Annotated in this window: 46 protein-coding genes; 33 read left to right on the top strand and 13 right to left on the bottom strand. The window is 67.0% G+C overall.

Annotation, left to right across the window (positions count from 1 at the left end; genetic code table 11):
* The 4 genes from pgk to AC1RRP_RS16215 form a co-directional block, all read left to right on the top strand.
* Window positions 1–279 (top strand): phosphoglycerate kinase (gene pgk / locus AC1RRP_RS16230; RefSeq protein ID WP_493033402.1); only part of this gene is annotated, 279 nt, incomplete at its 5' end.
* 111 nt (window positions 280–390) lie between these two features.
* The gene (gene pyk, locus AC1RRP_RS16225) at window positions 391–1,824 is read left to right on the top strand and encodes a pyruvate kinase (RefSeq protein WP_493037985.1); all 1,434 of its coding nucleotides are present in this window, start codon (window positions 391–393) and stop codon (window positions 1,822–1,824) included.
* A gap of 150 nt (window positions 1,825–1,974) precedes the next feature.
* The gene (gene fba / locus AC1RRP_RS16220) at window positions 1,975–3,039 is read left to right on the top strand and encodes a class II fructose-bisphosphate aldolase (protein ID WP_493037983.1); all 1,065 of its coding nucleotides are present in this window, start codon (window positions 1,975–1,977) and stop codon (window positions 3,037–3,039) included.
* A gap of 74 nt (window positions 3,040–3,113) precedes the next feature.
* Window positions 3,114–4,010 (top strand): phosphoribosylaminoimidazolesuccinocarboxamide synthase, encoded by an 897-nt coding sequence (locus tag AC1RRP_RS16215; protein WP_493037981.1) that lies wholly within the window; start codon window positions 3,114–3,116, stop codon window positions 4,008–4,010.
* 61 nt (window positions 4,011–4,071) lie between these two features.
* Here AC1RRP_RS16215 and trxA read toward each other — a convergent pair whose 3' ends face one another.
* Window positions 4,072–5,034 (bottom strand): thioredoxin, encoded by a 963-nt coding sequence (gene trxA / locus AC1RRP_RS16210; RefSeq protein ID WP_493037979.1) that lies wholly within the window; start codon window positions 5,032–5,034, stop codon window positions 4,072–4,074.
* A gap of 36 nt (window positions 5,035–5,070) precedes the next feature.
* Here trxA and purE point away from each other — a divergent pair, with 36 nt between their 5' ends.
* The 4 genes from purE to AC1RRP_RS16190 all read left to right on the top strand — a co-directional run bounded on the left by purE (window position 5,071) and on the right by AC1RRP_RS16190 (window position 9,081).
* Complete coding sequence (gene purE / locus AC1RRP_RS16205; RefSeq protein WP_493037977.1) at window positions 5,071–5,562, top strand: 5-(carboxyamino)imidazole ribonucleotide mutase; 492 nt, start codon at window positions 5,071–5,073, stop codon at window positions 5,560–5,562.
* Entirely contained in the window at window positions 5,559–6,746 is a 1,188-nt protein-coding gene (locus AC1RRP_RS16200) for a 5-(carboxyamino)imidazole ribonucleotide synthase (protein ID WP_493037975.1), read from the top strand. Before purE ends, AC1RRP_RS16200 begins: the two co-directional genes overlap by 4 nt.
* A 13-nt stretch (window positions 6,747–6,759) precedes the next feature.
* Window positions 6,760–7,755, top strand: coding sequence for an L-threonylcarbamoyladenylate synthase (locus AC1RRP_RS16195; protein WP_493037973.1), 996 nt, complete (start codon window positions 6,760–6,762; stop codon window positions 7,753–7,755).
* Window positions 7,756–7,836: 81 nt separating this feature from the next.
* On the top strand, window positions 7,837–9,081 hold the full coding sequence (locus AC1RRP_RS16190; RefSeq protein ID WP_493037971.1) for an Nramp family divalent metal transporter: 1,245 nt from the start codon (window positions 7,837–7,839) through the stop codon (window positions 9,079–9,081).
* Window positions 9,082–9,087: 6 nt separating this feature from the next.
* Here AC1RRP_RS16190 and AC1RRP_RS16185 read toward each other — a convergent pair whose 3' ends face one another.
* Both AC1RRP_RS16185 and dacB read right to left on the bottom strand, forming a co-directional pair.
* Entirely contained in the window at window positions 9,088–9,345 is a 258-nt protein-coding gene (locus tag AC1RRP_RS16185) for a SemiSWEET transporter (RefSeq protein WP_493037969.1), read from the bottom strand.
* A 34-nt stretch (window positions 9,346–9,379) separates the two neighbouring features.
* Window positions 9,380–10,819: a D-alanyl-D-alanine carboxypeptidase/D-alanyl-D-alanine endopeptidase gene (gene dacB, locus AC1RRP_RS16180; RefSeq protein WP_493037967.1), complete on the bottom strand. Its 1,440-nt coding sequence runs from the start codon at window positions 10,817–10,819 to the stop codon at window positions 9,380–9,382.
* Between the two features lie 37 nt (window positions 10,820–10,856).
* On the opposite strand from dacB, the gene AC1RRP_RS16175 reads away from it, so the two are divergent.
* The 13 genes from AC1RRP_RS16175 (at window position 10,857) to AC1RRP_RS16115 (ending at window position 20,618) form a co-directional block, all read left to right on the top strand.
* The gene (locus AC1RRP_RS16175; protein WP_493037965.1) at window positions 10,857–11,810 is read left to right on the top strand and encodes a DMT family transporter; all 954 of its coding nucleotides are present in this window, start codon (window positions 10,857–10,859) and stop codon (window positions 11,808–11,810) included.
* A complete protein-coding gene (gene tsaB, locus AC1RRP_RS16170; protein WP_493037963.1) occupies window positions 11,807–12,526 on the top strand; it encodes a tRNA (adenosine(37)-N6)-threonylcarbamoyltransferase complex dimerization subunit type 1 TsaB in 720 nt (239 codons plus the stop codon). The genes AC1RRP_RS16175 and tsaB overlap by 4 nt, the downstream gene beginning before the upstream one ends.
* Entirely contained in the window at window positions 12,523–12,990 is a 468-nt protein-coding gene (gene rimI, locus AC1RRP_RS16165) for a ribosomal protein S18-alanine N-acetyltransferase (RefSeq protein ID WP_493037961.1), read from the top strand. Before tsaB ends, rimI begins: the two co-directional genes overlap by 4 nt.
* A 9-nt stretch (window positions 12,991–12,999) precedes the next feature.
* Window positions 13,000–13,833, top strand: a complete 834-nt coding sequence (locus tag AC1RRP_RS16160; protein ID WP_493037959.1) for a uracil-DNA glycosylase — start codon at window positions 13,000–13,002, stop codon at window positions 13,831–13,833.
* Window positions 13,834–13,856: 23 nt separating this feature from the next.
* Complete coding sequence (locus tag AC1RRP_RS16155; protein ID WP_493037958.1) at window positions 13,857–14,282, top strand: DUF8785 domain-containing protein; 426 nt, start codon at window positions 13,857–13,859, stop codon at window positions 14,280–14,282.
* Between the two features lie 67 nt (window positions 14,283–14,349).
* Window positions 14,350–14,685, top strand: coding sequence for a two pore domain potassium channel family protein (locus tag AC1RRP_RS16150; protein WP_493037956.1), 336 nt, complete (start codon window positions 14,350–14,352; stop codon window positions 14,683–14,685).
* Window positions 14,686–14,707: 22 nt separating this feature from the next.
* A complete protein-coding gene (locus AC1RRP_RS16145) occupies window positions 14,708–15,781 on the top strand; it encodes an alpha/beta fold hydrolase (protein WP_493037954.1) in 1,074 nt (357 codons plus the stop codon).
* Window positions 15,765–16,322 (top strand): RNA 2',3'-cyclic phosphodiesterase, encoded by a 558-nt coding sequence (gene thpR, locus AC1RRP_RS16140; protein WP_493037952.1) that lies wholly within the window; start codon window positions 15,765–15,767, stop codon window positions 16,320–16,322. Before AC1RRP_RS16145 ends, thpR begins: the two co-directional genes overlap by 17 nt.
* 44 nt (window positions 16,323–16,366) lie before the next feature.
* Window positions 16,367–16,858: a MarR family winged helix-turn-helix transcriptional regulator gene (locus AC1RRP_RS16135; protein WP_057674425.1), complete on the top strand. Its 492-nt coding sequence runs from the start codon at window positions 16,367–16,369 to the stop codon at window positions 16,856–16,858.
* 159 nt (window positions 16,859–17,017) lie between these two features.
* A complete protein-coding gene (locus tag AC1RRP_RS16130; RefSeq protein WP_493037949.1) occupies window positions 17,018–18,067 on the top strand; it encodes an aromatic ring-hydroxylating dioxygenase subunit alpha in 1,050 nt (349 codons plus the stop codon).
* Window positions 18,068–18,076: 9 nt separating this feature from the next.
* A complete protein-coding gene (locus AC1RRP_RS16125; protein WP_493037947.1) occupies window positions 18,077–19,039 on the top strand; it encodes a PDR/VanB family oxidoreductase in 963 nt (320 codons plus the stop codon).
* Window positions 19,040–19,088: 49 nt separating this feature from the next.
* Window positions 19,089–19,931 carry an orotidine-5'-phosphate decarboxylase gene (gene pyrF / locus AC1RRP_RS16120; RefSeq protein WP_493037945.1) on the top strand — a complete coding sequence of 281 codons (843 nt, stop codon included), beginning with the start codon at window positions 19,089–19,091 and terminating at the stop codon, window positions 19,929–19,931.
* A gap of 90 nt (window positions 19,932–20,021) precedes the next feature.
* A complete protein-coding gene (locus tag AC1RRP_RS16115; RefSeq protein WP_493037943.1) occupies window positions 20,022–20,618 on the top strand; it encodes a hypothetical protein in 597 nt (198 codons plus the stop codon).
* 9 nt (window positions 20,619–20,627) lie between these two features.
* Here AC1RRP_RS16115 and uvrA read toward each other — a convergent pair whose 3' ends face one another.
* The gene (gene uvrA, locus AC1RRP_RS16110; RefSeq protein ID WP_493037941.1) at window positions 20,628–23,657 is read right to left on the bottom strand and encodes an excinuclease ABC subunit UvrA; all 3,030 of its coding nucleotides are present in this window, start codon (window positions 23,655–23,657) and stop codon (window positions 20,628–20,630) included.
* A gap of 153 nt (window positions 23,658–23,810) precedes the next feature.
* Between uvrA and AC1RRP_RS16105 the strand changes: the two genes are divergently transcribed.
* The 7 genes from AC1RRP_RS16105 (at window position 23,811) to AC1RRP_RS16075 (ending at window position 31,089) form a co-directional block, all read left to right on the top strand.
* A complete protein-coding gene (locus AC1RRP_RS16105) occupies window positions 23,811–24,983 on the top strand; it encodes an MFS transporter (RefSeq protein ID WP_493037995.1) in 1,173 nt (390 codons plus the stop codon).
* A 26-nt stretch (window positions 24,984–25,009) separates the two neighbouring features.
* Window positions 25,010–25,501 (top strand): single-stranded DNA-binding protein, encoded by a 492-nt coding sequence (gene ssb / locus AC1RRP_RS16100; RefSeq protein ID WP_493037939.1) that lies wholly within the window; start codon window positions 25,010–25,012, stop codon window positions 25,499–25,501.
* Between the two features lie 124 nt (window positions 25,502–25,625).
* Entirely contained in the window at window positions 25,626–26,684 is a 1,059-nt protein-coding gene (locus AC1RRP_RS16095) for an efflux RND transporter periplasmic adaptor subunit (protein ID WP_493037937.1), read from the top strand.
* Window positions 26,685–26,692: 8 nt separating this feature from the next.
* The gene (locus AC1RRP_RS16090) at window positions 26,693–30,013 is read left to right on the top strand and encodes an efflux RND transporter permease subunit (protein WP_493037935.1); all 3,321 of its coding nucleotides are present in this window, start codon (window positions 26,693–26,695) and stop codon (window positions 30,011–30,013) included.
* Window positions 30,014–30,029: 16 nt separating this feature from the next.
* Window positions 30,030–30,254: a YgaP family membrane protein gene (locus AC1RRP_RS16085; protein WP_493037933.1), complete on the top strand. Its 225-nt coding sequence runs from the start codon at window positions 30,030–30,032 to the stop codon at window positions 30,252–30,254.
* Window positions 30,255–30,283: 29 nt separating this feature from the next.
* Complete coding sequence (locus AC1RRP_RS16080) at window positions 30,284–30,730, top strand: OsmC family protein (protein ID WP_493037931.1); 447 nt, start codon at window positions 30,284–30,286, stop codon at window positions 30,728–30,730.
* A gap of 11 nt (window positions 30,731–30,741) precedes the next feature.
* The gene (locus tag AC1RRP_RS16075) at window positions 30,742–31,089 is read left to right on the top strand and encodes a metal-sensing transcriptional repressor (protein WP_493037929.1); all 348 of its coding nucleotides are present in this window, start codon (window positions 30,742–30,744) and stop codon (window positions 31,087–31,089) included.
* Between the two features lie 18 nt (window positions 31,090–31,107).
* Here the strand turns inward: AC1RRP_RS16075 and AC1RRP_RS16070 are convergent, their stop codons facing one another.
* The 5 genes from AC1RRP_RS16070 to AC1RRP_RS16050 all read right to left on the bottom strand — a co-directional run bounded on the left by AC1RRP_RS16070 (window position 31,108) and on the right by AC1RRP_RS16050 (window position 36,922).
* Entirely contained in the window at window positions 31,108–32,148 is a 1,041-nt protein-coding gene (locus AC1RRP_RS16070; RefSeq protein WP_493037927.1) for an adenosine deaminase, read from the bottom strand.
* 64 nt (window positions 32,149–32,212) lie between these two features.
* Window positions 32,213–33,355: a BMP family ABC transporter substrate-binding protein gene (locus AC1RRP_RS16065; protein ID WP_493037925.1), complete on the bottom strand. Its 1,143-nt coding sequence runs from the start codon at window positions 33,353–33,355 to the stop codon at window positions 32,213–32,215.
* A 33-nt stretch (window positions 33,356–33,388) separates the two neighbouring features.
* A complete protein-coding gene (locus AC1RRP_RS16060) occupies window positions 33,389–34,309 on the bottom strand; it encodes an ABC transporter permease (protein WP_493037923.1) in 921 nt (306 codons plus the stop codon).
* Window positions 34,309–35,370, bottom strand: a complete 1,062-nt coding sequence (locus tag AC1RRP_RS16055; RefSeq protein WP_493037921.1) for an ABC transporter permease — start codon at window positions 35,368–35,370, stop codon at window positions 34,309–34,311. The genes AC1RRP_RS16060 and AC1RRP_RS16055 overlap by 1 nt, the downstream gene beginning before the upstream one ends.
* Window positions 35,357–36,922, bottom strand: a complete 1,566-nt coding sequence (locus tag AC1RRP_RS16050) for an ABC transporter ATP-binding protein (protein ID WP_493037919.1) — start codon at window positions 36,920–36,922, stop codon at window positions 35,357–35,359. The genes AC1RRP_RS16055 and AC1RRP_RS16050 overlap by 14 nt, the downstream gene beginning before the upstream one ends.
* A gap of 147 nt (window positions 36,923–37,069) precedes the next feature.
* On the opposite strand from AC1RRP_RS16050, the gene xdhA reads away from it, so the two are divergent.
* Genes xdhA through AC1RRP_RS16035 form a run of 3 tightly spaced genes read left to right on the top strand, consistent with a single transcriptional unit; the run spans window position 37,070 to window position 42,251 of the window.
* Window positions 37,070–38,548: a xanthine dehydrogenase small subunit gene (gene xdhA / locus AC1RRP_RS16045; protein ID WP_493037917.1), complete on the top strand. Its 1,479-nt coding sequence runs from the start codon at window positions 37,070–37,072 to the stop codon at window positions 38,546–38,548.
* Window positions 38,545–40,833, top strand: a complete 2,289-nt coding sequence (gene xdhB, locus AC1RRP_RS16040) for a xanthine dehydrogenase molybdopterin binding subunit (RefSeq protein WP_493037915.1) — start codon at window positions 38,545–38,547, stop codon at window positions 40,831–40,833. The genes xdhA and xdhB overlap by 4 nt, the downstream gene beginning before the upstream one ends.
* Before the next feature lie 11 nt (window positions 40,834–40,844).
* Window positions 40,845–42,251, top strand: a complete 1,407-nt coding sequence (locus AC1RRP_RS16035; protein ID WP_493037913.1) for an 8-oxoguanine deaminase — start codon at window positions 40,845–40,847, stop codon at window positions 42,249–42,251.
* 1 nt (window position 42,252) lies between these two features.
* On the opposite strand, the gene xdhC is transcribed toward AC1RRP_RS16035, so the two are convergent.
* From xdhC to mnmA, 3 genes are all read right to left on the bottom strand, one after another.
* Window positions 42,253–43,068, bottom strand: coding sequence for a xanthine dehydrogenase accessory protein XdhC (xdhC, locus tag AC1RRP_RS16030; RefSeq protein ID WP_493037911.1), 816 nt, complete (start codon window positions 43,066–43,068; stop codon window positions 42,253–42,255).
* A 58-nt stretch (window positions 43,069–43,126) separates the two neighbouring features.
* Window positions 43,127–43,969, bottom strand: coding sequence for a GIY-YIG nuclease family protein (locus tag AC1RRP_RS16025; protein ID WP_493037909.1), 843 nt, complete (start codon window positions 43,967–43,969; stop codon window positions 43,127–43,129).
* Between the two features lie 91 nt (window positions 43,970–44,060).
* On the bottom strand, window positions 44,061–45,203 hold the full coding sequence (gene mnmA, locus AC1RRP_RS16020; RefSeq protein ID WP_493037907.1) for a tRNA 2-thiouridine(34) synthase MnmA: 1,143 nt from the start codon (window positions 45,201–45,203) through the stop codon (window positions 44,061–44,063).
* Window positions 45,204–45,254: 51 nt separating this feature from the next.
* Between mnmA and AC1RRP_RS16015 the strand changes: the two genes are divergently transcribed.
* Both AC1RRP_RS16015 and AC1RRP_RS16010 read left to right on the top strand, forming a co-directional pair.
* Window positions 45,255–46,187 (top strand): LysR family transcriptional regulator, encoded by a 933-nt coding sequence (locus AC1RRP_RS16015; RefSeq protein WP_493037906.1) that lies wholly within the window; start codon window positions 45,255–45,257, stop codon window positions 46,185–46,187.
* A 145-nt stretch (window positions 46,188–46,332) separates the two neighbouring features.
* Window positions 46,333–46,845 carry a GlcG/HbpS family heme-binding protein gene (locus AC1RRP_RS16010; protein ID WP_493037904.1) on the top strand — a complete coding sequence of 171 codons (513 nt, stop codon included), beginning with the start codon at window positions 46,333–46,335 and terminating at the stop codon, window positions 46,843–46,845.
* Between the two features lie 35 nt (window positions 46,846–46,880).
* Here AC1RRP_RS16010 and AC1RRP_RS16005 read toward each other — a convergent pair whose 3' ends face one another.
* Entirely contained in the window at window positions 46,881–47,816 is a 936-nt protein-coding gene (locus tag AC1RRP_RS16005) for a LysR substrate-binding domain-containing protein (protein WP_493037902.1), read from the bottom strand.
* Between the last annotated feature and the right edge of the window lie 78 nt (window positions 47,817–47,894).

The raw sequence follows: 47,894 nt of genomic DNA, 5'->3' as shown, positions 1-47,894 counted from the left end.
CAGCAGCTCAAGGCCGCCGGCACCATCGTGTGGAACGGCCCGGTGGGCGTGTTCGAGTTTGCGGCCTTCGAGAACGGTACCAAGGCCATCGCCAAGGCGATTGCCGAATCGAGCGCCTTCTCCATCGCGGGCGGCGGCGACACCCTGGCCGCGATTGCCAAGTACGGCATCGAGAAGCAGGTGGGTTACATCTCCACGGGCGGGGGCGCCTTCCTGGAGGTGCTGGAGGGCAAGACCCTGCCCGCCTTCGAGATCCTGGAGAAACGCGCCAGGGGCTGAAGCACAGGCGCAACCATGCAAAACGGCCCCGTTGGGGCCGTTTCATCTTGTTGTTTCGATGTAACTAATTTCATGTCAGAATGGAAACTAAGTTACAAAGGAGACTGATACATGACACGCCGTGAGACCAAGATTGTTGCCACCCTGGGCCCTGCTTCCAGCGACCCGGCCCTGCTCGAACAGATGATCCGCGCCGGGGTCAACATGGTCCGGCTCAACTTCAGCCACGGCAAGGCCCAGGACCATATCGACCGCGCCCGCCTGGTGCGCGAGGCCGCCAAGCGCGCCGGCCGCGAGGTGGGCATCATGGCTGACCTGCAGGGCCCCAAGATCCGGGTTGGCAAGTTTGCCGACAGCAAGGTCCAGCTCAAGACCGGCCAGAAATTCGTGCTCGACGCCACCCGCACCGAACCGGGTGACGTCAACGCCGTCGGCCTGGATTACAAGGAACTGCCGCGCGACGTCAAGGCGGGCGACGTACTCCTGCTCAACGACGGTCTGATCACCATGAAGGTGGACGCCGTCAAGGGCGAGGCCGTGCATTGCACGGTGACCATGGGCGGTGAGCTGTCCAACAACAAGGGCATCAACAAGAAGGGCGGCGGCCTGACCGCGCCGGCCCTGACCGCCAAGGACATGGAAGACATCAAGACCGCGATGAGCTTTCAAGCCGACTACGTGGCCGTGAGCTTCCCGCAGAACGCCACGGACATGGAGATGGCGCGCCAACTCTGCAACGTGGCCGCCGCCGAATACAACCACAAGCCCTATCTGATCGCCAAGATCGAGCGCGCCGAGGCGATCCCGAAGCTGGAAGAAATCCTGCGCGCCAGCGACAGCATCATGGTGGCGCGCGGCGACCTGGCCATCGAGGTGGGCAACGCCGCCGTGCCGGCACTGCAAAAGCGCATGATCAAGATGGCGCACGAGATGGACAAGACGGTGATCACCGCGACCCACATGATGGAGTCCATGATCAACAACCCCATGCCCACGCGCGCCGAGGTGAGCGACGTGGCCAATGCCGTGCTCGACGGCAGCGACGCGGTGATGACCTCGGCCGAAACCGCCGCCGGCAAGTTCCCGCTGGAGACGGTGGTCGAGATGGCCGCCATCTGCGTGGCCGCCGAAGCCGCCGAAGAGGTGAAGCTGGACGCCGACTTCAGCGGCAAGAGCTTTTCGCGCATCGACCAGTCCATCGCCATGGGCGCGCTGTTCACGGCCTACCACCTGGGCGCCAAGGCCATCGTGGCGCTGACGGATTCCGGCTCCACCGCCCTGTGGATGAGCCGCCACCGCATCCACATCCCGATCTACGCGCTCACGCCCAAGGTGGCGACGCAGCGCAAGATGACGCTGTACCGCAACGTGAGCCCGCTGCTGATGGACACCAGCGCCGACCGCGACACCGCGCTGGAGCAGGCCGAAAAGCACCTGAAAGACCGGGGCATCGTGAAAAGCGGCGATATCTACGTGATCACCTGCGGCGAGCCCATGGGCGCCCCGGGCGGCACCAATATGCTGAAGATCTGCAAGGTCAGTTAAGGCCCCCACGCTCCACCGCTGCGCGGGTCGCTGCCCCCCAAGGGGGCCCTCGCGCCTTGGGGCGGCCCGGCGGCGCTCACGCCTGATAACGTGAGCGGGTAAAATTGGCGGCAGTTACCGACCAGTTACCAACTTCCCTGGGGATATCTCATGGCACTCGTCTCGATGCGCGAGCTGCTGGACCATGCAGCAGCCAATGGCTACGGCATTCCGGCTTTTAACGTCAACAACCTGGAACAGGTCCAGGCCGTGATGGCCGCCGCCGACGAAGTCGGCGCGCCGGTCATCCTGCAGGCCAGCGCCGGCGCCCGCAAGTACGCCGGTGAGCCCTTCATCAAGCACCTGATCCAGGCGGCGATGGAGGCCTACCCTCACATCCCCCTGGTCATGCACCAGGACCACGGCACCAGCCCCAAGGTCTGTGAAGGCGCCATCGGCCTGGGCTTCGGCTCGGTCATGATGGACGGCTCGCTCAAGGAAGACGGCAAGACCCCGGCCGACTTCGCCTACAACGTGGATGTGACGCGCAAGGTCGTGGACATGGCGCACAAGGTCGGCGTGACCGTCGAAGGTGAACTCGGCTGCCTGGGCAACCTGGAAACCGGCGACGCCGGCGAGGAAGACGGCATCGGCGCCGAAGGCAAGCTGGACCACAGCCAGATGCTGACCGACCCTGAAGAGGCCGCCCAGTTCGTCAAGGCCACGCAGCTCGACGCCCTGGCGATTGCCATCGGCACCAGCCACGGCGCCTACAAGTTCAGCCGTCCGCCCACCGGCGACATCCTGGCCATCAGCCGCGTCAAGGAAATCCACAAGCGCATTCCCAACACCCACCTGGTGATGCACGGTTCCTCCTCCGTGCCGCAGGAGCTGCTGGCCATCATCAACCAGTACGGCGGCAAGATGAAGGAAACCTACGGCGTGCCCGTCAAGGAGATCCAGGAAGCCATCAAGCACGGCGTGCGCAAGATCAACATCGACACCGACATCCGCCTGGCGATGACGGGCGCGGTGCGCAAGTTCCTGGCCGAGAACCCGGACAAGTTCGACGCGCGCGAATGGCTCAAGCCCGCGCGTGAGGCGGCCAGGCTGGTCTGCAAGGCCCGTTACCTGGAGTTCGGCTGCGAAGGCCAGGGCGCCAAGATCAAGGGCCAGGGCCTGCAGGTCATGGCAGGCAAGTACGCCAAGGGCGAGCTGGCCCAGCTGGTGAACTGAGACAGCGCTCTCTTTCTTGCGATAATTGCAGGCCCGGTGCAGCAGCGCCGGGCTTTTCTTTTTCAGGCTCCACCATGACGAACGCCCTGCACACCTCTTCTCTCACCTCCCTGCCGCTGCTGGCCCGCGGCAAGGTGCGCGACAACTACGCCGTGGGCGAGGACCGCATCCTCATGGTGGCCTCCGACCGCATCAGTGCCTTCGACGTCATCATGGGCGAGCCCATCCCCGGCAAGGGCGAGCTGCTCACGCAGATGGCCCTGTTCTGGTTCGACAAGCTCGGCCACATCTGCCCCAACCACTTGACCGGTGCCGCACCCGAGAGCGTGGTGACACCGGCGGAAGTGGCGCAGGTCAAGGGACGTGCCATGCTGGTCCAGCGCCTCAAGCCCATCCCGGTGGAAGCGGTGGTGCGCGGTTACCTGGCCGGCAGCGGCTGGGCCGAGTACCAGGCCAGCCAGTCGGTCTGCGGTGTCAAGCTGCCGGCCGGCCTGAAGAACGCCAGCAAGCTGCCCGAGCCGATCTACACGCCGGCGGCCAAGGCCGAGGTCGGCGAGCACGACGAGAACATCACCTTCGAGAAGACCGTGCAGATGATCGGCCCGGAGCTGGCCGCGAAGATCCGCGACATCTCGATCGCCATCTACCAGGCGGCCAGCGAGATTGCGCTCAAGAAGGGCATCATCATCGCCGACACCAAGTTCGAGTTCGGCCTGACCAGGGACGGCAAGCTGGTGCTGATGGACGAGGTGCTCACGCCCGACTCCTCGCGCTACTGGCCCGTGGAAGGCTACAAGGAAGGCGCCAACCCGCCCAGCTACGACAAGCAGTTCCTGCGTGACTGGCTGGAGACGGCCACAGTGAATGGCCAGCCCTGGGGCAAGAAGGCGCCGGCGCCCAAACTGCCGCAAGACGTGATAGAGAAGACCGCGGCCAAGTATCGCGAAGCGCTGACGCGTCTCACGACCTGATTTCAAGATCCAGTGATCAAAAACGGCACCTGCGGGTGCCGTTTTGCATGGAGGGCTCTTCTCAGTTCAATGCCATGCTGAGCTTGCGGCGATAGGACGACACCAGCGCGGCCTGCTCGTCCTGTTCCACGCTGGCGGGGCCCGCCAATTCGATGCCACCCGCGCTCTTGCCGCTGGCTTCGGGTCCGGGGGTCTTGGGCTTCGGGGGCGTGAGCAGTTCCAGGATGCCGACAAAGGTCTTGCGCGGGGCTTCCCCGTCCCACTTCTTGTCGCGCATGATGATTTCCAGCAACTCGTCCAAGGCAGCGACCCATTCGTTGGCCACCATCAGCACGCGGGCCTTGGCGAAGCGTGCCTCGAAGTCGCGCTTGTTGGTGGCAATCAGTTCCTCGAATTTCGCCAGGGGCCATTGGCCGCGCGGGTCGGTGCTGACGAACTCCAGCGCGTTGAGCCACTGCTGCAAAGCCTCGAAGCGCAGCGGTACCGGGATCTGCGCCAGCGCCGGGGCCAGTGCGCCGGCTGCCTCGGCCAGGTGGCCGGTGCCGATCAGCAGCTTGACGTAGTCGTAGCGCAGTTCGTCGTTGGCCGGTTCGGCCTGCAGGGCCGCGGCCATGCGGGCGATGGCACTGGCGATGTCGCCCGATTCAAGCGCTTGCTGCGCCTCGTCCAGCTCCTCCGGTTCAGCCTGCAGCTGGCCTTCGCCGCCCAGGTGCTTGTCCAGGAATTCGCGCAGCTTGCCTTCGGGCAGGGCGCCCATGAAGCCGTCTACCGGCTTGCCGCCCATCATGAGCACGCAGGTCGGAATGCTGCGGATGCCGAAGGCCGCGGCCAGTTCCTGCTGCTGGTCCGAGTCGATCTTGGCCAGCACGAAGCGGCCTTCGTAGGCCGTTTCCAGCTTTTCCAGGATGGGGCCCAGCGACTTGCAGGGGCCGCACCAGGGGGCCCAGAAATCGACCAGCACGGGCACGGACATGGAGGCCTGGATGACCTCGGTTTCGAAGTTTTCGGTGGTGATATCGATCATTTGGGGCGATCCGGGACGGGAAAGTAAAATTCGGGGATGAAAACACTCATCGGCGTCGTCATGGGCTCCAGCTCCGACTGGGACACCATGCAACAGGCAGTCCAGATTCTCCACCACTTTGGCATAGGCCACGAAGCCAGGGTGGTGTCGGCGCATCGCATGCCCGACGACATGTTCGCCTATGCCGAAACGGCCGCCGCCCGCGGCCTCAAGGCCATCATCGCCGGTGCCGGCGGTGCGGCCCACCTGCCCGGCATGCTGGCCGCCAAGACCACGGTGCCCGTGCTGGGCGTGCCGGTGCCCAGCAAGCACCTGCAGGGCGCGGATTCCTTGCACAGCATCGTGCAGATGCCCAAGGGCATCCCGGTGGCCACCTTCGCCATCGGTGCTGCCGGTGCGGCCAATGCCGCGCTCTTCGCCGTGGCCATGCTGGCCAACGATGACCCGGCCCTGCGTGCCCAGCTCGATGCCTTCCGTGCCGAGCAGACTGCCACCGCGCGCGGCATGAGCCTGCCGCCCGCGATATGAGCACGCCCCCGCTCTCCGGCCGTATCCTGCCTGGCACCCTGGTGGGCGGCCAGCCCGCCACCCTGGGCGTGATGGGCGGCGGCCAGCTCGGCCGCATGTTCGTGCACGCGGCCCAACGCATGGGCTACTTCACCGCCGTGCTCGACCCCGACGCTGCCAGCCCGGCCGGCCTGGTCAGCCACCACCACATCCAGACCGCCTACCTCGACGAGCAGGGCCTGGCCCAGCTGATGCAGCGTTGTGCGGCCATCACCACCGAGTTCGAAAACGTGCCGGCGCCTGCCCTGCTGACCCTGGGCGCGCACCGCCCGGTGGCGCCCGGCGCCGACGCCGTGGCCATTGCCCAGGATCGCGCCCAGGAGAAGGCGCATTTCACGCGCTGCGGCGTGCCGGTGGCACCGAACGCGGTGATCGAAACCGCGGCGCAGCTGGCAACGGTGCCCGATGCACTCTTGCCCGGCATCCTCAAGACGGCGCGCATGGGTTACGACGGCAAGGGCCAGATGCGCGTCAAGACACGCGCCGAGCTGGCCGCCGCCTGGGACGAGCTCAAGCACGTGCCCTGCGTACTGGAAAAGATGCTGCCGCTGGCGGCAGAGTGCTCGGTCATCGTCGCGCGCGGCTGGGACGGCCAGATCGTCAACTTTCCCGTGCAGCGCAACCTGCACCGCGAGGGCATCCTGGCGGTGACCGAGGTGTTTGAAGGCAATGTGCCGCCCGCGCTGGCGACCCAGGCCATCGCCGCGACAAAATCGATCGCCGAGGGCTTGCGTTATGTGGGCGTGCTCTGCGTGGAGTTCTTCATCCTGCAGGACGGCTCGCTGGTGGTCAACGAAATGGCCCCGCGCCCGCACAACAGCGGCCACTACAGCATCGACGCCTGCGACCACTCCCAGTTCGACCTGCAGGTGCGCACCCTGGCCGGCCTGCCCCTGGTGCAGCCGCGCCTGCACAGCCCCAGCATCATGCTCAACCTGCTGGGCGACGTCTGGGCTGCGCACGGCGGCAACCCGCCCTGGGACCAGGTGCTGGCCCTGCCCGGCACGCATCTGCACCTCTACGGCAAGCTCGACGCCAAGCCAGGCCGCAAGATGGGCCACCTCAACATCACCGGCCCCACCTTGGAGGAGGTGCGTGCCACCGCACTCGCGGCGGCCACGATCCTGGGCATCGAGCCCTTCTGAGCAGGGGCGCAGCGTGATCCTCGACGGACGGGATCCGGCCTCGGTCAGCGCCGCGGCGCAGGCCTTGCGCGCCGGTGAGCTGGTCGGCCTGCCGACCGAGACCGTCTACGGCCTGGGGGCCGACGCCGCCAGCGATGCCGCCGTGGCGAAGATCTTCACCGCCAAGGGCCGGCCCAGCGACCACCCGCTGATCGTGCACGTGGCCGACGCCAGCGGTGTGGACCACTTCGCGCGCGAAGTGCCGGCCTTCGCTCACAAACTCATGCAGGCCTTCTGGCCCGGCCCGCTCACGCTGATCCTGCCGCGCCGTCCCGGGGTGGGCGCGGCGGCTGCCGGCGGTCAGGGCTCGATCGGCCTGCGCTGCCCCGCGCACCCCGTGGCGCATGCCCTGCTGCTGGCTGCCCGCGCGCTGGGCGTGCACGGCGTGGCCGCGCCCAGCGCCAACCAGTTCGGTCGCGTCAGCCCGACCACGGCGGCGCACGTGCAGGGCGAGTTTGGTGACAGCTTGCTCGTTCTCGACGGCGGTGCCTGCTCCGTGGGCATCGAATCCACCATCATCGATTGCACGCGCGGTGTCCCCGTGCTCTTGCGTCCGGGTCGCATCACACGTGAACAGGTGCAGGCGGCCTGCGGCCTGCGCCTGCTGGACAAGGAGGATGTCGCCTCGCCCGCGCCGCGCGCCTCCGGCACGCTGGAAGCCCATTACGCACCGAATGCCAAGCTGCGCCTGATGGACGGCCGCGCGCTGCAGACGGCGCTGGACGTGCTGGGCAAGGATTTCGACGGTGCCACCATCGCTGTCTATGCGCGCAGCCTGTTGCGCGTGCCTTCCGCGAAAGTGCTGTACCGGCGCATGCCGGACGATGCGGACGCCGCCGCGCAGCAGCTGTTTGCCGTGCTGCGTGACTTCGATGCACAGCGTGCCCATCTCATCTGGGTCGAGACGCCGCCCGGGACACCGGACTGGGAAGGCGTGAGCGACCGCCTGCAGCGCGCCGCCGCCAGCTGAAACAGGCCACACCCGGGACGGGTTCCGTGGCACAGTCGGCCGTGACGCCGCAGGCACCGCTGGCGCACGGGGGGCCGAAACATGAAGCTGAAATCCATCCGCCGACTCGGACCGGGTCTGATCACCGGCGCGGCTGACGACGATCCCAGCGGCATTGCCACCTACTCACAGGCTGGCGCCCAGTTCGGTTTCGCCATGCTGTGGACGGTCGTCTTCACCCTGCCAGTGATGGTGGCGATCCAGATGGTCAGCGCACGCATCGGCCACGTGACGGGGCGCGGCCTGACGACCAATATCAAGCGCAGCTTTCCCCGTGCGGTCCTGCTGGCCATCGTTGGCATGCTGGTGCTGGCCAACACCTTGAACCTGGCCGCCGACATCGCCGCCATGGCCGAGGCCCTGCGCCTGTTGCTGGGCGGCTCGGCGCACCTCTATGCGGTAGGTTTCGGCCTGCTCTGCCTGTTGCTGCAGGTGGTCCTGAGTTATGCCGCCTACGTACGCTGGCTCAAGTGGCTGACGCTGACGCTCTTGTCCTACGTGGCCGTGGTCTTCACCCTGCACATCGATTGGTGGCTGGTGGCGCAGCAGATCGTCTGGCCGCAGCTGCCGGGCTCGAAAGAAACACTGCTTACCATCGTGGCGGTCTTCGGCACCACCATCAGCCCCTACCTGTTCTTCTGGCAGGCCGCCCAGGAGATGGAGGATGTGAATGTGGGGCCCGGCCAGCCGCATACACCACAACAGGTGCGCAGCCACCTGCGTCGCATCAAGTGGGACACGCTGGTGGGCATGGCCTTTTCCAACCTCATTGCGTTTTTCATCATCCTGAGTGCGGGGGCGACCCTCCATCTGGCCGGGGTACGCGATGTCCAGACCTCGGCCCAGGCGGCCGAGGCTTTGCGCCCGCTGGCGGGTGAGCTGACCTTTCTGCTCTTCAGCCTGGGCATCATCGGCACGGGCATGCTGGCCGTTCCCGTGCTGGCGGGTTCGGCGGCCTATGCCGTTGCGGAAGCCGCGGGCTGGGAGGGCAGCCTGAGCCTGAGGCTGGACAAGGGTGAGGGGCTGGGCTTCTATGGTGTGGTGGCCGTCGCCACACTCGGTGGGGTTGCCCTGTGTTTCACGCCGATCGACCCGGTCAAGGCGCTGTTTGGTGTGGCGGTGCTCAATGGGGTGATTGCCGTGCCCATCATGGGGGTCATGATGCTGCTGGCCTCGCGCCCGGGTGTCATGGGCGAGCACGTGATCAGCCGGCGCCTGCGCATTCTGGGCTGGCTGGCGACCCTGGCCATGGGCGGCACGGTGGTCGCCATGCTGGCCATGCTCTGAGCGTCGTCAGCTGTCCCGGTGGTAGCGCAGCTTCATCACCAGGATCGCCAGGGCCAGGGCCAGCGTGACGGCGTTGGCCACCACGATGGGCCAGGCCGACAGCAGCAGGCCGTAGACCAGCCACAGGGCCACACCCACGGTGAACATGCTGTACATGCCCAGCGAGATGCCGCTGACGTCGCGCGTGCGGAAGGTGTGCAAGGCCTGGGGCAGGAAGCTCAGGGTGGTCAGGCTGGCGGCGATGCAGCCGATGAGGTCGTTCATGTGCGGGCTGCCGGTGGATCCAGGTGCTGTCGGTTCATTTCTTCCGGCCCGGTGCCGGCTGCTGCGCCGCCCATTCGACCAGGGCTTCCATGGCCGGACGGGCGGACCCGGCGTTGGGGTGGTTCACCATGGCGACCAGCACATAACGCCGGCCGCCGGCGGCGTGCACGATGCCGGCGATGGAGGCCACATCCCGCAGGCTGCCGGTCTTGAGGTGGGCGCTGCCGTTGGCGCGCCAACGGCTCGGTCGCAGCGTGCCGTCCTGGCCGCTGATGGGCAGGGAGCTCATGAGTTCGGGCATCAACGGCGAGGCCCAGGCGTACTGCAGCAGGCGCGCCAGCGCGCCGGCCGTCATGCGGTCCTCGCGCGAGAGGCCCGAGCCGTTGGCGATCTGCGGCACTTCGTCGGCGCCAAAGCGCTGGCGCCACCATTCACGCAGCAGTTCACGCGAACCCGTCAGGGTGCCGCGCCCCTGCTGCTGCAGGCTCAGCGTGAGGAAGAGCTGCTGCGTCATCACGTTGTTGCTGTACTTGTTGATGTCGCGCACCACCTCGGCCAGCGGTGGCGATTCCAGCGCGAAGGCTGGCGCCAGGCCTTCGGGCACGGCGCCGTAGCGCACCTTGCCCTGCAACTGGCCGCCGATGGCGCGCCACATGCCCTCGATGGCGCGCACGCCGTAGCTGGCCGGGTCCGCATAGGCCAGGGGCCAGACCTTTTCATTGCAGGCCGCCGGGTAACGTCCGGCAAAGCGCGGCAAGGCCGGATCGGAGAAGTCGGCGCGCAGCGCGCCGCGGTAGTCGTTGCATTCGGTTTCGCGCAGCGGCACGTGGCTGGGCCATGTCACGCCGGCCAGTGGCGGTTCGACGTACACGTGCGCGGCGTTGGCGCCACGGTCGGGCACGAAGGTCAGAAGCACCGATTTGAAGTTCAGCAGCAGCGCATCAGGCGCCGCGTTGTAGGGCCGCAGCGGTTCGCCATCGAATTCGGCGGGGTCATGTGGCACGGTTTCGAAGGCGTTGCGGTCGAGCACGATGTCGCCCGCGATGTTGCGGATGTCCAGGCCCTGCACGCGGCGCAGCAGCAGCCACAGGCGTTCGACCACGAGCTTGGGGTCGCCCTGGCCCTGGATGTAGACGTTGCCGTAGAGCGTGCCCTCGCGCGCCGTGCCTTCCACATAGACCGGGGTGCGCCAGTTCCAGCTGGGCCCCAGGGTTTCCAGGGCCGCCAGGGTGGTCACCAGCTTCATCACCGAGGCCGGGTTCATCGGCGCGCCGGCACGGTGGCTGAGCAGCGGCCGCCCATCGCCCCCGGCTTCCTCGACCACCACACCCATGGCCTCGGCCGGCACCTTGGCGCGTGCCAGCGCCTTGACGACGCTGGGGGGCAGGGCGGTTTCCCGGGCCTGGGCGGAGCCGCCGTGCAGGAGCAGCAGGCTGGCGAGCAAGGGCAGGAACGAAGCGCGCAAGGTCGACATGGCAACGAGTCTAACGCCGGCCACCGATAATGCAGGCATGCATTTTCTCAAGGGCCTGTCCCCGCGCACCCTCGGCATCGCGGCGGCGGTCATCACCGTCGGCATCTGGACGGCCTTCATCGTCATCGCCCGCGCCTCGGCCCAGGGTTCGCTCGGTCCCTTCGATATAGCCTTGGCGCGCATCATCGGTGCCAGTGCCGTGTTGCTGCCCCTGGGCTGGTGGCTGGTGCGGCGCGACCGCGCGCAGGGGCTGGCCACGGCCTCGTCCTTCTTCGGTCTCTCGCCCCTGGCGCTGCGTGTGACGGCACTGTGCGGCGTGTTCGGCGGTTTTGCTTACGCGTTGCTGGCGTATGCGGGGTTCTTCTACGCCCCGGCAGCACATGCCTCGGTGCTGATGCCCGGCAGCCTGCCGTTGTGGACCACGCTGCTGGCGGCACTGATGCTGGGCACGCCCATCCTGCCGGCGCGCATCATCGGCCTGGCCTGCATCGTGGGCGGCGACCTGCTGGTCGGTGGCGCCAGCCTGCTGCGTGCCTTCGAGGGCGGCGAGGTCTGGAAGGGCGACCTGCTCTTCATGAGTGCGGCCCTGAGCTGGTCGGCCTACAGCGTGCTGGCGCGCCGCCACGGGCTGGACGCCGTGCGTGCCACGACGGCGGTCACCGTGTTCGCGCTGTTCAGCTATCTGCCTTTTTATCTGCTGCTGCAGGGCCTGGGCGCCATCGAAAGCCGGCTGTTCACTGCGCCGCTGGGTGAGCTGCTGTTCCAGGTGCTCTTCCAGGGCGTGGGTTCGGTGGTGATCTCGGGCATCACCTTCGTACGCATGATCCAGTACTTCGGCCCGGTGCGCTCCACCATGATCACGGCCCTGGTGCCCGGCCTCTCGGCGCTGGGCGCTGTCATCTTCCTGGGCGAGCCGCTGCACGCCAACCTCCTGGCCGGCCTGGTGCTGGTGACGGTGGGCATCACCTTCGGGGTCCGCAAGCAAACATGAAACTGCTCGCCTTCGACACCAGCACCGAGCTGATCTCCCTCGCCGTCACGCGCCTCGTCGATGGCGCGCCACGCGTCTGGTTGCATACCGGCGCCGGGGGTGCGCAGGCCTCCAGCGCGCTGATCCCGGCCATCGAGACCCTGATGGCCGAGGCCGGACTGAGGTTCGAGGAACTCGACGCCATCGCCTTCGGCCGCGGGCCGGGCTCCTTCACCGGCCTGCGCACGGCGTGCGCCGTGGCGCAGGGCCTGGGTTTCGGCGCCCAGGTGCCGTTGCTGCCGGTCGACACGCTGCTGGCGGTGGCCGAGGAGGCGCGCGCGCAGCAGGCACCACAGCAGCAAAACCTGCGCCTGCTGGCCCTGCTCGACGCCCGCATGGGCGAACTCTATGCCGCACGCTATGCCTACGCCGCGGGCCGCTGGCAACAGCAGGCCGATTTCAGCCTGCTCAAGCCCGAGCAGCTGGCGCTGGGCGATGCCCAGGCCCTGGCCGGCAATGTGTTTGCCGAGTACGGCGAGCGCCTGTCGCTGCCGCCCGACTTGCCCTGCTGGCAGGCCCTGCCCACGGCAGCGGCCATGTTGCGGCTGGCGCCGGCCTTGTTGGCCGCGGGCAACGCCGTGGCCGCGGCCGACGCCCTGCCGCGCTACATCCGCGATAAAGTAGCCCAGACCACCCAGGAGCGCGCCGCCGCCAAGGCGGCAAGCGATACGCGATGAGTGCTGTTCTCGAACCTGTCGAAGCCCGCCTTGAGCCGCTCGATGCCACGCTGCTCGAACAGCTGTTGCCGATCGAGCAGCGCGCCTACCCGCACCCCTGGACCCGCGGCAACTTCATGGACGCGCTGCGCTCGGGTTACCACGCCCGCGTCCTGCTGGCCGGTGGGGAACTGCTGGGGTATTACGTGGCCATGCAGGGCGTGGACGAGGTGCACCTGCTCAACATCACGGTGGCGCCCGAGTACCAGCGCCAGGGTTGGGGGCGTGTCATGCTCGACGCCCTGGCCCTGTGGGCACGCGGCCTGGGTGCGCAATGGTTGTGGCTGGAGGTGCGCGTGAGCAACACGCGTGCCATCGCCATCTACGAATCGCACGGCTACCGCCGCGTTGGCCTGCGCAAGGCCTACTACCCTGCCGGCCATGGCCAGCGCGAGGATGCGGTGGTCATGAGCCTGCGTCTGTAAGATTCGTTCATGAGTCTGCAACTGGATGCGCGTCAACGCGCCATGCTGGAGGAAATGGGAGTGAGGGTCTTCAGCCCCTCACTCCCATCCATGGGCGAATTGGAGGATGCCCCCCCCAGCCCCCCTCGAGGGGGGGAGGCCGCCGTGCCGGCGGCCCGCGTGGCCGTGGCGCGCCCGGCCACGGTGACCACGTCGGCTGCAGCTCGGCCTTCTGTCTCCTCCGCTCGCGCTATGCCTGCCGAGATTGCCGCCATGGACTGGGATGCCTTGCGACAGGCCGTCGCCGGCTGCCAGGCGTGCGGGCTGTGCCATAGCCGCAAGAACACGGTGTTCGGTGTCGGCGACAGGCAGGCCCGCTGGCTGGTGGTCGGTGAAGCCCCGGGCGAGAACGAGGACCTCCAGGGCGAGCCCTTTGTCGGCCAGGCCGGCCAGCTGCTGGACAATATGCTCAAGGCGGTGGGCCTGAACCGCAAGGGAAGCGGCGAGCAGGCCGTCTACATCGCCAATGTGCTCAAGTGCCGCCCGCCGGCCAACCGCAACCCGCAGCCTGAAGAAGTGTTGCAGTGCGAGCCCTACCTGCGTCGCCAGGTGGCGCTGCTGCAACCGCAGATCATCCTGGCGCTGGGCCGTTTTGCCGCCCAGTCGCTGTTGCAGCACAGCGTGCCGGACGTGGCCACGATGCCGCTGGGCAAGCTGCGCGGCCAGGTGCACCGTTACGAAGGCGTGCCCGTCATCGTGAGCTACCACCCGGCCTACCTGCTGCGCACGCCGCAGGACAAGGCCAGGACCTGGGCCGACCTGTGCCTGGCCCTGGACGTGATGCGTGCCGGCACACCGGCCTGAATTGTGAAAATGGGAGAACCTGCATGAAAGACAAACTGATACGCCTGCTGCTCACCTTCCTGGCCATCCTGGTCCTGCTGGTCATCGGTTGGGTCTGGATTGCGCTGCAATGGAGCTATGCCGACGGTGAGCGCGCCGGCTACGTGCAGAAGTTCTCGAACAAGGGCTGGCTCTGCAAGACCTGGGAAGGCGAGATCGCCATGGTGACCATGCCGGGTGCCATTCCCGACAAGTTCGAGTTCACGGTGCGTGACGATACCGTGGCGCAGCAGATCAATGCCCTGGCGGGCAAGCGCGTGGTGCTGCATTACCGCCAGCACAAGTTCATCCCCACCACCTGTTTCGGCGAGACCGAGTATTTCGTCGATGGCGCGCGCGAGATGCAGGACAGCGCCGCGCCGGTGCCGCCGCCTGTCTCCCAGCAGGGCCAGCTGAGCGCGCCGCGCTGAGAGGCGCGGGCGCGGGGCATGTGACGCGCTGAGTGGGCTGCTCGAACACCGCTGGAGCACGGAAGCCATGTACGAGTCCAAAAAGGAAGCGCCCCTGCCGCATGCCGGTTTTGTCCAGCGGCTCCTGCTGCACCTCGCGCTGGTGCTGGGCCTGCTGTCGCTTTCCTTGCTGGTCGGCATGACCGGCTATGTGTATTTCGAGCAACTCCACTGGCTGGACGCCTTCCTCAACGCCGCCATGCTGCTGGGAGGCATGGGCCCCGTCCATCTGCCGGTAACGGCCGGGGGCAAGCTTTTCGCGGGTTGTTATGCGCTGTATGCTGGCCTGGTGTTCATCGCCGTCGCAGCGTTGATGTTCGCGCCGGTACTGCATCGCGTGCTGCACAAGTTTCACTGGGAATAAATTCACAACAGAGGAGACAGACATGACGGACAAAGGTTTTCCGGGACTCGGGCGCTGGTTGGCGCTGCTCTTGTTGACCCTGGCCGCGCCGCTTTGGGCGGCCGACTACCCGGCGCCCAAGTCGGGCAGCTGGGTCATCAAGAACTTCCGCTTCAATACCGGCGAGGTGATGCCGGAGCTCAAGGTGAACTACCACACGGTGGGTGAGCCCACGGGCGAGCCGGTGCTGATCCTGCATGGCACCGGCGGTTCCGGGCGGGGCCTGCTCAGCCCGGGTTTTGCCGGCGAGCTGTTCGGGCCCGGGCAGCCGCTTGATGCGGCACGCCACTACATCATCCTCCCGGATGCCATCGGCGCCGGCGGCTCGTCCAAGCCTTCGGACGGCCTGCGCATGGCTTTCCCGAAATACAACTACGAGGACATGGTGCGGGCCCAGCATGCGCTGGTGACCGAGCATCTCGGGATCAAGCAGCTCAAGCTGGTGCTGGGCAACTCCATGGGGGGCATGCACACCTGGCTGTGGGGCGTCATGTACCCGGATGCCATGCGCAACCTGGTGCCCATGGCCTCGATGCCCGTGGAGGTGGCCGGGCGCAACTGGATGACACGCCGCATGCTGATGGAGGTGATCAAGCTCGACCCCGAATGGAACAACGGCAACTACACGCGCCAGCCGCGCGGGCTGCAGGTCGCGCAGCTGTATTTCAGCGTGGCCACGCTGGGGGGCAACCAGGGCCTGCACCAGATCGCACCGACGCGCGAGAAGGCCGACCAGTACATCACCGACCAGCTGGCCAAGGGCTCAGCGAGCGATGCCAACGACATCCTCTACCAGTTCGATGCCCTGCGCGACTACAACCCGGCGCCCCGGCTGGAAGCCATCCGCGCCCGTCTGCTGGCCATCAATGCCGCCGACGACGAGCGCAACCCGCCCGAACTCGGCATCATGGAGCGCGAACTCAAGCGCGTGAAGAGCGGCAGTCTCTATCTCATCCCTGCCAGCCCCAACACCCGCGGCCATGGCACCACCGGTCAGGCCAAATGGTGGACGGCCCAGTTGCAGGCCTGGCTCGCTCAGGATGCCGCACGACGTTGAAACGCCCACCGAGGCCCGGCTGTTCCTGGCCCTGGTGCCCGGGGGGGCGGTCCGGGCCGAGCTGAGTGCGCACACCCAGGCCTGGCGCTGGAACGACGGGGCCCAACGCTACGCCCCACCCGACTGGCACGTGACCCTGCATTTCATCGGCCCGGTGCCGCGCACCCGCGTGGACGCCTTGCGGGCCGGGCTGTCCCAGCCCTTCACCTCCTTCGAATTGCGTTTTGGCGAGCCTGTGTTGTGGCCGCATGGGCTGGCGGTGCTCTTGCCGATGGCCACGCCGCCCGCCTTGCAGTTGCTGCATGACCACCTGGGCGCGCAACTGCGCCGGCTGGGTTTGCGCACCGATGAGCGCCCCTACCGGCCGCACCTCACCCTGGCGCGTCGCGCCGAGCAGGCCGTGCCGCCGGCGCCGCCGGCCTGGGGCTGGAGGGTGCGGGAGTATGTGCTGATGGAGTCGACCGGCCGGCCCGAGGCGCGCTACCGTGTGCTGCAGCGTTTTTTTGATGAGCGCGGTCAAGACGAGGGCGCGACGGCTTGAAGCACAATCCTTGTCCAGGAACGCCCCATCAACCCGCAACCGCCATGACCAACAAGACTGCCGACGCCCCGCTGTCCATCGAGCTCTATGACGAGCCCGGTCACCTGATCCGCCGTGCCCAGCAGATTGCCGTTTCCAAGTTTCACGAGGTGCATGGTCGCCACGTCACGCCCATCCAGTACGCCATCCTGCGCACCCTGCACGAGACCCCAGGCATCGACCAGGTCACGCTGGCGCAGCTGATCGCGCTGGACACTTCCACCACGGCCGACATCGCCGCGCGGCTGGAGACCAAGGGCTGGATCCTGCGCGAGGTGCTGCCGCGCCGCCAGCGTCGCCTGTCCCTGACCCCGGAAGGTGAAGAGGTGCTGCTGGAGCTCAAGCCCGGCGTGGACGTGCTCTACCACGGCATGATGAGCAGCCTGGAGTCGGCCGAGCAGAAGGAGTTCATGCGCCTGCTGCGCAAGTTCGTGCACCTGCACGACAGCCAGAACCCGGCCGAGGTTCGCAAACTGCGCCTCGCGTCCAAGGCCTGAGGGCGCCGGCGCCCGGCCGCTGGTCGGAAACCCCCGCCAGATCAGGGTAAGTCCGGATTTTTCGGGTTTGACAGGAGGGGGTCATTCAGTACAATGAATGACATTCAGTATGCGGAATGATCGAATCCGTCCCGTTTCAACCCTCACAAGGAGCCCGCCATGTTTCCCAAGAACACCTGGTACGTCGCCGCCACCCCCAACGAGATCGACGAAAAGCCCCTGGGCCGCACGATCTGCGGCGAGCGCATCGCCTTCTACCGCGGCGAGGAGAACAAGGTTGCGGCCGTGCAGGACTTCTGCCCCCATCGCGGCGCGCCCCTGTCCCTGGGTTATGTGAGCGAGGGCAAGCTGGTCTGCGGCTACCACGGCCTGGAAATGGGCTGTCAAGGCAAGACCATTTCCATGCCCGGGCAGCGTGTGGGTGGTTTCCCGGCCATCAAGGCCTATCCAGTGGTCGAGCGCTACGGCTTCATCTGGGTCTGGCCCGGTGAGCCGGCACTGGCCGACGAGAGCAAGATACCCGTGCTCGAGTGGTACGACCATCCCGAGTGGGCCTACGGTGGCGGCCTGTACCACATCGCCTGCGACTACCGCCTGATGGTCGACAACCTGATGGACCTCACGCACGAGACCTATGTGCACAGCACATCCATCGGCCAGAAGGAAATCGACGAGACGCCTTGCAAGACCGTGGTCGAGGGCGACATGGTCGTCACCAGCCGCTACATGAGCGGCATCCTGCCCCCGCCCTTCTGGAAGGCCGCACTGCGCAGCAACAACCTGGCCGACGACGTGCCGGTGGACCGCTGGCAGATCTGTCGCTTCACGCCGCCCAGCAACGTGATGATCGAAGTGGGCGTGGCCCACCAGGGCCACGGAGGATACGACGCGCCCAGCGACAAGAAGGTCTACAGCGTGGTGGTGGACTTCATCACGCCCGAGACCGAGACTTCGATCCACTACTTCTGGGGCATGGCGCGCAAGTTCAACCCGAAGGACAAGGCGCTGACCGCCACCATCCGCGAAGGCCAGGGCAAGATCTTTGCCGAGGACCTGGAGATGCTGGAGCGCCAGCAGCAGAATCTGCTGACCTATCCGGACAAGAAGCTGCTCATGCTCAACATCGATGCCGGTGGCGTACAGTCGCGCAAGATCATCGATCGCATCGTCGCGGCCGAGCAGGCGGAGACGGCTGCCGCCACGAACTGAGGACCTGGCATGAGTTCTGACCTGCAAGTGCGCGTAGCCCGCAAGGCCCAGGAAGCACTGGACATCGTCACGCTGGAACTGGTGTCGGCGGACGGTCGCGCGCTGCCGGCCTTCTCGGCCGGCTCGCACGTCGACGTGCAGCTGCCCGGCGGCATCACGCGGCAGTACTCGCTGTGCAACGACCCCCAGGAAACCCACCGTTACCTCATCGGCGTGCTGCGCGACCCGGCCACGCGTGGCGGCTCGGCAGCCGTGCACGACAGCGTGAAGGAAGGCGATCTGCTGCAGATCAGCGCGCCGAAAAACCACTTCCCGCTGGCACACGATGCGAAGCAACACCTGTTGCTGGCCGGCGGCATCGGCGTCACGCCCATCCTTTGCATGGCCGAGCGCCTGGCCATCACGGGTGCGGCTTTCGAGATGCACTACGCCACGCGCGCGCCCGAGCGCACGGCCTTCCGTGCCCGCATCGCGGCCTCCAGTTTCGCGGACCGCGTGCACTTCCACCACGACAACGGCGATGTCGCGCAGAAGCTGGACCTGAAAGCGCTGCTGGCCAGCCCCCAGGCCGGCACACACCTTTACGTCTGCGGCCCCAAGGGCTACATGGACGCGGTGCTGGGCACGGCGCGCGCCGCCGGCTGGCCCGAGAGCCAGCTGCACTACGAGTTCTTCGGCGCGGAAGTGACGAAGTCCGACAGCGACGCCGGCTTCGAGATCAAGCTGGCCAGTTCCGGTCGCGTCATCATGGTGCCCAAGGACCAGACCGTCACCCAGGCGCTGGCCGCGGCCGGCGTGGAGGTCATGGTGTCCTGCGAGCAGGGCGTGTGCGGCACCTGCCTGACGCGCGTGCTGGAGGGCGTGCCTGACCACAAGGACAGCTACCTGACACCGCAAGAGCAGGCGGCCAACGACCAGTTCACGCCCTGCTGCTCGCGGTCCAAGACGCCGTTACTGGTGCTCGATCTCTGAGCCGGACTTGAGGAAGGGGACCGTTCGGGCCCCTTCTTACAATAGGGCCATGACTTTCCTCGACATGCTGCGTGCCGCCGAGCGGCAGAACGATTCCATGCTCTGCGTCGGCCTGGACCCGGAACCGGCGAAGTTTCCCGCCGCCATCAAGGGCGATGCCAGCAAGATCTACGACTTCTGCGCCGCCATCGTTGAGGCCACGGCGGATCTGGTGATCGCCTGGAAGCCGCAGATCGCCTACTTCGCCGCGCACCGTGCCGAAGACCAGTTGGAAAAACTCGTGGCCCATATGCGTCGCGTGTCGCCGCAGGTGCCGGTGATCCTGGACGCCAAGCGCGGAGACATCGGCAGCACGGCCGAGCAGTACGCGAAGGAAGCTTTCGAGCGCTACGGCGCCGACGCCGTGACCCTCTCGCCCTTCATGGGCTTTGACTCCATCCAGCCCTACCTCAAGTACCACGGCAAGGGCGCCTTCCTGCTCTGCCGCACCTCCAACCCCGGCGGTGACGATCTGCAGGCCCAACGCCTGGCCGGCGTGCCGGGAGAACCCCTGCTCTACGAACACATTGCCCGCCTGGCCCAGGGCCCCTGGAACACGAATGGCCAGCTGGGCCTGGTGGTGGGGGCTACCTACCCGGTCGAGATCGAGCGTGTGCGGGCCGTGGCCCCCACCGTGCCCTTGCTGATCCCGGGCGTGGGCGCGCAGGGCGGTGACGCCGCAGCGACGGTCAAGGCCGGCTGGCGCGCCAGTGGTGGCGAGACCACGGCACCGATCGTCGTCAACTCTTCGCGCGCGGTGCTCTACGCCTCGCAGGGCCCGGACTACGCGGCTGCGGCACGCCAGGTGGCCCGGCAGACGCGCGACCAGCTGCAGGCGGCACGCGGTGCCTGAAACAAAATGTAGAGCCTCGGCGCCGGACACGGCCTGGAGGCACAATCAAGCGCATGTTTTTGCAGCTTTGCCTGCGCAGGAGTGTGGATCATGATGAAAATCCTCAAGCAAATGCCGATGTACGCCGTGATCGGCTCCATGGCCCTCGGCGGCTGTTCCGTGGTGGCCGAGGCCCCGGGTGCCGGTGGGCCGGGGCGTGACAAGGACCGCTACGAGCGGCGCGACGACCGCAACGATGACCGCCGGGACAGCCGCCGCGACGACAGGCATGACCGGCGGGACGATCGACGTGATGATCGCAGGGACGACTACCGTGATGGCCGGCGCGGTGACCGCGATGACGACCGCCGCGGTGGTTCGAACGTGCAGATCAACATAGGCGGCTACTTCGGCGAGCGCCAGCGCGCCTCGGTCTACGAGGTCTACGGCCAGCCCTCGCGTGCCAACTGCCCACCCGGCCTGGCCAAGAAGAACAACGGCTGCCAGCCGCCCGGACAGGCCAAGAAGTGGAAGATGGGCCAGCCCCTGCCGCGTGACGTGAGCTACCGCCCCGTCGAGGCCGACATCCGCGTGCGCCTGGGCACGCCGCCGGCCGGCCATGAGTTCGTGCGCGTGGCGCAGGACATCCTGCTGATCGCCGTGGGCACCAGCATCGTCATCGACGCCATCGAAGACCTGCAGCGATAGCCGCCGGCTCTACAGCAGGGGCAGGAGATAACGCCCGGTATGGCTGGCCGGGTTGGCGGCCAGTTCCTCGGGCGTGCCCATGCCCACCACGGTGCCGCCGCCGGCGCCGCCCTCGGGGCCCATGTCGATCAGCCAGTCGGCTGTCTTGATGACGTCCAGGTTGTGTTCGATCACGACAATGGTGTTGCCGGCATCGCGCAACTGGTGCAAAACCCTTAGCAGCAGGTCGATGTCGGCAAAGTGCAGGCCCGTGGTCGGCTCGTCCAGGATGTAGAGCGTGCGCCCCGTGTCGCGCTTGGAGAGTTCCAGCGCGAGCTTGACGCGTTGCGCCTCGCCGCCCGAGAGCGTGGTGGCCGACTGGCCCAGCTTCACATAGGACAGGCCCACGTCCAACAAGGTCTGCAGCTTGCGCGCGATGGCCGGCACCGCCTTGAAGAAGGCATAGGCTGCCTCCACCGTCAGGTCCAGCACCTGGGCGATGTTCTTGCCCTTGTAAAGCACCTCCAGCGTCTCGCGGTTGTAGCGCGCACCATTGCACACATCGCAGGGCACGTAGACGTCGGGCAGGAAGTGCATCTCCACCTTGACCATGCCATCGCCCTGGCAGGCCTCGCAGCGGCCGCCGGCCACGTTGAAACTGAAACGACCCGGGCCGTAACCACGTTCGCGCGCCATCGGCACCTCGGCCATGAGGTCGCGGATGGCGGTGAACAGGCCGGTGTAGGTGGCCGGGTTGGAGCGCGGGGTACGGCCGATCGGCGACTGGTCGACGTTGATGACCTTGTCGAAATGCTCGATGCCCTCGATCTCCCTGACCGGGGCCGGCTCATCGTGCGCGCGGTAGAGCTGGCGCGCCACGGCCTTGTACAGGGTGTCGTTGACCAGGGTGGACTTGCCCGAGCCCGAGACCCCGGTGACGCAGGTGAACAGGCCCACCGGCACGTCCACGCTGACGTTTTTCAGGTTGTTGCCGGTCGCGCCGATGATCTGCAGGCGCTGGAGTTCGGTGCGGTCCTTGCCCTTTTGGGCAGCCTTCGGTGTTGTATCAGCAGGCTCACCGCGCAGGGGCAGCCAGGGCGTGCGGCGCTTGGGCAGCGGAATCTTCAAGGTGCCCGCCAGGTACTGCCCCGTCAGCGAATCCGGGTGGGCCTTGACCTCGTCGTAAGTGCCCTGGGCCACCACCTGGCCGCCGTGGACACCGGCGCCCGGGCCCATGTCGATCAGGTGGTCGGCCGCGCGCATCATGTCCTCGTCGTGCTCCACCACCAGCACGCTGTTGCCGATGTCGCGCAGGTGCCGCAGCGTCTCGATCAGGCGGTCGTTGTCGCGCTGGTGCAGGCCGATGCTGGGTTCGTCCAGCACGTACATCACGCCGGTCAGGCCGCTGCCGATCTGGCTGGCCAGGCGGATGCGCTGGGCTTCGCCGCCCGAGAGTGTCTCGGCGCTGCGGTCCAGGCTCAGGTAGTTCAGGCCCACGTCATTGAGGAACTTCAGACGCAGGCGGATCTCGCGCACCACCTTGTCGGCGATGCCGGCCTTGGCGCCGTGCAGCTGCAGCTGTTCGAAGTAGTCGAAGCATTCGCGCAGCGTCAGGTGGCTGACGTCGAAGATGGCGCGCGCCTGTGGGCCTTCACCGAGCTTCACGTGGCGCGCTTCGGGGCGCAGGCGCGTGCCCGCGCAGGCCGGGCAGGGCTGGGTGCCGCGCAGCCGGGCGAGGTCCTCGCGCACCAGGGCCGAGTCCGTCTCGCGGTAGCGCCGCGTCATGTTGGGGATGATGCCCTCGAAGGGGTGGGTCTTGCTGACCTTGCGGCCCTTGCTTGCGCCCGAATCCATCACATAGCTGAACTTGATCTCTTCCTCGCCCGAGCCGTGCAGGATGATCTCCTGCAGCGGCAGGGGCAATTCCTCGAAGGGGTCCTCCAGCTTGAATTTGTAGTGTTTGGCCAGGCTCTCCAGCATGGCGTAGTAATAGGCATTGCGCCGGTCCCAGCCCTTGATGGCGCCGCCGGCCAGGCTCAAGGACGGGAAAGCCACCACCCGTGCCGGGTCGAAGAACTCCTGCTGGCCGATGCCGTCGCAGCTGGGGCAGGCCCCCTGCGGCGAGTTGAAGGAGAACAGGCGCGGCTCCAGCTCGCTGATCGAGTAATGGCACAGCGGGCAGGCGTAACGTGCGTTGAACATGTGCTCGGTGCCCCGGTCCGTCTCCAGCGCAATCGCGCGGCCCTGGGCGATGCGCAGCGCGGCCTCGAAGCTCTCGGCCAGGCGCTGGCGCAGGGCGGCGTGTTCGGGCTCGTCGGCGCCGCGCACCTTGAGGCGGTCGATCACCACGTCGACATCGTGTTTCTCGGTCTTCTTGAGCGTCGGCAGCTCGTCGAAGTTGAGGGCCTGGCCATCGATGCGAAAGCGCACGTAGCCCTGGGCCTGCATGTCCTCGAAGACCTCGGCGAATTCACCCTTCTTCTGGCGCGCCAGCGGCGCCAGGATCATGAGGCGCGTATCGGCCGGCAGCGCCAGCACGGCGTCCACCATCTGGCTCACGGTCTGCGCCTGCAGCGGCAGCTTGTGGTCGGGGCAGTGGGGCGTGCCGGCGCGCGCGTAGAGCAGGCGCAGGTAGTCGTGGATCTCGGTCACCGTGCCCACCGTGGAGCGGGGGTTGTGGCTGGTGGCCTTCTGTTCGATGGAAATCGCCGGCGACAGGCCCTCGATCAGGTCCACGTCGGGTTTGTCCATCAGCTGCAGGAACTGGCGCGCGTAGGTCGAGAGGCTTTCTACGTAACGGCGCTGGCCCTCGGCATACAGCGTGTCGAAGGCCAGGCTGGACTTGCCCGAACCCGAGAGGCCCGTGATCACCACCAGCTGGTTGCGCGGGATGTCCAGGTCGATGTTCTTGAGGTTGTGGGTGCGCGCCCCGCGGATGTGCATGGCCTGCTGCTGCAGGGCGTGGGCCAGGTAACGGCCGGAGACTTCTTCGGCGAGAACGGGGGGGCGCTGGCCTTCAGGGGTGGAGTTCAAGGGCGGCCTATGGGCAAAACCATCCATGATAGAGAATTCCGGGCGGCCTGACACCCGGCCGGCCGGATCGGGGACAATACAGGTCCTGCCCGCCCCTGCGCGGGCCTTCTCAATTCCGGTGCCCGCTTTCCCGTGTCCTCCTCCGTCGCTACGCCTGCCGCCAGCCCCGATGCCTACGCCATGACCGCGCGCGAGCGGCGGGCCAGTGCTTCGCTGGCTGCCATCTTCGCCCTGCGCATGCTGGGCCTGTTCCTGGTGCTGCCGGTTTTCGCGCTGGAAGCGGCGCGCTACCCGGGTGGCGACGATCCGGTACTGATCGGTCTGGCCATGGGCATCTACGGCCTGACCCAGGGCCTCCTGCAGATCCCCTTCGGCATGGCCTCTGACCGGCTGGGCCGCAAGCGCGTCATCATCGCCGGCCTGCTGGTTTTTGCCCTGGGCAGTTTCGTGGCCGCCCTGGCCGGCAGCCTGACCTGGCTCATCATCGGCCGTTCCCTGCAGGGCGCCGGTGCCGTTTCCGCCGCCGTCACCGCGCTGCTGGCCGACCAGACCCGCGACGAGGTGCGCACCAAGGCCATGGCCCTGGTGGGCGCCAGTATCGGCCTGATGTTCGCGCTCTCCCTCGTGCTGGCCCCGCTGCTGGCCACCTACATCGGCCTGGCCGGCCTGTTCACGCTCACGGGCTCGCTGGCCCTGGCCGGCGTGGCCGTGGTGATCTGGTGGGTGCCCACCGAGCCCCTGCAGCACAAGAACCAGCCGCGCGGCAAGCTCTCCGAAGTGCTCACGCACGCCGGCCTCTTGCGCCTGGACGCCGGTGTCTTCATCCTGCACGCCGCGCAGCTGGCCATGTGGGTGGCCATTCCCGCCCTGCTGGTGCAGGCGGGCCTGCCCCCGGCGCAGCACTGGTGGGTCTATCTGCCGGCCGTGTTGGCCTCTTTTGTGGTCATGGGCGCCACCCTGTTCCCGCTGGAACGCCGCGGTTATCTGCGCGCCGTGTTCCTGGGTGCGATTGGCCTGATTGCCCTGGTCCAGCTGGGCCTGCTGTGGGCGGCGAATACGCCGCACATCGCCTGGCTGGCCTTCATGCTCTTCCTGTTCTTCTGCGGCTTCAACGTGCTCGAAGCCAGTCAGCCCAGCCTGGCCTCGCGTGTGGCCCCGCCGCACGCGCGCGGCGCGGCCCTGGGGGTCTACAACACCCTGCAGTCCCTGGGTTTCTTTGCCGGCGGTGCGGCCGGCGGCTGGCTGGTCAAGACCCAGGGTGCGCCGGCGCTTTTCATCGCCTGCGCGGTCGGCATGGGCCTGTGGCTGCTGCTGGCCTGGCCCATGGTGGCGCCCGGTCGTAAAGGCCCATAATTCACAAATATCTGGAGGAATTCCCCATGGCATCCGTCAACAAAGTCATCCTCGTCGGCAACTGCGGCCGCGACCCCGAAATCCGCTACTTGCCCTCGGGCCAGGCCGTGGCCAACGTCAGCGTGGCCACTTCCAGCCGCCGCAAGGACAAGAATTCCGGCGAGATGATCGAAGACACCCAGTGGCATCGCGTCACCTTCTATGACCGCCTGGCCGAAATCGCCGGCGAGTACCTCAAGAAGGGCCGCCCGGTCTACGTTGAAGGCCGCCTGAAGTACGGCAAGTTCACCAACAAGGACGGCGTTGAGCAGAACACCTGCGACATCATCGCCACCGAAATGCAGCTGCTCGGCGGCCGCGAAGGCTCGGGCGGCCCGGCGGACGACGACGGCGGTGGCGCCCCGCGCCGCAGCGCACCCCCGGCCTCGCGCCCGGCACCCAGCGCCGCCCCGCGCCCGCAGGCGCCGGCCAAGTCGGCCAGCGGCTTCGAGGACATGGACGACGACATTCCGTTCTGAGCTCCCAGGGAGACCTCCCCGGCCCGAAACCCCGCTCACCGCAAGGTCGGCGGGGTTTTTTGTCGCCGGATCTTGTACTCCTGGGGGTATGCTGATATACTACCGCCAGTATATGGAGAGTCCCATGAAATCGATCCACACCATCGCCTTTGTCGTGTCCCTGGCCGTTCTGGCCGGCGCCCCCGGTCTGGCCCAGGGCGGCGTCACCGTGCCGACGGTCCAGATCGGGGCGCGTGCCGTGTCCACGGGCTATGAGATCGACGGCGTGATCGAGCCGGTCAAGCAGAGCGTGGTCTCGGCCCAGGCCTCGGGGCGGGTCGTCAGGCTGCTGGTCAAGATGGGCGATCGCGTCAAGGCGGGCCAACTGCTGGCCACCATCGACGACCAGGAAAGTGCGGTGGGCTTGCAGCGCAGCGCCGCCCAGGTGGCCCAGAGCGCGGCCGAACTGCGCAACGCCCGGGTCAACTTCGAGCGCACGCGGGACCTGCGCGCCCAGGGCTTTGTGAGCCAGGCTGCGCTGGACGTGGCCGAGACCCAGTACCAGGCGGCCCAGGCGGGCAATGCCCAGGCCTCGGCCGGCGCGCGCCAGTCAGCGCTGTCGCAGGGCTACACGCGTGTCACGGCCCCTTATGACGGCTGGGTGCTGCAGACCCATGTCGAAGCCGGCGACCTGGCGGTGCCGGGCAAGCCCATCGTGACGGTCTACGCGCCGCTGCCGCTGCGCGCCGTGGTGCAGGTGCCGGCCTCGCTGGCCGACAGCACCCGCGCGGCGAAGGAAGTGCTGGTGCAGTTGGGTGAGGCCAACGGCGAATCGAAGTGGGTCGCGCCGGTCAAGCGCAGCGCCATGCCGGCGGCCGATCCCGTGTCGCAGACCGTGGTGTGGCGCCTGGACCTCTCGCCCCAGGCGGCGCAGAATCTGCTGCCGGGCCAGCAGGTCCGCGTGCGTTTCGTCGGAGGCCAGGCCAACCGCACCGTGGTGCCGGCCGCCGCAGTGCTGCGTCGCGGCGAGCTGACGGCCGTGTACGTCGCGTCCGACAAGGGTTTTGTCCTGCGCGCCGTGCGCCTGGGTGCCGACCATGGCGCCGAGGGTGTGGAGATCGTGGCCGGCCTGGCCGCTGGTGAGCGTGTGGCGCTGGACCCGGTCAAGGCCGGCCTGTCCGGTGCCGTCGCCGCCCAACCTTGAGGACAGCCATGAAAGACAGTCAGCAAGAGCGCATGGGCATTTCCGGACGCATCGCCGCGGCCTTCCAGGCCAACGCCATCACGCCTCTTCTGGCCCTGGTGGCCCTGCTGCTGGGCCTGTTCGCGGTGTTCGTCACGCCGCGTGAGGAAGAGCCGCAGATCAACGTGACCATGGCGAATGTGCTGATCCCCTTCCCCGGGGCCAGCAGCACCGATGTGCAGAACATGGTGGCGCGCCCGGCCGAGCAGGTGCTCAGCCAGATCGCCGGCATCGAACACACCTATTCCGTGGCCCGCCCGGGCCTGGCCGTGCTGACCGTGCAGTTCAAGGTGGGCGTGCCGCGCACCGAGGCGCTGGTGCGCCTGTACGACGTGCTCAACGCCAACCAGGACTGGTTGCCGCGCGACCTGGGCACGCTGGCGCCCATCGTGAAACCCAAGGGCATCGACGACGTGCCGGTACTGGCCGTGACCTTGTGGAGCAAGGATGCCCAGCCCGCCCAGGAGCTGGAGCGCGTGGCCCACGAGGTGGAAACCGAACTCAAGCGCGTCAAGGGCACGCGTGAGGTGCAGACCATCGGCGGCCCGGGCCGTGCGGTGCATGTGTGGCTTGACCCCACGCGCCTGCGCGCCCGCGGCATCGACGTCCTCACGCTCAAGCAGACCCTGACCGCGGCCAACTTCGGCATGCCGGCCGGCAGCGTGCTGGACACCCAGGGCAAGAAGAACGGCGCCGCGCCGCAGATGCTCAGCGTGGAAACCGGCGAGTTCCTGCACTCGGCGCAGGACGTGGGCGATATCGTGGTCGGCGTGAGCCGGGGTGCCCCGGTCTACCTGCGCGAAGTGGCGCGCATCGAAGCCGGCGCGCAGCAGCCGCAACGTTATGTCTGGTTCACGCCCGGAGCCGCCATGGCCCAGGCCGAGGGCAGCGATGCTGCCCCCGCCGGCCAGGTCTACCCGGCCGTCACGCTGACCGTGACCAAGAAGCCGGGCGAGAACGCGGTGGACGTCGCTCGTGCTGCCAACGCCCGCGTGCAGGCCCTGCGCAACACCGTCATTCCCGGCAACATCGAAGCCACCGTCACCCGCAACTATGGCGAGACCGCGGCCGAAAAGGCCAACAAGCTGATCCAGAAACTGGCCTTCGCCACCGGCTCGGTCATCCTGCTGGTGGGTTTTGCCCTGGGTCGGCGCGAAGCCGTGATCGTCGGCGCCGCCGTGATCCTGACGCTGATGGCCACCCTCTTCGCCTCCTGGGCCTGGGGCTTCACGCTCAACCGCGTCTCGCTGTTCGCGCTGATCTTCTCCATCGGCATCCTGGTGGACGACGCCATCGTGGTGGTGGAGAACATCCACCGCCACCAGCAGCTCACGCCTGACGCACCGCTGCGCGAGATCATCCCGCGCGCGGTGGATGAGGTGGGTGGCCCCACCATCCTGGCCACGCTGACCGTGATCGCCGCCTTGCTGCCCATGGCTTTTGTGAGCGGCCTGATGGGCCCCTACATGAGCCCGATCCCCATCAACTCCAGCCTGGGCATGGCGATCTCGCTGGCCATCGCCTTCACCGTCACGCCCTGGCTGGCGCTCAAGCTGATGAAGGAACACGGCCCTGGCCATGCCGCGCACGACGCGCATGCCGGCGGCGGCATCGGCGCCAAGTTGCAGACGCTGTTCACCCGCGTGCTCACGCCCTTCCTGGCCAGCTCGCGCCAGCGCCTGCTGCTGCTGGCCGGCATCGGTGGGGCGCTGCTGCTGTCGGTCGCGCTGACCCTGGTGCCTTCCTCCTTTGTCGGTGTGGTGCTCAAGATGCTGCCCTTCGACAACAAGAGCGAGTTCCAGGTGCTGGTCGAGATGCCGGCCGGCGCCCCGCTGGAAGACACGGCCGCCACCCTGCATGAGCTGGGCGCCTTCCTCGCGCAGCAGCCCGAGGTGCAGGACCTGCAGGGCTATGCCGGTGCGGCCTCGCCCATCACCTTCAACGGCCTGGTGCGCCAGTACTACCTGCGCAGTGAGGCCGAGCAGGGCGACCTGCAGGTCAACCTGGTCGACAAGCACCACCGCAGCGACAAGAGCCACGTGATCGCCCAGCGCCTGCGCCCCGAGCTGGAAAAGATCGGTGTCAAGCACGGTGCGCGCGTCAAGGTGGTCGAAGTGCCGCCGGGTCCGCCCGTCATGAGCCCGCTGGTGGCCGAGATCTATGGCCCCGACGAAGCCGGCCGCCAGGCCTTGGCCAAACGCGTGGCCAAGGCCTACGGCGAGACCGCCGACATCGTGGGCATCGACACCTCGCTGAAAGAAGACGCCCCGCGCGCCTGGCTGCGCGTACGCCGCCAGCGCGCCGAGTCCCTGGGCATCCCGGTGGCTGCCGTGGCGCAGACCGTCTCGGCCGCGCTGTCGGGCACCGATGCCGCCTGGCTGCACGACGCGCAGTCCAAATACCCCGTGCCGGTGCGCCTGCAGCTGCGGCGTGAGCAACAGGTCGGCCTGGATGCCTTGCTGGCCCTGCCCATGCGCGCCGCCAACGGCCAGCTGGTGCCGCTGTCCGAACTGGTGCGCGTGGAACGCGGCGTGATCGACAAGCCCTTGTTCACCAAGGACCTGGCCAACGTGAGCTACGTCTTCGGTGACATGGCCGGCAAGCTGGACTCGCCGCTTTACGGCCTGTTCGCCATCCGCCCGCGCCTGGCAGACGCCGCGCTTCAGGGCACGGGTGAACTGAAGGAATACTGGATCAGCCAGCCCACGGACACCTGGCGCCAGTACGCGCTCAAGTGGGATGGCGAGTGGCAGATCACCTACGAGACCTTCCGAGACATGGGCGCCGCCTATGGCGTGGGTCTGATCCTGATCTACCTGCTGGTGGTGGCGCAGTTCCGCTCCTACACCACGCCGCTGGTCATCATGGCGCCCATTCCGCTGACCATCATCGGCGTGATGCCGGGCCACGCCTTGCTGGGCGCGCAGTTCACCGCCACAAGCATGATCGGCATGATCGCGCTGGCCGGCATCATCGTGCGCAACTCCATCCTGCTGGTGGACTTCATCGAGCTGCAGCTCAGCCAGGGCATGAAGTTCCGCGACGCGGTGGTGCAGTCGGCCGCCGTGCGTGCGCAACCCATTGCGCTCACGGGCCTGGCCGCCATGATCGGCGCCTTCTTCATCCTGGACGACCCGATCTTCAACGGCCTGGCGATTGCCCTGATCTTCGGCATCCTGGTCTCCACCCTGCTGACGCTGGTGGTGATCCCCGTGCTTTACTATTCGATATACCGCCGGAGGTATGAGAGCGCCGACGGCACGCCCCTGCTTCCCGCATCCGCAACCTGAACTTTAGGAGTTAAAAATGACCGTTGAACGCTACATCCGCATCATGGCCGGTTTCTTCGTCATGCTGTCGCTGGCTCTGGGCATCGAAGCCAGCCCGATCTTCGTGAGCCCCTGGTTCCTGGCCTTCACCGCCTTCGTCGGCTTCAACCTGTTCCAGTCGGGCATCACCGGCTTCTGCCCCCCGGGCTTCCTGCTGAAGAAGCTGGGCGTGCCCGAAGGCGGCGCCTGTTCCACGAAGTAAGCAAACCAGCCCATCTCCAGGAGCTCACCATGAGCGAGTCCAAGCCCCGCGTCGTGCTGCGCCAGCAGCAGGACTTCCAGTTCGCCATCGACTTTGGTGCCGATCTGCCCCGGCTGATCGGTGACGAGCACCCGCCGCTGGGCCAGGGCCAGGGGCCCACGCCCGTGCAGCTGCTGGCTGCCGCCGTGGGCAACTGCCTGTCGGATTCGCTGCTGTTCGCGCTGCGCAAGTTCAAGCAGGCGCCCGAGCCGATCAGCTGCGAGGTCACGGCCGACGTCGGCCGCAATGCCGACAACCGCCTGCGCGTGCTGGGGCTGGACGTGGCGCTCACCCTGGGCGTGCCCGCGGCCAGCCTGCAGCACCTGGACCGCGTGCTCGAACAGTTCGAGGCCTTCTGCACCGTGGGCGCCAGCGTGGCCCAGGGCATCCCCCTGCACGTCAGTGTGCGTGACGCCGCAGGCCAGCAACTGAAGTAAGGGAGTCCCGCATGGGCAAGACGACCGCCGTGAAAAAAGCCGTGAGCAGCACCGAAGCCAGCTGCGCCCCCACGGTCCTGATCGACAGTTCGGCGCGCACCGAGGTGCTGAATCGCCTGCGCCGTGCCGAAGGCCAGCTGCGCGGTATCCAGCGCATGATCGAAGACGGCGAGAGCTGCCTCAAGATCGGCCAGCAGTTTTCGGCCGTGCGCAAGGCGCTGGACAGCACCTACCTGCGCATGACGGTCTGCTTCATGGAGCAGGAACTCGAAGCGCGCCTCTCCCCCGGCGAAGAGCAGAAGGCCGACCTCTCGGCCATGATGAAAGACATGGAGACGCTGCTGGCGCGCATGGGCTGAGCGTTCCGCGGCCCAGCCTCAACGCGTCGCCTGTTCGAAGGCCGCGTCGAGCGCAGCCCTCCATTGCTGCTTCTGCCGCGCCTGGGCAAAACTCGCCTCGAAACTGTTCTTCGCCAGCGCGTAGGCGTGTGCCCCGCTCAAACCGGTGGCCGCGAAGGTCTGCGTGTAGTTGTCGTTGACGTAACCACCGAAATAGGCCGGGTCGTCGGAGTTCACCGTGGCCACCAGGCCGGCGTCGAGCAGGGCGCCGAGGTTGTGCGCGGCCAGCGTCGGGAAGACGCAGAGCTTGAGGTTGCTCAGGGGACAGACGGTGAGCGGAATGCGATCCTGGGCCAGGCGGCGCATCAGTACGGCGTCGTGCACGCTCTGTACGCCGTGGTCGATGCGCTCCACCTTCAGCACGTCCAGCGCGCTCCACACATAAGCCGGTGGGCCCTCTTCGCCCGCATGGGCCACCAGATGCAGGCCCAGTTCCCGGCAGCGCGCGAACACGCGCGCGAACTTCTCGGGCGGGTGGCCCCGCTCGCTCGAATCCAGACCCACGCCGATGAACAGGTCGCGGTAGGGCAGGGCCTGTTCCAGTGTCTCGAAGGCATCCTCTTCGCTGAGGTGGCGCAGGAAACAGAGGATGAGCTCGGCGCTCACGCCCAGGGCCGCGCCGTCGCGGCAGGCGCGGTGCAGGCCGCGGATCACGGTCTCCATGGCCACACCGCGCGCGGTATGGGTCTGCGGGTCGAAGAAGAGTTCGGCACGCAGCACGTGGTCGGCCGCGGCGCGCTTCAGATAGGCCATGCCCATGTCATAGAAATCCTGCTCGGTCTGCAGCACACCGGCGCCGGCGTAATAGATGTCCAGGAAACTCTGCAGGTCGCTGAAGGCGTAGGCCGCGCGCAGCGCCTCCACGCTGGAGTAGGGCAGGCTCAGACCATTGCGCTGCGCCAGCGCGAAGATCAGCTCGGGTTCGAGCGAGCCCTCGATGTGGATGTGCAGCTCGGCCTTGGGCATGGTCCGCAGCAGATCGGGCAGACGCTGCGCCGGGATGTCGGGGATGGACGGCATGGCTGAAGCTCCTGTTGAAACAAAAAGGGGCTGCCGAAGCAGCCCCGATCATCCGCGCGCGGGTTTACTTGCCCCCGGGGATCTTGCCTTCCACGCCCTTGACGTAGAAGTTGATGCCGCCGAGGAACTTGTCGTCGGCGACTTCGTCCTTCTTCAGCACTTCCTTGCCGTCCTGGCCGACGATGGGGCCCTTCCAGATCGCGAAGCTGCCGTCCTTCAGGCCGGCCTTGACCTCGTCGATCTTCTTCTTGCTGTCTTCGGGCACGTCGGCGGCGATGGACACCATGTCGATGGCGCCCTCCTTCACGCCCCACCAGGCCTGGCCCGTGGTCCACTTGCCTTCGAGCGCATCACGCGTGGCCTTGATGTAGTACGGGGCCCAGTTGATCACCGCCGAACCGAGGTGGGCCTTGGGGCCGTAGGCGGTCATGTCGCTGTCCCAGCCGAAGGCGCGCTTGCCCATCTTCTCGGCGGTCTGCAGCACGGCCGAGGAGTCGGTGTTCTGCATCAGCACGTCGGCGCCGCCGTTGATCAGGGCGGTGGCGGCTTCGGTTTCCTTCGGCGGGTTGAACCAGTCGCCGACCCAGACCACGCGGGTCTTGACCTTGGGGTTCACGGACTGCGCGCCCAGCGTGAAGCTGTTGATGTTGCGGATCACCTCGGGGATCGGGATGGAACCGACCACGCCCAGGGTGTTGCTCTTGGTCATCTTGCCCGCGATCACACCGGCCATGTAGGCACCTTCGTAGGTGCGGCTGTCGTAGGTGCGCATGTTCTCGGCCGTCTTGTAGCCCGTGGCGTGCTCGAACTTCACGCCCTTGGTGTCGGCGGCGACCTTGAGCATGGGCTCCATGTAACCGAAGGTGGTGCCGAAGATCAGGGTGTTGCCCTGGCCGGCCATGTCGCGGATCACGCGCTCGGCGTCGGCGCTTTCCGGCACCTTCTCGACGAAGCTGGTGACGATCTTGTCGCCGAATTCCTTCTCGATGGCCTTGCGCCCGTTGTCGTGCGCAAAGGTCCAGCCGCCGTCACCGACGGGGCCCACATAGGCGAAGGCGATCTTCAGCGGCGCGGGTTTGGCGGCGGGCGTTGCGGCCGGTGCGGCAGCAACGGGTTCTTCCTTCTTGCCGCAGCCCACCAGGGCGGCCGTGGCCAGGGTGATCAGGGCAGCCGCCTGGAACAGGCGGCGTTGGGTCAGGTCGGTCATGGGTGTCCTCACTGGGTTGAAAAAACGTTGCGATTATGAGCTGGGTGTGAAAGTCTTGCCCAGCGATGCGGGCATGTTCACGCGTATCCAGGCCGGATTGCGCGAGATCAGGGCCAGCACCACGATGGTGGCCAGGTAGGGCAGCATGTCCAGGAACTGGCTGGGGATGTCCACGCCCGTGCCTTGCAGGTGGAACTGCAGCATGGTCACGCCGCCGAACAGGTAAGCACCGAGCAAGACGCGTGCCGGGCGCCAGGTGGCAAACGTCGTCAGCGCCAGGGCGATCCAGCCCTTGCCGGCCACCATGCCCTCCACCCACAGCGGGGTGTAGACCACGGACAGGTAGGCGCCCGAGAGGCCGCACAGCGCGCCGCCGGCCACCACGGCGGCCAGCCGGATGCGCCGCACCGGGTAACCCAGGGCATGGGCCGACTCGGGCGACTCGCCCACGGCACGCAGGATCAGGCCGCTACGGCTGCGCCCGAACCAGAACACCAGGGCCACGACCAGGGCCATGGTCACGTAGACCAGAGGGTGCTGGCGGAACAGGGCCGGGCCGATCCAGGGGAGGTCGCCCAGCACCGGCACCACCCACTGCGTGCGCTCGGGCAGCTTGGCCTGCACGTAGGCGATGCCCGCAAAGGCCGAGAAGCCCGCCCCGAAAAGGCTCAGCGCCAGGCCGGTGGCATAGGGGTTGGTGTTGAGCCAGATCACCAGCCAGCCGAAGAGCGCGGCCAGCAGCGCCCCGGCACCCATGCCGGCGGCAAAACCCAGCCAGTCGTTGCCCGTGTGCACCACGGTGGCGAAACCGGCAATGGCCGCGCACAGCATCATGCCCTCGGCCCCCAGGTTGACGATGCCGGACTTCTCGTTCAGCAGCAGGCCCAGGGCCGCCAGCGCCAGCACCGTGCCGGCATTGAGCGTGGCCGCGAGCAGCAGGGCGTAGGACTCCATCAACGCTTCCTTCCCAGCTTGAGGCGGTAGTTGATCAGCGTGTCGCAGGTCAGCAGCGTGAACAGCAGCAGACCCTGGAACACGCCGGTGATGGATTTGGGCAGGCCCAGGCGCGACTGCGCCAGTTCACCGCCGATGTAGAACATGCTCATGAGGATGGCCGAGAAGACCATGCCCACCGGGTGCAGCCGCCCCACAAAGGCCACGATGATGGCGGCAAAACCGTAGCCCGCCGGCACATAGGGCGTGAGCTGGCCGATGGGCCCCGCCACTTCCAGCGCGCCGGCCAGGCCGGCCGCACCGCCCGAGACCAGCAGCGCCGTCCACAGCGCCTTGCGCGAGGAGAAGCCTGCGTAACGTGCCGCGGCCGGCGCCAGCCCACCGACTTGCAGCGCAAAACCGGCGCGCAGCCGGAACAGGAAAACCCAGAGCACGCCCGCGCCCAGCAGCGCCAGGATGAGACCGATGTTCAAGCGCGAGCCGCTCATGAGCCGCGGGATCTGCGTCACCGTCTCGAAATTCTTGGTCTGCGGAAAGTTGTAGCCGCCCGGGTCCTTCCAGGGGCCGTGCACCATGAAGTTCAGCAGCTGGATGGCCACGTAGACCAGCATCAGGCTCACCAGGATCTCGTTGGCGTTGAAGCGGTCGCGCAGCAAGGCCGTGATCCCGGCCCAGACCATGCCGCCCAGCACACCGGCGATCAGCAGGGCCGGGATGATCCAGGGGCCGGTGGTCTTGTCGGCCAGCAGGGCCACGCCGCCGGCGCAGACCGCGCCAATCACAAACTGCCCCTCGGCGCCGATGTTCCAGACATTGGAGCGGAAACACACGGCCAGGCCCAGCGCAATGATCAGCAGGGGCGTGGCCTTGACCATCAGCTCGCCCAGGGCGTAACCCGACTTCACGGGTTCCCAGAAGAACATCTGCAGGCCGCGCAGCGGGTCCTTGCCCAGCGCCACGAAGAGGATCACGCCCAGCAGCACGGTCAGCGCCAGCGCCAGCAGCGGCGAAGCCAGGCTCCAGGCGCGCGAGGGTTGGGGGCGCAGTTCAAGCCGCAGCATGGCCGGCCTCCAGTTCGTGCAGATGTCCCTGCACCGCTTCGTGCCACAGGCCGCTCATCCACGCGCCGATGCGCTCGGTGGTCGCCTCGGCCATGGGCAGGGAGGGCGAGAGCCGGCCCTTGGCCATCACGTGCAGGCGGTCGCTGAGCTCGAACAGCTCCTCCAGTTCCTCGCTCACCACCAGCACGGCGCAGCCCGCGTCGCGCAGCGCCAGGATCTCGGCGCGAATCTGCGCGGCCGCGCCCACGTCCACGCCCCAGGTCGGTTGCGACACGATGAGCAGTTTGGGGCCGGCGTCGATCTCGCGCCCCACGATGAATTTCTGCAGATTGCCGCCCGAGAGGCTGCGCGCCGCCGCGTGCTCATCAGCGGCCTTCACGTGCAGGCGCGCGATGATGCTGCGCGCCTGGGCGGCCAGCACGCCGGTGCGTATCCAGCCCAGCGGGCCCAGGGATTCGCGGCGCGTGAGCAGCAGGTTGTGGTCCAGGCCCATGGCGGGCACGGCGCCGCGGCCCAGGCGCTCCTCGGGCACGAAATGCAGGCCCAGGGTGCGGCGGCGGGCCGGGTCCAGCCGGGTCGCGTCCTGCCCGCCCAGGCGGATGCTGCCACCCGGGCTGCGCAGGTCTTCGCCCGACAGGGCATACAGCAGCTCGCGCTGGCCGTTGCCCGACACACCGGCAATGCCCACCACCTCGCCCGCGCGCACCTGCAGGGCGATGTCGTCCAGGTCCACACCAAAGGGGTCCTGCCGCGCCAGGCTCAGGCCGTTCACGTCCAGCTGCACCGCGCCGGTGTGCGGCGGCTTGTGCTGCAGGGCCGGCGGCTCGGCGCCGATCATCAGGCGGCTCAGCGAGGCATTGCTTTCCTCGCGCGGGTCGCAGGTGCCGGTCACTTCACCGCCGCGCAGCACCGTGCAGGCCGTGCACAGGGCGCGGATCTCGTGCAGCTTGTGGCTGATGTACAGGATGCTGCAGCCCTGGGCGGCCAGCTGGCGCAGCACCTCGAAGAGTTTTTCGACGGCCTGCGGTGTGAGCACCGAGGTCGGCTCGTCCAGGATCAGCAGTTGCGGCTCGCTCAGCAGGGCGCGGATGATCTCCACGCGCTGCATCTCGCCCACACTCAGGCTGTGCACGGGGCGCTCGGGGGCGATGTCCAGGCCGTACTGCCGGGCCTTGTCGCGGATGCGCTGCGTCACCACGGCCAGCGTGAGGCTCTTGTCCAGGCCGATCCAGACGTTTTCGGCCACGGTCAGCGAATCGAACAGGCTGAAGTGCTGGAACACCATGCTGATGCCCAGCGCCCGCGCCTGCTGCGGGTTGCGGATGTGCACCGGCTGGCCGTTGTAGACGATCTGGCCCTCGTCGGGTTTGACGGCGCCGTAGATGATCTTCATCAGGGTGGACTTGCCCGCCCCGTTTTCGCCCAGCACCGCATGGATCTGGCCGGCTTGCACCGCCAGCGCCACCTGGTGGTTGGCCACCACCCCGGGGTAACGCTTGGTGATCCCCGAGAGTTGGAGGCGTAGGCTGGCTTGGGCCGCGGCAGTGCTCATGATGTCAGAAGGGGTGTACGCACAGGTCTAAAGGTCTGAGCCGTTCCTAGCTTAAGCTATAACTGTGCCAAGTCCTGTATACAACTATCGCATACAAACGGGTGCAGGTGGGCGACATCTGGTATGACGCTTGCTTCGGAGACTGAGATGAACGTAAGACCCTTGCAGTTCGTGCGCCGCGGCCAGCTGGTCAGCCTGGAGAACGTGGCGCCCACGCGCACCCTGCTGGAAGTGCTGCGCGAGGATTTGCAGTGCACGGCCGTCAAGGAAGGCTGCGGCGAGGGCGATTGTGGCGCCTGCACCGTGGTGCTGGCCGAACCCCAAGACGAGGCCCTGGCCTACAAAGCCATCAACAGCTGTATCCGCCTGGCCCATTCGGTGCAGGGCATGGCCGTCTGGACCGCGCAGGATCTCGGGGTGCGAGACGGCTTCGTCACCGCCGGGCAAGGACCCGCGTCAGCGGCGGAGCGTGGGGGCACCGTTCTCCACCCCTGCCAGCAGGCCATGGTGGACTGTCATGGCAGCCAGTGCGGTTTCTGCACCCCCGGTTTTGTCATGAGCCTGTTCGGCATGTACCAGAACCGCGTGCTGGCCGGCGAGACCATCAGCCGCGAAGTCGCCCAGGCCGACCTCTCGGGCAACCTCTGCCGCTGCACCGGCTACCGTCCCATCCTGGACGCCGCGCAGCAGATGGGCGCCTTGCCGCGTGTGGCGGTAGACGAGGCCGCCGTGCTGGCCCAGCTGCGCCAGATTCCCCCCGCCTCCGCGGCCGGCTACAGCGCGCCCACCCGTCTGGCTGAGCTTCTGCAGCTACGTGCTGAACAACCGCAGGCCCAGCTGGTGGCCGGCTGCACCGACGTGGGGCTCTGGGTCACCAAACAGCACCGCCAGTTCGCGCAGGTGCTCGACGTGACCCGTGTGGCGGAGCTGCGCGAGCTGCGCAGCACGCCCGAGCGCTTGAGCATCGGCGCGGCCGTCACCCTGCACGAGGCCTACGCCGCGCTGGTGGCCGACCGCCCCCAGCTGCAACGTTTTGCCGAACGTTTCGCCGGCCTGCCCGTGCGTTCCAGCGGCACCCTGGGCGGCAATGTGGCCAACGGCTCGCCCATCGGCGACAGCATGCCCCTGCTGCTGGCTCTGGGCGCCACCCTGGTGCTGGCCAGCGTGCGCGGCGAGCGCCGTGTGCCCCTGGACGATTTCTACACGGGCTACCGCAAGAACCTCATGGCGCCCGACGAGGTGCTGGCTTTCATCGAGGTGCCGCGCCCCGCGGCGGATGAAAACCTGCGTGTCTACAAGATCTCCAAGCGTCAGGACGACGACATCTCCGCCGTCTGCCTGGCGCTGAACCTGCGCGTGCAGGACGGGCGCATCGTGGCTGCGCGCATTGGCGCGGGCGGCGTGGCCGCCACGCCCGTGCGCGCGACAAAAACCGAAGCTGCGCTCACAGGTCAGCCTTGGGCGCGGGCCAGTTTTGAAGCGGCCGAGTCCGTGCTGGCGCAGGAGTTCTCCCCCATCTCCGACATGCGCGCCAGCGCGGCCTACCGCAGCAGCGTGCTGGGCCGCCTGCTCTTGCGTTACTGGGCTGAAGCGCAGGGCGAGTTGCAGCTGGAGGCCTTGTCATGAGCGCCGCCGATCCGGTCTTCGCCAGCGGCCAGTCGGTCGCCCATGAAAGCGCACGGCACCAGGTGCAGGGCCTGGCGCCCTATGTGGACGACCTGCCCGAGCTGCGCGGCACCCTGCATGCCGCGCCCATCCTCTCGCCCGTGGCCCACGGCCGCCTCCTGGGCGTGGACACGAGTGCCGCACGCGCGATGCCCGGCGTGGTGGATGTGGTGCTGGCCGCCGACGTTCCCGGGGACCCGCTGCTGGCTACCTTTGTGCACGACGAACCCATCTTCGTGCGCGACACGGTGCAACACGTGGGCCAGGTCATCGGCCTGGTTCTGGCCGAGACCGTGATGCAGGCGCGCCGCGCCGCACGCGCCGTCAAGCTCGACATCGAAGCCCTGCCGGCCGTGCTCACCGCGCGCGCTGCCCATGCGGCGCAGAGTTATGTGCTGCCGCCCGTCACCGTAAAGCGCGGTGAACCGGAACAGGCCATGAAGAAAGCCAGGCACACGCTCAGTGGCAGCTTCGAGGTCGGCGGCCAGGAACACTTCTACCTCGAAGGCCAGATCGCCTACGCGGTGCCGCAGGAACAGCAGCAGTGGCTGATCTACAGCAGCACCCAGCACCCGGGCGAGATCCAGCACTGGGTGGCGCACGCGCTGGGCCTGGACAACCACCGCGTGCGGGTCGAGTGCCGGCGCATGGGCGGTGGTTTCGGTGGCAAGGAAACGCAGGCCGGTCACCTGGCTGTGTGGGCCGTGCTGGCCGCGAACAAGACCGGGCGCCCCGTCAAGCTGCGTCTGGACCGCGACGACGACTTCATGGTTACCGGCAAGCGCCACCCCTTCGCCTACGACTACGCCGTGGGCTACGACGACAGCGGGCTGATCACCGCGCTGCAGCTCACTCTGCTGGCCGAATGCGGCTTCAGCGCCGACCTCTCGGGCCCCGTGGCCGACCGCGCCGTCTTCCACAGCGACAACGCCTATTTTCTGAGCGATGTGCGCATCGACAGCTACCGCTGCAAGACCAACACGCAGAGCCACACGGCCTTCCGCGGCTTCGGCGGCCCGCAGGGTGTGATTGCCATCGAGACCATCCTGGGGGACATCGCGCGCCAGCTGGGCCTGGACCCGCTGGACGTGCGCCTGCGCAATCTTTACGGCATCACTGAGCGTAATGTCACCCATTACCAGATGACGGTGGAAGACAACATCCTGCAGCCCCTGCTACAAAAACTGGAGCAGACGTCACGCTACCGCGAGCGCCGCAGCGAGATCGCCGCCTGGAACCGTACGAACACCGTACTCAAGAAGGGCCTGGCGATCACGCCCGTGAAGTTCGGCATCAGCTTCACCGCCACGCTCTTCAACCAGGCCGGCGCGCTGGTGCATGTTTATGCGGACGGCAGCGTGCTGGTCAACCACGGCGGTACCGAGATGGGCCAGGGCCTGCACACCAAGGTCGCGCAGATCGTGGCCGATGAGCTGGGCCTGCCTTTTGAACGTGTGCTGGTCAGCGCCAGCGACACGGCGCGCGTGCCCAATGCCAGCGCCACCGCGGCCTCCAGCGGCACCGACCTCAACGGCCGCGCGGCCCAGTTCGCCGCGCGCCAGGTGCGTGAGAACCTGGCCGCCTTCGTGGCCGGCCTGCAGGGCTGCGGTGCGGGTGAGGTGCGTTTTGCGGGCGGCAAGATCTTTGCTGCCGGTAGCACACGCGACTTCCGCGAGGTGGTCAAGGCCGCCTACGCCAACCGCATCCAGCTCTGGAGCGACGGTTTTTACCGCACGCCCAAGATCCACTACGACAAGACCACGCTCACGGGCCGGCCCTTTTATTACTTTGCCTACGGCGCGGCCTGCTGCGAAGTGGCCATCGACACGCTCACGGGCGAGAGCCGTGTGCTGGCCGTGGACATCCTGCACGACGTGGGCCACAGCATCAACCCGGCCATCGACATCGGCCAGATCGAGGGCGGTTTCATCCAGGGTCAGGGCTGGCTCACGAGCGAGGAACTGGTCTGGAACGCCGACGGCAAACTCGCCACCCACGCGCCCAGCACCTACAAGATCCCCGCTACGGGCGACGTGCCCGACAAGATGCGCGTGGACTTCTGGCCTGAGCCCAACATTGAGGACAACGTCTTCGGCAGCAAGGCCGTGGGCGAACCGCCCTTCATGCTGGCCATCGCCGTCTGGGAAGCCATACGTGATGCCGTGGCCGCCACGCGCGCCGATGGTCGCGTAGCCATGAGCGCCCCCGCCACCCCCGAGCGCGTCTGGCGCGCTCTGCAAAACTGAGCCTACGCTGTATGACGACTCTGCTGATCAAGGATGCACGCTGCATCGCCACCCAGGACGACGCGCGCAGCGAACTCAAGGACGCCTCGCTCTTCATCCGCGATGGTTTCATCGAACAGGTGCTGCCTGCGGGCAGCGACCTGCGCGCCCTGCAGGACCAGGCCGACGAGGTGATCGACGCACGCAAGCATCTGGTGGTGCCCGGCCTAGTCAACACCCACCACCACATGGTGCAGTGCCTCACGCGCGCGATTCCCGGCGTGCAGAACGCCGAGCTTTTCTCCTGGCTCAAAGGGCTCTACCCCATCTGGGCCGGGCTCACACCCGAGATGGTCCAGGTCTCCAACCAGGTCGCCATGGGTGAGCTCCTGCTGTCCGGCTGCACCACCAGCAGCGACCACCTCTACATCTACCCCAACGGCGTGCGCCTGGACGACAGCATCGAAGCCGCGCACACCATCGGCATGCGCTTCACGGCCACCCGCGGCAGCATGAGCGTGGGCGAGAGCCAGGGCGGCCTGCCGCCCGACCGCGTGGTGGAAAAAGAAGACTTCATCCTCCAGGAAACGCGTCGCCTCATCGAGACCTGGCACGACACCAGCCCCGGCGCCATGCTGCAGGTCGCCGTGGCCCCCTGCTCGCCCTTCACCGTGAGCCAGGACCTGATGCGCGAATCGGCCAAGCTCGCCCGCGCCTACGGCGTGCGCCTGCACACCCACCTGGCCGAGAACGACCACGACATCGCCTACACCCGCGAGCACTTCAACTGCACGCCGGCCGAGTACGTGGAAGACCTGGGCTGGGTGGGCGAAGACGTGTGGCACGCCCACTGCGTCAAGCTCGACGAGCATGGCAGTTACCTCTTCGCCAAGACCGGCACCGGCATCGCCCACTGCCCCTGCAGCAATATGCGCCTGGCCAGCGGCATCCTGCCGCTGCGCAAGCTCTTGAATCTGGGTGTGCCCGTGGGCCTGGGCGTGGACGGCAGCGCCAGCAACGACGCGGGCCACCTGCTCAACGAAGCCCGCCAGGCCATGTTGCTGGCGCGTGTGGGCAAGGCCCTGGAGCCCTTCGGTTGCGATACGGGGCCGGGCGAAATGACCCCGCGCGACGCGCTCTGGCTCGCTACGCGTGGCGGCGCCCGCGTGCTGGGCCGCAACGACATCGGCCAGATCGCGCCTGGCAAGTGCGCGGACCTGGCGCTCTACCGCACCGACACACTGAGCATGGCCGGCGCCGCCGTGCACGACCCCGTAGGTGCGCTGCTGCTCTGCGCCAGCGAGAACACGGACTACACGGTGGTGAACGGCAAGGTGGTGGTACGCAAGGGCGAACTCACGACGGTGGACACGGGCCAGCTCGTGGAACGCCACAACACCCTGGCCTGGCAGCTCGCGCAGCAGGCCGGCACGCGCTGAATCAGGGCGGCGGCCCGAACTGCTGCAAGAGCTGTGCGGCCACCGCCACTGCGATCACCTCGGGCTGTTTGCCCGCGATGCCCGGGACGCCGATGGGGCAGGTCACGCGCGCAAAGTCAGCCTCGTTGAAGTCGCGCGCTTCCAGCCGATGGCGGAAGGTGGCCCACTTGCTCTTGCTGCCGATCAGGCCGATGTAGGGCAGATCGTTCTGTTGGCGTGCGCGTTGCAGGCACAGGGCGAGGATCTCCAGGTCTTCCGCATGGCTGAAGCTCATGATGAGCACAAAGGAGCCTGGGGCGATGTCGGCCACGGCCGCCTGCACCGGGTCGGAGTGTTCGCAGCGGATGTTGGGCGGCAAGTCGGCCGGGAAGATCTCGTCGCGGCTGTCGATCCAGTGCAGGGCAAAGGGCAGGTGGGCGAGCTGGCGTGCGATCGCCTGGCCCACATGGCCGCCGCCGAACAGGGCCACAGGGGCGGCAGGTGTCTGCAGGCGCTGCGCCAGACCGGCCGCGTCCTGCGGGCCTAGCAACTCGTAACGCAGAAACACCACACCGCCGCAGCACTGGCCCATGCTGGGGCCGAGTGCCACGCGCTGGGGTTCGGTAGGGACGGCAGCACCCGCGAGCATGGCGCGGGCCTGGGCGATGGCGTCGAACTCCAGATGGCCGCCGCCGATGGAGCCGATCACGCGGTCTGTTGATGCGGCAATCCATGCACCGGTTTCGCGGGGAGCCGAGCCCTGCGTTTGCACAACGCGGACGAGCATGGTTTGCTCATGGGCTAGCGTTTGCTGCAACTCAGAAAGCGCGGAATTCATGAGGCGAGTGTCGTGCCGGTCATCTAGCGATGGGCTGAAGGCCGCTACCAGTGACTTATTAGACCCCTTCGATTTCTTTGAGGGTTTTGCCCGAAGCGTCTTTCCAGGCCACTGGGCCGGCAGCATTGCCGGCATGAACAACAGCAGCCGCGGCGCTTGGGCTTGAGAATTCAACATCCTTGGCGAACGCAAAGAATTCTCCAGCCTCAATCAGACTACCGTTGTTGACTAGCTGTTCTCTTAGGGAAGCAATCCAGGTTCCGGCTGATTCCCGCAATTGCTTCACGGCAGTTGAACCCTTAAGGATCACAAAGCCGTTTGGCGTCCGAAAGCCGGTGGCTATCGCGCCCTTCATCTTGCAGGAGAGAAGAATTTGCTTCTCTGCTGCTGAGGCCGCGGCAACCACAGGGGTGAGGAGCTCAGAGCCAAGTACCGGTAGGAGTTGGCTGATCCGTTCAAGAAACACCTCCATGTCATTTAAGTCTGACTCTGGAAGTTTTGAGCCGCTGCTTTGGTTGTTCGTTATCACATAGCGACCAACAGCAAGTGCCAACTGAATAAGACGACCTTCAAGGTAGCGGATATGGGACTTCGTTAGGTTCTCATCTTTGCTTGCGAACGCGATCGCAGCATTCCAGAAGTCTTTGGTTTTATGTTGCTTAACACGATCAGATACGGACTCCGCTTCCCCGATATACGCCATGGCTTTGCCGGTGTCGGGGTCAACTCCGGTGAGTATGTAAACGCCGGGCTTAGATAGTTCTTCTCTGGCAAGAAAGTGCTCAAGCTCAGACCTAGGTGCGGCAACGGCTTTTCCTGACCAGTTTGAGATTTCTGCCGTCCGGACACCTTTCGCATCTCCGAATGGCAGAAAGATCTTGATCGTCGCTGACTTGTTCATTGAGAAGTTTCCCGTAAAGCCGCCGAATTGAGATGGACGCAATATCTGCGTTATTAAAACTTCAAACCCACGCTACTACGCAAGTAAGCGATTAGCTCGCCGCATCAATCACGCCACCACCCAGACAAACCTCACCGTCATACAGCACAGCCGACTGCCCCGGCGTTACCGCCCACTGCGCCTCCGGGAAAACAAGGCTAAAGCTTGCCCCCTCAATGTCAGAAATCGTGCAAGCTGCATCCGCCTGCCGATACCGCGTCTTGGCCGCCAGGACCCCCGGCTGGGGCGGCTCCCCCGCCACCCAGCTCGCGTCCTGCGCGTGCAGTTGCGGCGAGAGCAGCAGGGGATGTTCGTGCCCCTGCACCACCCACAGCGTGTTCTTCTCCATGTCCTTGCGCGCGACGAACCAGGGGGCGTGTTCACCGCCGCCCTTTTGCGCGCCCTTGGCCTTGATGCCGCCTATCCCTAAGCCCTGGCGCTGGCCCAGGGTGTAGAAGCTCAGGCCTTCGTGTTTGCCGATGACGCGGCCATAGGCCTTGTCGCCGGGGGCGGGCGTGCCGTCCTTGATGGGGCCGGGTTCCTTCTGGATGTAGCGGTTCAAAAATTCGCGGAAGGGGCGCTCGCCGATGAAGCAGATGCCCGTGCTGTCCTTTTTCTTGGCATTGGGCAGGCCGATCTCGGCCGCGATGCGGCGCACCTCGGTCTTGTGCAGCTCGCCCACGGGGAAGAGCGTCTTGCTCAGCTGGGCCTGGTTGAGGCGGTGCAGGAAATAGCTCTGGTCCTTGGACGGGTCCAGGCCCTTGAGCAGCTCGTGTTTGCCAGTGCCCTCGTTCAGCCGCACTCTTGCGTAGTGACCGGTCGCAATCTTCTCCGCGCCCAGGCGCATGGCGTGGTCCAGGAAGGCCTTGAACTTGATCTCGGCGTTGCACAGGATGTCGGGGTTGGGCGTGCGGCCGGCCTGGTATTCGCGCAGGAACTCGGCGAAGACGCGGTCCTTGTACTCGGCGGCGAAGTTGACGTGCTCGATCTCGATGCCGATCACATCGGCCACGGCGGCGGCGTCCACGAAGTCGATGTTGGACGAGCAGTATTCGCTGTCGTCGTCATCTTCCCAGTTCTTCATGAAGATGCCGATGACCTCGTAACCCTGCTGTTTGAGCAGGTACGCGCTGACCGCAGAGTCCACGCCCCCGCTCAAGCCCACCACCACCCTTTGTTTGCCTGCTGTACCCATAGGTGTGCGATTATCCCAGCCGCAGACAAACAAGGCAGACAGCAGGCTTTTATGGAACTCAGGCAGATCCGTTATTTCGTGCGGGTGGTGGAGCTCGGCAGCATGAGCCGCGCCGCGTTGGAGCTCGACATGGTGCAGTCGGCCCTGAGCCAGCAGATCAGCCGGCTGGAGGGGGAGCTGTCCACCCGCCTGCTGCAGCGCTCCAGCAAGGGCGTGACGCCTACCGAGGCCGGCCTGGCCTTTTTCCGCGAGGCCCAGCTGACTCTGCGCCATGCCGAGCAGGCCGCGCGCGCGGCGCAGCAGGCGCGGCTGTCGGGTTCGGTCAGCGTGGGCCTGGCGCCGACCACGGCGGCCGTGCTGGGCCTGCCCCTGCTGCGCGCCATGCGCGAGCGTTATCCCGATGTGCGCCTGCACCTGGTGGAAAGCATGTCGGGCCATGTCACCACCATGCTCAATGCGCGCCAGCTGGACCTGGCCGTGCTGTTCAACACCGACCCGGGGCGGCGCTGGAGCGTGATGCCGCTGCTGGAGGAGAAGCTCTATTACATCCGCGCGCGCAGCAGTGTGAAGGGCAAGCCGCCGGCGCAGGTGCGCGCGGCCAGCCTCAAGGGTGTACCGCTGATCATGCCCACGGGCGGCCACGGCCTGCGCGCCGCGCTGGACGCGGTGTTCAGCCGTGCGCGCATCCAGCCCACCGTGGTCGCCGAGATCGATTCCCTGTCCATGCTCATGGACGCGGTCGAAGCCAGCCTGGGCGGCTCGCTGCAGCCCTGGTCGGCGGTGAGCCGCTACCGCGATGCGGGCGAGCGTTTTGCTCTGTCGGAGCTGGCCGACCCCCTGGCCCGCCGCCGCAACATGCTGTGCAGCCTCTCGGACGACGAGCTGTCACCCGCCGGCCTGGCCGCCCGGGTGGTGCTGGCCGACTGCGTGCGCGAACTGGTGCGCTCGGGGCGCTGGGTGGGCGCCAGCCTGCTGGCGGATTGAGGCGCCGCCCCTCATCAGAAAAACTGATGCCCCCATCGCGAAGCCGAGGGGGGCGAGGGGCGTGCGGCGGACTACATTGCGTCGGTCTGCTGCCGCCACTTCACCCGGCGGACAGACGTCATAAACACATAAACAGGAGACGTTCATGATCAAGACCCGCAAACTGCTGGTGGTGGCTACCCTGCTGCTGGCTGGCACCGCTTTTGCCCAGGCACCCAACCCGCTGGACGTGGTGGGCGAGAAACAGCCCAACGACTTCCCTTACGGCAGCCCGATCAGCCTGGAGCGGGCCGACACCGTGCTGGCAGCGTCCATGGCCGAAGCCAGGCGCCGCAACTGGACGCTGGCCTGCGCCGTGGTCGACTCCGGTGCCAATCTGGTGTCCTTCAAGCGTGGGGATGGCACCCAGCTCGGCTCCAACGATGTGGCCATCCACAAGGCCCGCGCCTCGGTCAAGTACAAGCGCCCGACCAAGGCCTTCGAGGCAGGCATCCAGGGCGGCAACAACTATCTGCTGACCCTGGATGACGTGATCGCTTCGCGCGGCGGCATTCCGCTGATGGACGGCGGCAAGATCATCGGTGCCATCGGCTGCTCCGGCGCTTCCGGTGCGCAGGACGAGGTGGTGGCCAATGCCGGCATTGCCGCGCTGAAGTAAGCGGCAGCGCCCGTCGACCCAGGGGGTCCATCTGCTCAGAGCAGGTTGACCCCTTTCCACGTCCCGCTGTTCACGAGCTGCTTGACGGTTTCACGCAGTTCGCCGCGCACGGCGGCGGCGGCGGGGGTCAGGCGCTCCGGGTCCACCGAGTAGAGGAAGTTGGGGCGTTTCATGTCGGCGTCGGAAAACGCCAGGGTGCGCCAGCCTTCGCGCATGCGGCCTTCGAGCAGGGCGGCCGACATGGGCTTGATGGTGGCGCCCATGCCGTCGCGCACGCAGGTCATCAGCAGCGAGAGCGAGTCGATCTCGGCCACCACGTGCAGGGCCAGGTTGCGCTGCTCGAACTCGGCGGCGATGCGTCGGCGCAGGCCGTGGATGCCGGTGGGCAGGATCAGCGGCAGGTCGGCCGTGTCGGTGCAGCTGAGCTTGATGCGCCGCGGCGGCACCAGGTCGCTGTCCTCGGGCAGCATCACAAACAGTTCTTCTTCCGCCAGCGGTTCGGCCGGCAGATCGGGCACGGCGTCGCGGCTGAAGAGGATGGCCAGGTCCAGCTGGCCCATGCGCATCATCTGCGCGAGGTGGCCGCTCATGCCTTCCACCACATTGAGCACGATGCCGGGGAATTTCTCGCGGATGCGCCGCATGAAAGGCACACCCACGGCACAGACCGTGGTGGCGGCCAGGCCCACCGAGACCATGCCGTGCACTGTGCCCGGCTCCTGCCGCGCGATGGACAGGGCCTGGTCCAGCTGGCGCAGCATGAAACGCGCATGGTGGTGCAGGGCGGTGCCATTTTCCGTCGGCGTGACGCCCTTGGCCGTGCGGATCAGCAGGGGTTTGCCGACCTCGGCCTCGAGCTTGGCAATGTGCTGGCTCAGCGCGGGCTGGGCGATGAACAGCTGGCGCGAGGCCTTGGCCAGGCTGCCGCTTTCCACGATCTGTACGAAATACCGGAGTTGTCGCAGGTCCATCGCCGCATCCTATAAGTTTTTGAGGATGGCCCCCTATAAGAAATAGCTATACCCCATCTCGGAAAACAGTATTTTCCA

The organism is Hylemonella sp. GW821-FHT12C09 (genome assembly GCF_058807395.1).
This window is presented reverse-complemented; position numbering and strand designations above follow the sequence as displayed.

Bases quoted from the DNA above. Each gene is read 5' to 3' on its own strand.
- AC1RRP_RS16105 (WP_493037995.1), top strand. From the start codon at position 23,811: ATGACCGCGCGCGAGCGGCGGGCCAGTGCTTCGCTGGCTGCCATCTTC.
- AC1RRP_RS16065 (WP_493037925.1), bottom strand. From the start codon at position 33,355: ATGACCGACCTGACCCAACGCCGCCTGTTCCAGGCGGCTGCCCTGATC.
- uvrA (WP_493037941.1), bottom strand. From the start codon at position 23,657: ATGGATGGTTTTGCCCATAGGCCGCCCTTGAACTCCACCCCTGAAGGC.
- AC1RRP_RS16010 (WP_493037904.1), top strand. From the start codon at position 46,333: ATGATCAAGACCCGCAAACTGCTGGTGGTGGCTACCCTGCTGCTGGCT.
- AC1RRP_RS16115 (WP_493037943.1), top strand. From the start codon at position 20,022: ATGATGAAAATCCTCAAGCAAATGCCGATGTACGCCGTGATCGGCTCC.
- ssb (WP_493037939.1), top strand. From the start codon at position 25,010: ATGGCATCCGTCAACAAAGTCATCCTCGTCGGCAACTGCGGCCGCGAC.
- xdhA (WP_493037917.1), top strand. From the start codon at position 37,070: ATGAACGTAAGACCCTTGCAGTTCGTGCGCCGCGGCCAGCTGGTCAGC.
- thpR (WP_493037952.1), top strand. From the start codon at position 15,765: ATGCCGCACGACGTTGAAACGCCCACCGAGGCCCGGCTGTTCCTGGCC.
- rimI (WP_493037961.1), top strand. From the start codon at position 12,523: ATGAGTGCTGTTCTCGAACCTGTCGAAGCCCGCCTTGAGCCGCTCGAT.
- mnmA (WP_493037907.1), bottom strand. From the start codon at position 45,203: ATGGGTACAGCAGGCAAACAAAGGGTGGTGGTGGGCTTGAGCGGGGGC.
- AC1RRP_RS16130 (WP_493037949.1), top strand. From the start codon at position 17,018: ATGTTTCCCAAGAACACCTGGTACGTCGCCGCCACCCCCAACGAGATC.
- AC1RRP_RS16150 (WP_493037956.1), top strand. From the start codon at position 14,350: ATGTACGAGTCCAAAAAGGAAGCGCCCCTGCCGCATGCCGGTTTTGTC.
- AC1RRP_RS16190 (WP_493037971.1), top strand. From the start codon at position 7,837: ATGAAGCTGAAATCCATCCGCCGACTCGGACCGGGTCTGATCACCGGC.
- AC1RRP_RS16175 (WP_493037965.1), top strand. From the start codon at position 10,857: ATGCATTTTCTCAAGGGCCTGTCCCCGCGCACCCTCGGCATCGCGGCG.
- AC1RRP_RS16050 (WP_493037919.1), bottom strand. From the start codon at position 36,922: ATGAGCACTGCCGCGGCCCAAGCCAGCCTACGCCTCCAACTCTCGGGG.
- AC1RRP_RS16080 (WP_493037931.1), top strand. From the start codon at position 30,284: ATGAGCGAGTCCAAGCCCCGCGTCGTGCTGCGCCAGCAGCAGGACTTC.
- AC1RRP_RS16005 (WP_493037902.1), bottom strand. From the start codon at position 47,816: ATGGACCTGCGACAACTCCGGTATTTCGTACAGATCGTGGAAAGCGGC.
- AC1RRP_RS16025 (WP_493037909.1), bottom strand. From the start codon at position 43,969: ATGAACAAGTCAGCGACGATCAAGATCTTTCTGCCATTCGGAGATGCG.
- AC1RRP_RS16215 (WP_493037981.1), top strand. From the start codon at position 3,114: ATGACGAACGCCCTGCACACCTCTTCTCTCACCTCCCTGCCGCTGCTG.
- AC1RRP_RS16085 (WP_493037933.1), top strand. From the start codon at position 30,030: ATGACCGTTGAACGCTACATCCGCATCATGGCCGGTTTCTTCGTCATG.
- AC1RRP_RS16035 (WP_493037913.1), top strand. From the start codon at position 40,845: ATGACGACTCTGCTGATCAAGGATGCACGCTGCATCGCCACCCAGGAC.
- AC1RRP_RS16055 (WP_493037921.1), bottom strand. From the start codon at position 35,370: ATGCTGCGGCTTGAACTGCGCCCCCAACCCTCGCGCGCCTGGAGCCTG.
- AC1RRP_RS16090 (WP_493037935.1), top strand. From the start codon at position 26,693: ATGAAAGACAGTCAGCAAGAGCGCATGGGCATTTCCGGACGCATCGCC.
- AC1RRP_RS16155 (WP_493037958.1), top strand. From the start codon at position 13,857: ATGAAAGACAAACTGATACGCCTGCTGCTCACCTTCCTGGCCATCCTG.
- AC1RRP_RS16135 (WP_057674425.1), top strand. From the start codon at position 16,367: ATGACCAACAAGACTGCCGACGCCCCGCTGTCCATCGAGCTCTATGAC.
- AC1RRP_RS16075 (WP_493037929.1), top strand. From the start codon at position 30,742: ATGGGCAAGACGACCGCCGTGAAAAAAGCCGTGAGCAGCACCGAAGCC.
- xdhC (WP_493037911.1), bottom strand. From the start codon at position 43,068: ATGAATTCCGCGCTTTCTGAGTTGCAGCAAACGCTAGCCCATGAGCAA.
- AC1RRP_RS16095 (WP_493037937.1), top strand. From the start codon at position 25,626: ATGAAATCGATCCACACCATCGCCTTTGTCGTGTCCCTGGCCGTTCTG.
- dacB (WP_493037967.1), bottom strand. From the start codon at position 10,819: ATGTCGACCTTGCGCGCTTCGTTCCTGCCCTTGCTCGCCAGCCTGCTG.
- AC1RRP_RS16160 (WP_493037959.1), top strand. From the start codon at position 13,000: ATGAGTCTGCAACTGGATGCGCGTCAACGCGCCATGCTGGAGGAAATG.
- AC1RRP_RS16125 (WP_493037947.1), top strand. From the start codon at position 18,077: ATGAGTTCTGACCTGCAAGTGCGCGTAGCCCGCAAGGCCCAGGAAGCA.
- purE (WP_493037977.1), top strand. From the start codon at position 5,071: ATGAAAACACTCATCGGCGTCGTCATGGGCTCCAGCTCCGACTGGGAC.
- AC1RRP_RS16015 (WP_493037906.1), top strand. From the start codon at position 45,255: ATGGAACTCAGGCAGATCCGTTATTTCGTGCGGGTGGTGGAGCTCGGC.
- fba (WP_493037983.1), top strand. From the start codon at position 1,975: ATGGCACTCGTCTCGATGCGCGAGCTGCTGGACCATGCAGCAGCCAAT.
- AC1RRP_RS16185 (WP_493037969.1), bottom strand. From the start codon at position 9,345: ATGAACGACCTCATCGGCTGCATCGCCGCCAGCCTGACCACCCTGAGC.
- AC1RRP_RS16060 (WP_493037923.1), bottom strand. From the start codon at position 34,309: ATGGAGTCCTACGCCCTGCTGCTCGCGGCCACGCTCAATGCCGGCACG.
- tsaB (WP_493037963.1), top strand. From the start codon at position 11,807: ATGAAACTGCTCGCCTTCGACACCAGCACCGAGCTGATCTCCCTCGCC.
- AC1RRP_RS16200 (WP_493037975.1), top strand. From the start codon at position 5,559: ATGAGCACGCCCCCGCTCTCCGGCCGTATCCTGCCTGGCACCCTGGTG.
- pyrF (WP_493037945.1), top strand. From the start codon at position 19,089: ATGACTTTCCTCGACATGCTGCGTGCCGCCGAGCGGCAGAACGATTCC.
- AC1RRP_RS16070 (WP_493037927.1), bottom strand. From the start codon at position 32,148: ATGCCGTCCATCCCCGACATCCCGGCGCAGCGTCTGCCCGATCTGCTG.
- pyk (WP_493037985.1), top strand. From the start codon at position 391: ATGACACGCCGTGAGACCAAGATTGTTGCCACCCTGGGCCCTGCTTCC.
- xdhB (WP_493037915.1), top strand. From the start codon at position 38,545: ATGAGCGCCGCCGATCCGGTCTTCGCCAGCGGCCAGTCGGTCGCCCAT.
- trxA (WP_493037979.1), bottom strand. From the start codon at position 5,034: ATGATCGATATCACCACCGAAAACTTCGAAACCGAGGTCATCCAGGCC.
- AC1RRP_RS16145 (WP_493037954.1), top strand. From the start codon at position 14,708: ATGACGGACAAAGGTTTTCCGGGACTCGGGCGCTGGTTGGCGCTGCTC.